This window comes from Mycobacterium sp. 94-17 (genome assembly GCF_035617725.1).
Taxonomy (GTDB): Bacteria; Actinomycetota; Actinomycetes; order Mycobacteriales; family Mycobacteriaceae; genus Mycobacterium.
The window spans coordinates 80,003-133,678 of record NZ_JAPIYN010000015.1 but is presented as its reverse complement, the minus strand read 5'-3'; the positions used below and the strand labels follow the sequence as shown (position 1 = coordinate 133,678).

The 53,676-nt window shown below is 68.8% G+C and carries 63 protein-coding genes and 4 tRNA genes (1 of these 67 running past the window's edge); 28 read left to right on the top strand and 39 right to left on the bottom strand.

All coding sequences use genetic code 11. The features are described 5' to 3' along the window. A protein-coding gene (car, locus tag OQ789_RS18095) for a carboxylic acid reductase (protein WP_324687427.1) crosses the window boundary here: on the top strand, positions 1-1,464 show its final stretch. 2,064 nt of this gene lie to the left of the window's left edge; only the last 1,464 of its 3,528 coding nucleotides appear in the window; its start codon lies off the left edge, out of view; it ends in the stop codon at positions 1,462-1,464. Positions 1,465-1,538: 74 nt separating this feature from the next. Here the strand turns inward: car and OQ789_RS18090 are convergent, their stop codons facing one another. The 6 genes from OQ789_RS18090 to ruvC all read right to left on the bottom strand — a co-directional run bounded on the left by OQ789_RS18090 (position 1,539) and on the right by ruvC (position 6,114). Beyond that, positions 1,539-2,216 carry a hypothetical protein gene (locus OQ789_RS18090; RefSeq protein ID WP_324687426.1) on the bottom strand — a complete coding sequence of 226 codons (678 nt, stop codon included), beginning with the start codon at positions 2,214-2,216 and terminating at the stop codon, positions 1,539-1,541. 128 nt (positions 2,217-2,344) lie between these two features. Further along, on the bottom strand, positions 2,345-2,731 hold the full coding sequence (locus OQ789_RS18085; RefSeq protein WP_324687424.1) for a DUF1304 domain-containing protein: 387 nt from the start codon (positions 2,729-2,731) through the stop codon (positions 2,345-2,347). 159 nt (positions 2,732-2,890) lie between these two features. Next, positions 2,891-3,562, bottom strand: coding sequence for a hypothetical protein (locus tag OQ789_RS18080; RefSeq protein ID WP_324687423.1), 672 nt, complete (start codon positions 3,560-3,562; stop codon positions 2,891-2,893). Between the two features lie 228 nt (positions 3,563-3,790). Further along, complete coding sequence (gene ruvB / locus OQ789_RS18075; RefSeq protein ID WP_324687421.1) at positions 3,791-4,846, bottom strand: Holliday junction branch migration DNA helicase RuvB; 1,056 nt, start codon at positions 4,844-4,846, stop codon at positions 3,791-3,793. Between the two features lie 102 nt (positions 4,847-4,948). Then, positions 4,949-5,551, bottom strand: a complete 603-nt coding sequence (gene ruvA, locus OQ789_RS18070) for a Holliday junction branch migration protein RuvA (protein WP_324687419.1) — start codon at positions 5,549-5,551, stop codon at positions 4,949-4,951. Continuing rightward, positions 5,548-6,114: a crossover junction endodeoxyribonuclease RuvC gene (ruvC, locus tag OQ789_RS18065; protein ID WP_324687418.1), complete on the bottom strand. Its 567-nt coding sequence runs from the start codon at positions 6,112-6,114 to the stop codon at positions 5,548-5,550. The genes ruvA and ruvC overlap by 4 nt, the downstream gene beginning before the upstream one ends. A 170-nt stretch (positions 6,115-6,284) precedes the next feature. On the opposite strand from ruvC, the gene OQ789_RS18060 reads away from it, so the two are divergent. Genes OQ789_RS18060 through OQ789_RS18040 form a run of 5 tightly spaced genes read left to right on the top strand, consistent with a single transcriptional unit; the run spans position 6,285 to position 9,934 of the window. Continuing rightward, a complete protein-coding gene (locus OQ789_RS18060; protein WP_324687417.1) occupies positions 6,285-6,896 on the top strand; it encodes a DUF4178 domain-containing protein in 612 nt (203 codons plus the stop codon). Positions 6,897-6,913: 17 nt separating this feature from the next. Beyond that, positions 6,914-7,429: a DUF2617 family protein gene (locus OQ789_RS18055; RefSeq protein ID WP_324687416.1), complete on the top strand. Its 516-nt coding sequence runs from the start codon at positions 6,914-6,916 to the stop codon at positions 7,427-7,429. Beyond that, on the top strand, positions 7,426-7,857 hold the full coding sequence (locus tag OQ789_RS18050; protein WP_324687415.1) for a DUF4247 domain-containing protein: 432 nt from the start codon (positions 7,426-7,428) through the stop codon (positions 7,855-7,857). Before OQ789_RS18055 ends, OQ789_RS18050 begins: the two co-directional genes overlap by 4 nt. Before the next feature lie 26 nt (positions 7,858-7,883). Continuing rightward, positions 7,884-8,339: a DUF350 domain-containing protein gene (locus OQ789_RS18045; RefSeq protein ID WP_324687414.1), complete on the top strand. Its 456-nt coding sequence runs from the start codon at positions 7,884-7,886 to the stop codon at positions 8,337-8,339. Continuing rightward, positions 8,336-9,934: a polyamine aminopropyltransferase gene (locus OQ789_RS18040; RefSeq protein WP_324687413.1), complete on the top strand. Its 1,599-nt coding sequence runs from the start codon at positions 8,336-8,338 to the stop codon at positions 9,932-9,934. The genes OQ789_RS18045 and OQ789_RS18040 overlap by 4 nt, the downstream gene beginning before the upstream one ends. Positions 9,935-10,032: 98 nt before the next feature. Here OQ789_RS18040 and OQ789_RS18035 read toward each other — a convergent pair whose 3' ends face one another. The 13 genes from OQ789_RS18035 to OQ789_RS17975 all read right to left on the bottom strand — a co-directional run bounded on the left by OQ789_RS18035 (position 10,033) and on the right by OQ789_RS17975 (position 22,853). Further along, complete coding sequence (locus tag OQ789_RS18035) at positions 10,033-10,788, bottom strand: YebC/PmpR family DNA-binding transcriptional regulator (protein WP_324687412.1); 756 nt, start codon at positions 10,786-10,788, stop codon at positions 10,033-10,035. Between the two features lie 44 nt (positions 10,789-10,832). Then, positions 10,833-12,191, bottom strand: coding sequence for an ABC1 kinase family protein (locus OQ789_RS18030; RefSeq protein WP_324687411.1), 1,359 nt, complete (start codon positions 12,189-12,191; stop codon positions 10,833-10,835). A 40-nt stretch (positions 12,192-12,231) separates the two neighbouring features. Next, positions 12,232-12,822 carry a pyridoxal 5'-phosphate synthase glutaminase subunit PdxT gene (pdxT, locus tag OQ789_RS18025; RefSeq protein ID WP_324687410.1) on the bottom strand — a complete coding sequence of 197 codons (591 nt, stop codon included), beginning with the start codon at positions 12,820-12,822 and terminating at the stop codon, positions 12,232-12,234. Beyond that, a complete protein-coding gene (tesB, locus tag OQ789_RS18020) occupies positions 12,819-13,664 on the bottom strand; it encodes an acyl-CoA thioesterase II (protein WP_324687409.1) in 846 nt (281 codons plus the stop codon). Before tesB ends, pdxT begins: the two co-directional genes overlap by 4 nt. 14 nt (positions 13,665-13,678) lie before the next feature. After that, a complete protein-coding gene (pdxS, locus tag OQ789_RS18015; RefSeq protein ID WP_324687408.1) occupies positions 13,679-14,590 on the bottom strand; it encodes a pyridoxal 5'-phosphate synthase lyase subunit PdxS in 912 nt (303 codons plus the stop codon). Positions 14,591-14,660: 70 nt separating this feature from the next. Beyond that, entirely contained in the window at positions 14,661-15,686 is a 1,026-nt protein-coding gene (locus OQ789_RS18010) for an NUDIX hydrolase (RefSeq protein WP_324687407.1), read from the bottom strand. Next, positions 15,686-16,810, bottom strand: a complete 1,125-nt coding sequence (locus OQ789_RS18005; RefSeq protein ID WP_324687406.1) for a glycosyltransferase family 4 protein — start codon at positions 16,808-16,810, stop codon at positions 15,686-15,688. The genes OQ789_RS18010 and OQ789_RS18005 overlap by 1 nt, the downstream gene beginning before the upstream one ends. Further along, positions 16,810-17,796, bottom strand: coding sequence for a phosphatidylinositol mannoside acyltransferase (locus tag OQ789_RS18000; protein ID WP_324687405.1), 987 nt, complete (start codon positions 17,794-17,796; stop codon positions 16,810-16,812). Before OQ789_RS18000 ends, OQ789_RS18005 begins: the two co-directional genes overlap by 1 nt. Beyond that, complete coding sequence (gene pgsA / locus OQ789_RS17995) at positions 17,793-18,434, bottom strand: phosphatidylinositol phosphate synthase (protein WP_324687404.1); 642 nt, start codon at positions 18,432-18,434, stop codon at positions 17,793-17,795. The genes OQ789_RS18000 and pgsA overlap by 4 nt, the downstream gene beginning before the upstream one ends. Before the next feature lie 46 nt (positions 18,435-18,480). Further along, complete coding sequence (locus OQ789_RS17990; protein WP_324687403.1) at positions 18,481-19,065, bottom strand: HIT domain-containing protein; 585 nt, start codon at positions 19,063-19,065, stop codon at positions 18,481-18,483. A 2-nt stretch (positions 19,066-19,067) separates the two neighbouring features. Next, positions 19,068-21,122, bottom strand: a complete 2,055-nt coding sequence (thrS, locus tag OQ789_RS17985) for a threonine--tRNA ligase (protein WP_324687402.1) — start codon at positions 21,120-21,122, stop codon at positions 19,068-19,070. A 183-nt stretch (positions 21,123-21,305) separates the two neighbouring features. Further along, positions 21,306-21,932: a PaaI family thioesterase gene (locus tag OQ789_RS17980; RefSeq protein WP_324687401.1), complete on the bottom strand. Its 627-nt coding sequence runs from the start codon at positions 21,930-21,932 to the stop codon at positions 21,306-21,308. 36 nt (positions 21,933-21,968) lie between these two features. Further along, positions 21,969-22,853: an aldo/keto reductase gene (locus OQ789_RS17975; protein ID WP_324687400.1), complete on the bottom strand. Its 885-nt coding sequence runs from the start codon at positions 22,851-22,853 to the stop codon at positions 21,969-21,971. Between the two features lie 47 nt (positions 22,854-22,900). Between OQ789_RS17975 and OQ789_RS17970 the strand changes: the two genes are divergently transcribed. Beyond that, a complete protein-coding gene (locus tag OQ789_RS17970; RefSeq protein ID WP_324687399.1) occupies positions 22,901-23,401 on the top strand; it encodes a DUF1990 domain-containing protein in 501 nt (166 codons plus the stop codon). Here OQ789_RS17970 and OQ789_RS17965 read toward each other — a convergent pair. Continuing rightward, complete coding sequence (locus OQ789_RS17965) at positions 23,383-23,856, bottom strand: DoxX family membrane protein (RefSeq protein WP_324687398.1); 474 nt, start codon at positions 23,854-23,856, stop codon at positions 23,383-23,385. The two genes, OQ789_RS17970 and OQ789_RS17965, sit on opposite strands and share 19 nt — an antisense overlap. Positions 23,857-23,948: 92 nt before the next feature. Here OQ789_RS17965 and OQ789_RS17960 point away from each other — a divergent pair, with 92 nt between their 5' ends. Next, on the top strand, positions 23,949-24,653 hold the full coding sequence (locus OQ789_RS17960; protein WP_324687397.1) for a helix-turn-helix transcriptional regulator: 705 nt from the start codon (positions 23,949-23,951) through the stop codon (positions 24,651-24,653). A gap of 12 nt (positions 24,654-24,665) precedes the next feature. Here the strand turns inward: OQ789_RS17960 and OQ789_RS17955 are convergent, their stop codons facing one another. The 5 genes from OQ789_RS17955 to fdxA are packed head-to-tail and all read right to left on the bottom strand — an operon-like array spanning position 24,666 to position 27,509. Beyond that, positions 24,666-25,607: a nitronate monooxygenase gene (locus tag OQ789_RS17955; protein ID WP_324687396.1), complete on the bottom strand. Its 942-nt coding sequence runs from the start codon at positions 25,605-25,607 to the stop codon at positions 24,666-24,668. 6 nt (positions 25,608-25,613) lie between these two features. After that, entirely contained in the window at positions 25,614-25,958 is a 345-nt protein-coding gene (locus tag OQ789_RS17950; protein WP_324687395.1) for a cupin domain-containing protein, read from the bottom strand. Positions 25,959-26,007: 49 nt separating this feature from the next. After that, entirely contained in the window at positions 26,008-26,433 is a 426-nt protein-coding gene (locus OQ789_RS17945; RefSeq protein WP_324687394.1) for a hypothetical protein, read from the bottom strand. Next, positions 26,430-27,119: a helix-turn-helix transcriptional regulator gene (locus OQ789_RS17940; RefSeq protein ID WP_324687444.1), complete on the bottom strand. Its 690-nt coding sequence runs from the start codon at positions 27,117-27,119 to the stop codon at positions 26,430-26,432. Before OQ789_RS17940 ends, OQ789_RS17945 begins: the two co-directional genes overlap by 4 nt. Positions 27,120-27,152: 33 nt before the next feature. Further along, the gene (gene fdxA, locus OQ789_RS17935; RefSeq protein WP_324687393.1) at positions 27,153-27,509 is read right to left on the bottom strand and encodes a ferredoxin; all 357 of its coding nucleotides are present in this window, start codon (positions 27,507-27,509) and stop codon (positions 27,153-27,155) included. Positions 27,510-27,660: 151 nt separating this feature from the next. On the opposite strand from fdxA, the gene OQ789_RS17930 reads away from it, so the two are divergent. Then, positions 27,661-28,491, top strand: coding sequence for a class I SAM-dependent methyltransferase (locus OQ789_RS17930; protein WP_324687392.1), 831 nt, complete (start codon positions 27,661-27,663; stop codon positions 28,489-28,491). 237 nt (positions 28,492-28,728) lie between these two features. Then, the gene (locus OQ789_RS17925; RefSeq protein ID WP_324687391.1) at positions 28,729-28,992 is read left to right on the top strand and encodes a hypothetical protein; all 264 of its coding nucleotides are present in this window, start codon (positions 28,729-28,731) and stop codon (positions 28,990-28,992) included. Between the two features lie 13 nt (positions 28,993-29,005). Here the strand turns inward: OQ789_RS17925 and OQ789_RS17920 are convergent, their stop codons facing one another. Genes OQ789_RS17920 through OQ789_RS17900 form a run of 5 tightly spaced genes read right to left on the bottom strand, consistent with a single transcriptional unit; the run spans position 29,006 to position 33,069 of the window. Further along, positions 29,006-30,232, bottom strand: a complete 1,227-nt coding sequence (locus tag OQ789_RS17920) for a lyase family protein (protein ID WP_324687390.1) — start codon at positions 30,230-30,232, stop codon at positions 29,006-29,008. After that, positions 30,229-30,792 carry a protocatechuate 3,4-dioxygenase subunit alpha gene (pcaG, locus tag OQ789_RS17915; protein WP_324687389.1) on the bottom strand — a complete coding sequence of 188 codons (564 nt, stop codon included), beginning with the start codon at positions 30,790-30,792 and terminating at the stop codon, positions 30,229-30,231. Before pcaG ends, OQ789_RS17920 begins: the two co-directional genes overlap by 4 nt. Next, positions 30,785-31,558: a protocatechuate 3,4-dioxygenase subunit beta gene (gene pcaH, locus OQ789_RS17910; RefSeq protein WP_324687387.1), complete on the bottom strand. Its 774-nt coding sequence runs from the start codon at positions 31,556-31,558 to the stop codon at positions 30,785-30,787. The genes pcaG and pcaH overlap by 8 nt, the downstream gene beginning before the upstream one ends. A 60-nt stretch (positions 31,559-31,618) precedes the next feature. Next, positions 31,619-32,104, bottom strand: coding sequence for a hemerythrin domain-containing protein (locus OQ789_RS17905; protein WP_324687385.1), 486 nt, complete (start codon positions 32,102-32,104; stop codon positions 31,619-31,621). Next, on the bottom strand, positions 32,101-33,069 hold the full coding sequence (locus tag OQ789_RS17900) for a Rieske 2Fe-2S domain-containing protein (RefSeq protein ID WP_324687384.1): 969 nt from the start codon (positions 33,067-33,069) through the stop codon (positions 32,101-32,103). The genes OQ789_RS17905 and OQ789_RS17900 overlap by 4 nt, the downstream gene beginning before the upstream one ends. Positions 33,070-33,341: 272 nt before the next feature. Here OQ789_RS17900 and OQ789_RS17895 point away from each other — a divergent pair, with 272 nt between their 5' ends. From OQ789_RS17895 to OQ789_RS17875, 5 genes are all read left to right on the top strand, one after another. Further along, positions 33,342-34,700, top strand: coding sequence for an aromatic ring-hydroxylating dioxygenase subunit alpha (locus tag OQ789_RS17895; RefSeq protein ID WP_324687382.1), 1,359 nt, complete (start codon positions 33,342-33,344; stop codon positions 34,698-34,700). Next, complete coding sequence (locus OQ789_RS17890; protein WP_324687381.1) at positions 34,697-35,224, top strand: 3-phenylpropionate/cinnamic acid dioxygenase subunit beta; 528 nt, start codon at positions 34,697-34,699, stop codon at positions 35,222-35,224. Before OQ789_RS17895 ends, OQ789_RS17890 begins: the two co-directional genes overlap by 4 nt. Before the next feature lie 74 nt (positions 35,225-35,298). After that, positions 35,299-35,487: a dihydrodiol dehydrogenase gene (locus OQ789_RS17885; RefSeq protein ID WP_324687443.1), complete on the top strand. Its 189-nt coding sequence runs from the start codon at positions 35,299-35,301 to the stop codon at positions 35,485-35,487. Further along, positions 35,484-36,278: a 3-(cis-5,6-dihydroxycyclohexa-1,3-dien-1-yl)propanoate dehydrogenase gene (gene hcaB / locus OQ789_RS17880; RefSeq protein WP_324687380.1), complete on the top strand. Its 795-nt coding sequence runs from the start codon at positions 35,484-35,486 to the stop codon at positions 36,276-36,278. The genes OQ789_RS17885 and hcaB overlap by 4 nt, the downstream gene beginning before the upstream one ends. Next, positions 36,275-37,030: a class II aldolase/adducin family protein gene (locus OQ789_RS17875; RefSeq protein ID WP_324687379.1), complete on the top strand. Its 756-nt coding sequence runs from the start codon at positions 36,275-36,277 to the stop codon at positions 37,028-37,030. The genes hcaB and OQ789_RS17875 overlap by 4 nt, the downstream gene beginning before the upstream one ends. Here the strand turns inward: OQ789_RS17875 and OQ789_RS17870 are convergent. Then, positions 36,993-37,805 (bottom strand): IclR family transcriptional regulator, encoded by an 813-nt coding sequence (locus OQ789_RS17870; RefSeq protein ID WP_324687378.1) that lies wholly within the window; start codon positions 37,803-37,805, stop codon positions 36,993-36,995. The genes OQ789_RS17875 and OQ789_RS17870 overlap by 38 nt on opposite strands. Positions 37,806-37,855: 50 nt before the next feature. Here OQ789_RS17870 and OQ789_RS17865 point away from each other — a divergent pair, with 50 nt between their 5' ends. Continuing rightward, on the top strand, positions 37,856-38,704 hold the full coding sequence (locus OQ789_RS17865) for an SGNH/GDSL hydrolase family protein (protein WP_324687377.1): 849 nt from the start codon (positions 37,856-37,858) through the stop codon (positions 38,702-38,704). Next, on the top strand, positions 38,701-39,366 hold the full coding sequence (locus tag OQ789_RS17860) for a DedA family protein (RefSeq protein ID WP_324687375.1): 666 nt from the start codon (positions 38,701-38,703) through the stop codon (positions 39,364-39,366). Before OQ789_RS17865 ends, OQ789_RS17860 begins: the two co-directional genes overlap by 4 nt. Here OQ789_RS17860 and OQ789_RS17855 read toward each other — a convergent pair whose 3' ends face one another. After that, positions 39,367-39,984, bottom strand: a complete 618-nt coding sequence (locus tag OQ789_RS17855; protein ID WP_324687374.1) for a TetR/AcrR family transcriptional regulator — start codon at positions 39,982-39,984, stop codon at positions 39,367-39,369. 155 nt (positions 39,985-40,139) lie between these two features. Here OQ789_RS17855 and OQ789_RS17850 point away from each other — a divergent pair, with 155 nt between their 5' ends. Continuing rightward, positions 40,140-40,577, top strand: a complete 438-nt coding sequence (locus tag OQ789_RS17850; RefSeq protein ID WP_324687372.1) for an anti-sigma factor antagonist — start codon at positions 40,140-40,142, stop codon at positions 40,575-40,577. A 22-nt stretch (positions 40,578-40,599) separates the two neighbouring features. After that, the gene (locus OQ789_RS17845; RefSeq protein WP_324687371.1) at positions 40,600-41,685 is read left to right on the top strand and encodes a glutamate--cysteine ligase; all 1,086 of its coding nucleotides are present in this window, start codon (positions 40,600-40,602) and stop codon (positions 41,683-41,685) included. A gap of 47 nt (positions 41,686-41,732) precedes the next feature. Here OQ789_RS17845 and OQ789_RS17840 read toward each other — a convergent pair whose 3' ends face one another. From OQ789_RS17840 to OQ789_RS17830, 3 genes are all read right to left on the bottom strand, one after another. Next, positions 41,733-42,518 (bottom strand): sulfite exporter TauE/SafE family protein, encoded by a 786-nt coding sequence (locus tag OQ789_RS17840; protein WP_324687370.1) that lies wholly within the window; start codon positions 42,516-42,518, stop codon positions 41,733-41,735. 70 nt (positions 42,519-42,588) lie between these two features. Beyond that, on the bottom strand, positions 42,589-43,530 hold the full coding sequence (locus tag OQ789_RS17835; protein WP_324687369.1) for a catalase family peroxidase: 942 nt from the start codon (positions 43,528-43,530) through the stop codon (positions 42,589-42,591). Between the two features lie 18 nt (positions 43,531-43,548). Further along, positions 43,549-44,340 carry an SDR family NAD(P)-dependent oxidoreductase gene (locus tag OQ789_RS17830; protein WP_324687368.1) on the bottom strand — a complete coding sequence of 264 codons (792 nt, stop codon included), beginning with the start codon at positions 44,338-44,340 and terminating at the stop codon, positions 43,549-43,551. Between the two features lie 240 nt (positions 44,341-44,580). On the opposite strand from OQ789_RS17830, the gene OQ789_RS17825 reads away from it, so the two are divergent. Continuing rightward, complete coding sequence (locus OQ789_RS17825; protein ID WP_420716144.1) at positions 44,581-45,150, top strand: hypothetical protein; 570 nt, start codon at positions 44,581-44,583, stop codon at positions 45,148-45,150. 92 nt (positions 45,151-45,242) lie between these two features. Then, positions 45,243-46,802 carry a long-chain-fatty-acid--CoA ligase gene (locus OQ789_RS17820; RefSeq protein ID WP_324687366.1) on the top strand — a complete coding sequence of 520 codons (1,560 nt, stop codon included), beginning with the start codon at positions 45,243-45,245 and terminating at the stop codon, positions 46,800-46,802. A gap of 5 nt (positions 46,803-46,807) precedes the next feature. Here OQ789_RS17820 and OQ789_RS17815 read toward each other — a convergent pair whose 3' ends face one another. Both OQ789_RS17815 and OQ789_RS17810 read right to left on the bottom strand, forming a co-directional pair. Then, the gene (locus OQ789_RS17815; RefSeq protein ID WP_324687365.1) at positions 46,808-47,638 is read right to left on the bottom strand and encodes an enoyl-CoA hydratase/isomerase family protein; all 831 of its coding nucleotides are present in this window, start codon (positions 47,636-47,638) and stop codon (positions 46,808-46,810) included. A 127-nt stretch (positions 47,639-47,765) separates the two neighbouring features. Next, positions 47,766-48,212: a hypothetical protein gene (locus OQ789_RS17810; RefSeq protein WP_324687363.1), complete on the bottom strand. Its 447-nt coding sequence runs from the start codon at positions 48,210-48,212 to the stop codon at positions 47,766-47,768. Between the two features lie 209 nt (positions 48,213-48,421). Between OQ789_RS17810 and OQ789_RS17805 the strand changes: the two genes are divergently transcribed. Further along, positions 48,422-48,565: a hypothetical protein gene (locus OQ789_RS17805; RefSeq protein WP_324687362.1), complete on the top strand. Its 144-nt coding sequence runs from the start codon at positions 48,422-48,424 to the stop codon at positions 48,563-48,565. Between the two features lie 887 nt (positions 48,566-49,452). On the opposite strand, the gene OQ789_RS17800 is transcribed toward OQ789_RS17805, so the two are convergent. After that, positions 49,453-49,524: transfer RNA gene (locus tag OQ789_RS17800), tRNA-Val, on the bottom strand. Between the two features lie 181 nt (positions 49,525-49,705). Here OQ789_RS17800 and OQ789_RS17795 point away from each other — a divergent pair. The 6 genes from OQ789_RS17795 to OQ789_RS17765 all read left to right on the top strand — a co-directional run bounded on the left by OQ789_RS17795 (position 49,706) and on the right by OQ789_RS17765 (position 52,842). Then, positions 49,706-49,778, top strand: a tRNA-Gly gene (locus tag OQ789_RS17795). A 28-nt stretch (positions 49,779-49,806) separates the two neighbouring features. After that, positions 49,807-49,880, top strand: a tRNA-Cys gene (locus tag OQ789_RS17790). 14 nt (positions 49,881-49,894) lie between these two features. Continuing rightward, positions 49,895-49,969, top strand: a tRNA-Val gene (locus OQ789_RS17785). A 224-nt stretch (positions 49,970-50,193) separates the two neighbouring features. Next, positions 50,194-50,937 carry a hypothetical protein gene (locus OQ789_RS17780; RefSeq protein WP_324687361.1) on the top strand — a complete coding sequence of 248 codons (744 nt, stop codon included), beginning with the start codon at positions 50,194-50,196 and terminating at the stop codon, positions 50,935-50,937. Between the two features lie 379 nt (positions 50,938-51,316). Continuing rightward, positions 51,317-51,826, top strand: a complete 510-nt coding sequence (locus tag OQ789_RS17775) for a hypothetical protein (protein WP_324687360.1) — start codon at positions 51,317-51,319, stop codon at positions 51,824-51,826. Positions 51,827-52,389: 563 nt separating this feature from the next. Further along, entirely contained in the window at positions 52,390-52,842 is a 453-nt protein-coding gene (locus OQ789_RS17765; RefSeq protein ID WP_324687357.1) for a DoxX family protein, read from the top strand. A gap of 13 nt (positions 52,843-52,855) precedes the next feature. Here the strand turns inward: OQ789_RS17765 and OQ789_RS17760 are convergent, their stop codons facing one another. Beyond that, complete coding sequence (locus OQ789_RS17760; protein ID WP_324687356.1) at positions 52,856-53,527, bottom strand: hypothetical protein; 672 nt, start codon at positions 53,525-53,527, stop codon at positions 52,856-52,858. Positions 53,528-53,676 lie beyond the last annotated feature (149 nt).

Genomic DNA, 53,676 nt, shown 5'->3' with positions numbered 1-53,676 from the left:
TCGGCGTTGATATTCGGGAACCTGCTGCGCGAGATTTTCGACGTCGACGTGCCGGTGGGTGTCATCGTCAGCCCGGCCAACGACCTGGCGGCCATCGCCGCCTACATCGAGGCCGAGCGCCAGGGCTCCAAGCGGCCCACGTTCGCCGCCGTGCACGGGCGCGACGCCACGACGGTGCACGCCAGTGACCTCACGCTGGACAAGTTCCTCGACGAGGCGACCCTGGCCGCCGCCCCGAGCCTGCCGAAGCCGGCGACCGAGGTGCGCACGGTGCTGTTGACCGGCGCGACCGGATTCCTGGGCCGCTATCTGGCACTGGACTGGCTCGAGCGGATGGACATGGTCGACGGCAAGGTCATCGCGCTGGTGCGGGCCCGGTCCGACGAGGAGGCTCGCGCCCGGCTGGACAAGACCTTCGACAGCGGCGACCCGGAACTGCTCGCGCACTACCAACAGCTGGCCGCCGACCACCTCGAGGTCATCGCGGGCGACAAGGGCGAGGCCAACCTCGGCCTGGACCTTGTCACCTGGCAGCGGCTGGCCGACACGGTCGACGTCATCGTCGACCCCGCGGCACTGGTCAACCACGTGCTGCCGTACAGCGAGCTGTTCGGGCCCAACGCCCTGGGCACCGCGGAACTGCTCCGAATTGCGTTGACGTCCAAGCAAAAGCCGTTCACATACGTGTCAACCATCGGGGTGGGCGACCAGATCGAGCCGGGCAAGTTCGTCGAGAACGCCGACGTCCGGCAGATCAGCGCCACCCGCGAGATCAACGACAACTACGCCAACGGCTACGGCAACAGCAAGTGGGCCGGCGAGGTGCTGCTGCGTGAGGCACACGACCTGTGCGGCCTGCCCGTCACGGTGTTCCGTTGCGACATGATCCTGGCCGACACCACGTACGCCGGTCAGCTCAACTTGCCGGACATGTTCACCCGGCTGATGCTGAGCGTGGCCGCCACCGGTATCGCGCCCCGTTCGTTCTACGCGCTCGACGCCGACGGCAACCGGCAGCGGGCACACTACGACGGCCTGCCGGTCGAGTTCATCGCCGCGGCGATCTCGACGCTGGGAACGCAGATCCTGGACAGCGACACCGGATTCCAGACGTACCACGTGATGAACCCGTACGACGACGGCATCGGGCTCGACGCGTACGTCGACTGGCTGGTCGAGGCCGGCTATTCGATCGAGCGCATCGCCGACTACTCCGAATGGCTGCGGCGGTTCGAGACCTCGCTGCGGGCCCTGCCGGATCGGCAGCGTCAGTACTCGCTGCTGCCGCTGTTGCACAACTACCAGGAGCCGGAGAAGCCGATCAACGGCTCGATGGCACCCACCGATGTGTTCCGGGCGGCGGTGCAGGAAGCGAAAATCGGTCCCGACAAGGACATTCCGCATGTGTCCGCACCGGTCATCGTCAAGTACATCACCGACCTGCAGTTGCTCGGGCTGCTCTGAGGTAGGCCAAACAGTAAGTCGCCCAGCCCTTTTCGGGCTGGGCGACTTACTGTTTACGTCACTGTTGACGAGCTCTAGCGCTGCGGGTGGGGCCAGCGCAGGTACGCCGCGTCGGCCCCTGCGCCGGCGCGGTTAGCGCGCCACCCCCGCTTGGGCTCGGGGTCGGGCTCCGCGACGGATCGCCGCGCGGTCAGCGCGCCCGAGGACACCTCGACCGGCTCGTAGGCCGAATCCCGATAGGGCGCGACGGCCGGCACCGCTTCGGCCGGGTGGACATCGCGCGCCAGGCGCACGGCAGTGCGGGCGAGCGCGACGCCGCCCAGGAAGATGATCAGCGCGCCCAGGCCCGAGAAGTACGCGATCTCGAGCACCGCGCGCTTGCGGTCGGTCGCGGCGATCGGGTCACCGGCGGAGCCGATTCCCAGCAACGGGGCGACCTGGCCGCCCACGACGAACCAGGCGCCGGCCAGCACGGCCAGCCAGCCGCCCAGCATGGCGGTGACCCGGTTTCCGGCGACGATCAGCAATAGACCGCCCAGCACGGCCGCTGCTCCCGGCGCGACCTCCAGCCAGCCGCGGGCCGTGCTCCATGCCCAGTCCCGGTCGGGCGTGTAGGCGAAATTGAAGTGCGGACCGACAAACGGTATCAACGCCCCCCACGCCCCCAGAATGACCAGGAGCAACCCGCTGATCGTGCCGCGCGAGCGCGGCATACCGAGCCCGCGCGGTTGGCCGTCTTCTGCGTATTTCATGACATCCCCTCGTTGGATACCGGGTCTGGCTCCGGCCCGGGATGGTTACCCGGCGCCTTCTACTAGTAACCCACGCAGCAACCGAAATCCACCGCCAGCGGTGACTTTTGAGGCTGGTGGGGCTGGTGTTACCAGTGGAGGCCGAGCAGCAGGAGCGCGATGGCGACCGCCGGGAAGGTCCCCTGCGTCGCCGCGGCGCGCGCCTTGGCACGATCGGACGCGACCAGTACCAGCGCGGCCGCCGCCATCGATCCGACGCCGGCGAAGATGAGGGCGGCCCCAATACCGGTGTGCCTCAAGGCAACTGCGACGATGCCCGCGGCGGTGACGATGGCCAGGAACAAGTTGTAGAAGCCTTGGTTGAACGCGAGTTGCTTAGTGGTTTCGGCCTCGTCCGGCGTGGTCCCGAAGGTGGCGCGAGTGCGCGGAGAGGTCCAGGTCAACGATTCGATCACAAAGATGTAGACATGTAGCAACGCCGCCAATGCGGCGAATACCAATCCGGCGGTGAGCATGGCCCCTCCTCGCTGGCCGAGGCCCGCGCGACGGCCGTTTCCGCATGTCCGGACGCCGGTGCACATTACCGGCCCGCGACCGCGCGAACCAGCCTGACGCGAAACAGCGCCGGTAGCCCTCGGCTGCCGGCGCTGTCCGCCTTCGGTGGAATCGGCGCGCTAGACGCCGGCGTGGTGGTGGCGGTGGAACAGGCCGCCGCGGCGCCGGAACAGGCCACGAGCGGTGCGTTCGCGGTCCACCGGCTCGGCCGCCACGGCGTCCGCCCGTGCCGGCGCCGGAACCCCGGTCTCGTCGTACGCGGCCGGTACGGCCTCAGCCGCCACCGGCGCCGGTTGCGCCACCGCGACGTCACGCGCGTGCCGAACCGCCAGCCGCGCCACCGCGGCCCCGCCCAGGAAAACGATCAGGGCGCCCAGACCGGTGAAGTAGGTGACCTCGAGCAGCGCACGTTTGAGGTCCGTCGACGCCATCGGCTGACCGATGTCGCCGATGCCGAGGGTCGTCGCGAACGCGCGGCCGACAACGAACCAGGCGCCGCCGGCCACCGCCAGCCAGCCGCCGAGCACGGCGGTGGCACGGTTGCCGGACATCAGTACCAGCCAGCCACCCACCGCGGCGGCGACCCCGGGCAGCACTTCCAGCCAGCCCTTGGTCGTGGTCCACGTCCATGCCGGGTCGGCCAGGTACGCCCAGTCGATGTTGGGCCCGAAGAACGGCACCAATGCGCCCCACGCACCCAGCAGAATCAGGAGTAACCCGGTTAGCGCGCCACGGGTCCGTGGCATGTACAGCGCGCGAGGGCGTTCGTAGTCGTGGCGTGTGGTCCTCATCGGAACCTCCTCAGATACAGCTATCACTGGTGTGACGCTGGTTACCCGGGGGTGTCGGGGTGTAACCGGTCAGGCGGCGCGCGGGCGTTTGCTGGGGAAGCCGGAGCGGGTGCGGCCGGCCGGGCCACCCGCGGCGCCGGCCGTCTGACCTGGCCGGAACCGCGCCGGGCGCACCCGTAGGCGCGCGCTGGGCGCAAAGGTCACGATTTGGCCGCAAAACGGCCGCGCTCAGTCGAACAGGCCGGCCTGTCCGAGGCCGGTGACCCCGGCCGGCGGTGTCATGCCGAGGTGCGTCCAGGCCTGCGCGGTGGCCACCCGGCCCCGGGGAGTGCGCGCGACCATGCCCGCGCGGACCAGGAACGGCTCGCACACCTCCTCGACGGTGGCGGCTTCCTCGCCCACCGCCACGGCCAGCGTCGACACCCCGACCGGGCCGCCGCCGAAGCTGCGGGTCAGCGCCGAGAGCACCGCCCGGTCCAGCCGGTCCAGGCCCAGCTCGTCGACGTCGTACACCGCCAGCGCGGCTTTGGCGACGTCGCGGGTGATCACGCCGTCGGCGCGCACCTCAGCGAAGTCGCGAACCCGGCGCAACAACCGGTTGGCGATCCGCGGGGTGCCGCGCGAGCGCAGGGCGATCTCCTCGGCCGCGTCGCCACCGAGCTCGATGCCCAGGATCCCGGCCGAGCGGGCCAGTACCCGCTCCAGCTCGGGCGGCTCGTAGAAGTCCATGTGCGCGGTGAAACCGAACCGGTCCCGCAGCGGCCCGGTCAGCGCGCCGGACCGGGTGGTCGCGCCGACCAGCGTGAACGGCGCCACCTCCAGCGGAATCGACGTCGCCCCAGGACCCTTGCCGACCACCACGTCGACCCGGAAATCCTCCATCGCCAGGTACAGCATCTCCTCGGCGGGCCGGGCGATGCGGTGAATCTCGTCGATGAACAGCACATCGTGCTCAGCCAGGTTGGACAGCATCGCCGCCAGGTCGCCGGCACGTTCCAGCGCGGGCCCCGACGTCATCCGCAGCGCGGACCCGAGCTCGGCCGCGATGATCATCGCCAGTGACGTCTTGCCCAGCCCCGGCGGACCGGACAACAAAATGTGATCCGGTGTGCCGCCGCGGTTTTTGGCGCCCTCGAGGACGAGCTGCAGCTGCTCGCGCACCCGCGGCTGGCCGATGAACTCGCGCAGCGAGCGCGGACGCAGGCTGACGTCGATGTCGCCCTCGCCCGACGCCAGCGTGCCGGAGACCTCCCGCTCGACGTAGTCGTCCGCGTCGTCCGTCATCGGCGCCGCTCCTCCTCATCGCTGCACTCTGCATCGTCACCGACGCGCGTCATCGGCGCCGCTCCTCCTCATCGCTGCGCTCTGCATCGTCACCGACGCGCATCATCGCGACTTACCCAGCATCGACAGGGCCGAGCGCAGGGCGGCGCTCGTGGTGGCGTCGTGCTCGGCGGCCAGCACTTTGTCGGTGGCTTCCTCGGCCTGCTTGACGGCGAAACCGAGCCCGACCAGGGCCTCCACCACCGGCCCGCGGACCGCGTGGCCGTTGCGGGCCGGACCCGGCGACCCCGCTCCGGCCGCGGCACCGCCACCGACCTTGTCGCGCAGCTCCAGGACCATCCGCTCGGCGCTGCGCTTGCCGATCCCGGGCACCCGGGTCAGCGCGGTGACGTCGCCGTCGTGCAGCGCCTGGCGCAGCGCCCCCGCGTCATGCACGGCCAGGGTCGCCATCGCGAGCCGCGGCCCCACCCCCGACACCGACAGCAGCGTCAGGAACAGGTCCCGGGTGTCGGTGTCGGTGAAGCCGTACAACGTCATCGAGTCCTCGCGGACGATCATCGCGGTGATCAACCGCGCCTCGGTCCCGGTGCGCAGCGTGGACAGCGTCGACGGGGTGGCGTTCACGCGGTAGCCGACGCCGGCCGCCTCGATCACCACGTGATCGAGCGCCACCTCGAGCACCTCGCCGCGTACCGAGGCGATCACCGGGCGGCCCTCAGCTTGGCATCCAGCTTGGCCTTGTACTTCCGCCGCTGCTCGGCGGCCAACGCCTCGGCCGCGGCCATCCGGGCGATCATCGGCGCCCGCCAGCAATGGCAGATCGCGAGCGCCAACGCGTCGGCCGCATCAGCCGGTGTCGGTTTCGTTTGCAGCGCAAGGATTTTCGTCACCATCGCGGTGACTTGGGCTTTCTCGGCCGCGCCGTTGCCGGTGACCGCGGCCTTGACCTCGCTGGGGGTGTGGAAGTGCACGTCGATGCCGCGTTTGGCCGCCGCCAGCGCGACCACGCCGCCGGCCTGGGCGGTGCCCATGACCGTCGATACGTTCGTTTGGGAGAACACCCGCTCGATCGCCAGGACGTCCGGCTGGTGGGTGGCCAGCCAGTGCTCGACGGCGTCGCTGATCGCCAGCAGCCGCTGGGCCAGCGGCGCGTCGGAGGGCGTACGCACCACGTCGACGTCCAGCGCGACGACTGTCCGCCCGCGCCCGCTTTCCACGACCGACAGACCGCACCGGGTCAGGCCGGGGTCGACGCCCATCACCCGCATTCCCGCTCCCACCTAGTAGAACAGCTGTTCGATACCCTAGCGGCCGGCGCCGACAGGTCCGGGTAAGACACGCGGCCGATTCCCGCCGCGACGTTGCGTCGCCGGTCCCCGGAAATGCTGTTAGCTTTAGCCCACGCTCGCTCGAGCGATGTGGCGACGGAAGGGTTGGCGTGGGATCTCTGCTGGTCATGGTCGCTCTGGCGCTCTTCATCGCATCCGTCGTGGTGCTGGTGGTGGCTTTGCGGCGGCCCAAGCAGCCGGCCCGGCGGGCGGGCCGCCAGGATCCGCTCGCCGACGACGAGATGCCGCAGTTCGGGCCGCGCCAGCTCGGGCCCGGCGCGATCGTCAGCTACGGCGGCGTCGACTACATCGTGCGCGGGTCGGTGACCTACCGCCAAGGCCCCTTCGTGTGGTGGGAACACCTCCTCGAGGGCGGCGAGCAGCCGATCTGGTTCAGCGTCGAATCCGACGACGGACGGCTGGAACTCGCGATGTGGGTCACCCGCAAGGACGTGTCGCTGCGCCCCGGGGACACCTACGTCGTGGACGGCGTGACGTACCACGAGTCCGAACGCGGGCGCGCCTCCTACACCACCGAAGGCACCACCGGCCTGCCCGCCGGCGGCGAGATGGAGTTCGTCGACTGCACCGGCGCCGACGGGTCGGCGCTGCTCTCGTTCGAGCGCTGGGCCCCCGGCATGCCCTGGGAGGTGTCGACGGGCACGTCCGCCTCGCCCGGCGAAATCACCGTGTATTCCGCACCCCCACCCGGTTCGACGTAGGGCACAAGGTCACCCCGGTGCCCCTTCATCAGCTCGCCGTGACTCCGGCCGACGTATCCGGGGAAAAGCTCGGACTCGCGCTGAATGCGCCCCCGCCCCCGCCGCTGGCCGGCTGCCGGCTGGACCACCCCACCGGCGGCGCCGCGCTGCTGCTCGGCGTGCTCGGCGCCTCACATGTCGTTGCCGTCGAGCACGCCGGGGGGCGGTTCTCCGAGGAAATCTCTTGTACCGCACGCAGTCTCGGGGCCGACCTGCCCCGGTGCGCCGACGCGCCCGGTTACCGACTGCAATCGAACACCGCAACCCACGACGACGCGAGCTTCCGCCGGCTCGCGCGGGTTCTGCGCGGCCGTTGCTCGCGGCGGGCGGGATGGCTCGGCGGCAGCTTCCCCGGCGATGACGCCGCGCTGACCGTGCTGGCGGCCGAGCCCGACGGCGCCGGCTGGCGCTGGCAGACCTGGCACCTGTATCCGGGGCGTCCCGCCGGCACCGGCGGAACGGTGGTTCACACCGCAAGCCGGTGGCACCCGTGAGCCGCAACCGCCTCTTCGTGATCGCCGGTGTGCTCGGCGCGGCCGGGGTCGCGTGCCTGATCTTCGGAATCATCTTGCTGCAGAAGAACATTGCCTCGTATGTCGCCGCCCACTATCACGAGTACGCCCGCGACGTGAACGGGACTCGCTACCAGTGCACCGGTTCTCCGAAGCAGGTGGCCGACGCACTCGCCGACTACGCCGAACCCGACGCGCGGGCCGACAATGGCAACACCGAGTACCTGCGCTACCGCAACAACATCGTCATCGTCGGCCCCGACGGCGGCTACCCGTGCAGCATCCGCGTCGAACCGCTGAGCGCCGGATACAGCCACGGCGCCTTCATCTTTCTCGGCCCCGGGTTTTCCCCTGGATCCCCGTCGGGCGGTGCCGGAGGCACCCCGGGCGGCCCCGGCGGAACCAAGTGACTCCCACCACCGCAAAGGAGAGCACCATGTACCTCGCCGTCGAGATCGGTACCGTCGACCTCAATCCCGTGCTGAAAGGCGCGGTCGCGACAATCCTGTACTTCCTGGTCGGCATGGCCGTGCTGCTCGTCGGTTTCTACGCGGTCGACGTGCTGACCCCGGGCAAGCTGCGTCAGCTGGTGTTCATCGACCGTCGGCCCAACGCCGTGGTGGTGGCGGGCTCGATGTACGTCGCCCTGACCACCGTTATCATCACCGCGATCATCAACAGCTACAGCCAGCTGGGCCAGGGACTTCTCGGCGTGGCGGTGTACGGGCTGATGGGCGTGATCCTGCTGGGCATCGCGCTGCTGACGATGCACCTGCTCATCCCGGGCAGTTTCCACGAGCACATCGACGAACCGGAGCTGCATCCCGGATCGTTCGCGGTGGCGCTGATACTGCTCGCCGTGGGAGGGGTGACCGCGGCGGCGGTGTCATGAGCGTCGGGTCAGCGGGCGAGGCGCGGCTGTCCGAGAAGACGCCGCCTGCGGCGCCGTCGGGGCGATGGCGGGCGCTGCTGCTGGCCGCCGTGGCGGCGTGTGCGGCGTGCGGCATCATTTACGAACTCGCGCTGCTGACGCTGTCGGCCAGCCTCGACGGCGGCGGGATCGTCGCCACCTCACTGATCGTCGCGGGCTACATCGCCGCGCTGGGCGTGGGCGCACTGCTGGTCAAACCGCTGCTGGCGCACGCCGCGATCACCTTCATCGCCGTCGAGACTCTGCTGGGCATCGTCGGTGGCGTGTCGGCGACGGCGCTGTACGCGGTGTTCGCGTTCCTGTCCGTCGGGTCGACGTGGGTGCTTGCGGTGGGCACGGCGCTGATCGGTGGGCTGGTCGGTGCCGAGGTGCCGCTGTTGATGACGCTGCTGCAGCAGGGGCGCGCGGCCGTGACGAACCCGGCCGCCGATGCCGGCCGGACGCTGGCCAACCTCAACGCCGCCGACTACCTGGGCGCGCTGCTGGGCGGGCTGGTTTGGCCGTTTGTGCTGCTGCCCCAGTTGGGGATGATCCGCGGCGCGGCGGCGACGGGCATGATCAACGTGGCTGCCGCCGCCGTCGTCGCGATTTTCCTGCTGCGCCAGGTGGTTTCGATACGACAGCTGCTGCTGGCGCTGCTCGCGCTGGCCAGCGCCGCGGGGCTGCTCGCCACCCTGCTACTGCGCTCGTCCGACATCGAAATCACCAGCAGGCAAAGGCTTTACGCCGACCCGATCATCGCCTACCGGCACTCGGCCTATCAGGAGATCGTGGTGACCCGCCGCGGCGACGACACCCGGCTGTATCTCGACGGGGGCCTGCAGTTCTCCACCCGCGACGAATACCGCTACACCGAAAGCCTCGTCTACCCCGCGCTGGGTAACGATGCCACAGGCGGCCGGTCGGTGCTGGTGCTCGGCGGCGGAGACGGCCTGGCGGCCCGCGAATTGCTTCGCCAGCCAGGCGTTTCCAAGATCGTGCAGGTCGAGCTGGACCCCGCGGTGATCGACATCGCGCGCACCACCCTGCGCGCCGCCAACGGCGGCTCGCTGGACAACCCGCGGGTGGCCGTGCTGACCGAGGACGCGATGAACTGGCTGCGCCGACCGAACGTGGACCGCTTCGACGCGGTGATCGTCGACCTTCCCGACCCCGACACCCCGGTGCTGGGCCGGCTGTACTCCACCGAGTTCTACGGGCTCGTCGCCCGCGCGCTGGCTCCGGGCGGGCTGATGGTGGTGCAGGCCGGCAGCCCCTTCTCCACCCCGACGGCGTACTGGCGCACGGTATCGACGATCCGGGCCGCCGGCTACGCCGTCACGCCGTACCACGTACACGTGCCCACGTTCGGCGACTGGGGATTCGCCCTGGCGCAGCGCGCCGGGGCGGCGCCGACACCGCGGGTGCCGGTCGACGCTCCCCCGCTGCGCTACCTCAACCAGCGGGTGCTCGACGCGGCCGGCGTCTTCAGCGGCGACGTCGGCCCGCGCCCGGTGGAGCCGTCGACTCTGGACAATCCGCGCATCGTCGAGGACATGCGGCACGGGTACGAGTAGGTCCGACCTGCCTGGCCCGCCTGGTCCGCGCCGAACGTGCACTGAGGGCGAAAATTCGGCCGAAATCTCGCCCTGAGTGCACGCTGGGCGAAGCCTGCCTACTCGTCGTCGAGCTCGGCCAGCACCTCGTCGGACAGGTCGACGTTGGTCCAGACGTTCTGCACGTCGTCGCTCTCCTCCAGCGCGTCGACCAGCTTGAACACCTTGCGCGCCCCGTCGACGTCGACCGGCACGCTGACCGAAGGCTGGAAACTGGCCTCGGCGGAGTCGTAGTCGATGCCGGCGTCCTGCAGCGCGGTGCGCACCGCCACCAAATCGGTGGGTTCGGAGATGACCTCGAAGCTCTCGCCGAGGTCGTTGACGTCCTCGGCGCCGGCGTCCAGCACGGCGGTCAGCACGTCGTCCTCGGACAGGCCGTCCTTTTCCAGCGTGACGACGCCCTTACGGGTGAACAGGTAGGACACCGACCCGGGGTCGGCCATGTTGCCGCCGTTGCGTGTCACCGCCACCCGGACCTCGCCGGCCGCGCGGTTGCGATTGTCGGTGAGGCACTCGATCAGCACCGCCACACCGTTCGGCCCGTAGCCCTCGTACATGATGGTCTGGTAGTCGGCGCCGCCGGCTTCCTCACCCGCGCCGCGCTTGCGGGCCCGCTCGATGTTGTCGTTGGGCACCGAGGTCTTCTTGGCCTTCTGGATGGCGTCGTACAGCGTCGGGTTGCCCGCCGGGTCACCCCCGCCGGTACGGGCGGCGACCTCGATGTTCTTGATCAGCCGGGCGAACTCCTTGCCGCGGCGCGCATCCTTGACGGCCTTCTGGTGTTTGGTGGTGGCCCACTTGGAATGGCCGCTCATCGGTGTGTTCTACCTCTTCTGTCACGTAAAGTTCGCCGCCGAGTCTACGTGGATGCCGGCAGCACACCGTCGGGCGGGAAGTATCCCGGCACCCATCGCTCGATGAGTTCCGCGTACGCCGTCGTGGCGTCCAGCTGCACGGCCACGCCCAGCAGCCCGCCGAGGGTGCGTAGCAGCATGACGTAGCCGGGCGGGATGGTCATCTGCCGGGCCATCTTCAACCGGTCGCCGAATCCGTCGGCCAGCGGATCGGTGGTGACAAGCGCCGACCTGCGGAACCATTTGCGGGTGAAGTGGAACTCGCCGGAGCGCAACGGGTCGATGTAGGGCCACAACGGCTGCAGGTACTCCACCAGCTGCTCGGCGGTCAGTTCGTAGCCGGCCGGCATGAAGCCGAGCTCCTTGAGCAGCCGGATCACCTGGTCCCACTGTTCGTCGCGCGCCCAGCACAGCAACTCACCGAAGCCGGCCGGGATGCCGCCGCGATGCTGGGCGACGGCACCGAAGTCGATGACACCCAGGCGACCGTCGGGCAGCAGCATGAAGTTGCCCGGGTGCGGATCGGCGTGCACGAGGCCGAGCCGCGCCGGCGCGCTGAGGGTGAACTCGATCAACAACCCGGCCACCGAATCACGCTCGGCCTTGGTCCCCTCGGCGATGACCGCGGACAGCCGCCGCCCCTCCAGCCACTGCGACACCATGACCTTCGGGGCGCTGGCGACCACGGCGGGCACCGCGAACTTCGGGTCGCCGGCGAAGGCCTTGGCGAAGGCGCGCTGGTTCTCGGCCTCCTGGCGGTAGTCCAACTCCGCTTCCAGGGTGTCGTTGATCTCGGCCACCAGCCGGTCCACGTCGGCGCCCGGCACCACCTGCTTGGCGATCCAGCTGAACCGCTGGATCAGTTTGAGGTCCGCGCGCAAAGCCTCGTCGGCGCCCGGATATTGGATCTTGACGGCCACCTCGCGACCGTCGTGCCAGACGCCCCTGTGCACCTGGCCGATGCTCGCCGAGGCGACGGCGGTGTCGTCGAAGGTTTGGAAACGGTCCCGCCACTTGATACCCAGCTGGGCGTCCAGCACCCGGTGCACCTTGGCCGCCGGCAGCGGCGGGGCCTCGCTCTGCAGCTTGACCAGGGTCTCGCGGAACGGCTCGGCGAACTGCGGCGGTATCGCGGCCTCCATCACCGACAGCGCCTGTCCGACCTTCATGGCGCCGCCCTTGAGCTCGCCGAGCACCTTGAACATCTCGTCGGCGGCCTTCTCCAGGAGCGCGGCGTTGACCTCGTCCTTGGATTGGCCCGTCATGCGCTTGCCGACGCCCAGGGCCGCGCGCCCGGCAACCCCGGCCGGCAGGCTCGCCAGCTTCGCGGCGCGGCGCAGGCCTCCCCGTTTGATGTCTGCCATGGACACATCATGCCCGGTCGACCGCGGGTGTCGTCCACGCTCAGCCGGTGACGAGGTCGACGAACAGGTGGTGGATGCGCCGGTCGCCGGTCATCTCGGGATGAAACGCCGTGGCCAGCTTGCGGCCCTGCCTGACGGCGACGACGTGCCCGGCCGCGCTGGCCAGCACATCGACGCCCGCACCGGCGCGCTCGACCCAGGGCGCGCGGATGAACACCGCGCGCACCGGGTCGCTCAGCCCCGCGAACGGGATGTCACCCTCGAACGAATCGACCTGTCGTCCAAAAGCGTTGCGCCGCACCGTCATATCGATCGCGTGCAGCGGCAGCGCCGCGCGCCCGCCCGCGCCGGCATCGAGGATCTCGCTGGCGAGCAGGATCATCCCGGCGCAGGCGCCGTAGGCGGGCAGCCCGTCGGCCAGCAGTCCCCGCAACGGCTCGAGCAGGCCGAGATCGAGCAGCAGGTGGCTCATGGTGGTGGATTCCCCGCCGGGAATGACCAGCCCGTCGATCGCCTCGAGCTCGGCGCGCCGGCGCACCGGCATCGACTCGGCCCCGGCCTCGCGCAGGGCCGCCAGGTGCTCGCGGGTGTCGCCCTGCAGCGCCAGCACCCCGATCCGCGGCGAACTCACTCGCTGGTCGGCTGGTACCCGCGTTTGAAGCGGGTCAGCCCCTCCTGCACGACGGCCGCGACCATCTCGCCGGACTGCGTGAAGATCTTGCCCTGGCACAGCGAGCGGCCGCCGCTGGCCGACGGCGAGCTCTGGTCGTACAGCAGCCACTCGTCGGCCCGGAACGCCCGCATGAACCACATCGCGTGGTCCAGCGACGCCACCTGCAGGTGTTCCCGCACGTCGAGGTGGTTGACCTGCGCCGAACCCAGCAGCGTCAGGTCGCTCATGTAGGCCAGCGCGCAGATGTGCAGCACCGGGTCGTCCGGTAGCGGGTCACGGTGGCGGAACCACACCTGCTGCTGGGAGGCCTTGCCCGGCGACAGCTGCAGGCGCTCGCGCGGCACGATGCAGACGTCCCACTCCTCGAACTGCCGGAATCCGGCGTCGTCGAAGACCTTGATCGAGTTCAGCCCGGGCAGACCGTCCGGCGGCGGCGCGGCCGGCATCGCGTCCTGGTGATGGATGCCTTCCTGATCGGTGTGGAAGGACGCCCCCATGCTGAAGATGACTTCCCCGTGCTGGATGGCGTTGACCCGCCTGGTGGCGAACGAGCCGCCGTCGCGGGAGCGCTCGACGATGAACACCGTGCGCGCCAAAGCGTCGCCGGGCCGCAGGAAATACCCGTGCAGCGAGTGGACCTGGTAGCGCGGCTCGACGGTGCGTACCGCCGACACCAGCGACTGGCCGGCCACATGCCCCCCGAAGGTGCGCTGCAGGAATCCCGACTCCGGGCTGAAGATGCTGCCGCGGTAGATGTTGACCTCGAGCTGCTCGAGATCGAGGATCTCTTCGATCGCCACAATTAGCCTTGGGCTTACCAGCCGCGTTCGGCCAGCCGGTGCGGCTCCGCGATCTGCTCGACATTGATGCCGACCATCGCCTCGCCCAGCCCGCGCGACACCTTGGCCAGCACGTCGGGGTCGTCGTAGAAGGTGGTCGCCTTGACGATCGCGGCGGCGCGCTGGGCGGGATCGCCGGACTTGAAGATGCCCGAGCCCACGAACACGCCCTCGGCGCCGAGCTGCATCATCATCGCCGCGTCCGCCGGGGTGGCGATGCCGCCCGCGGTGAACAGCGTCACCGGCAGCTTGCCGGCCCGCGCCACCTCGACGACGAGGTCATGGGGGGCCTGCAATTCCTTTGCGGCAACATACAATTCGTCTTCGGCCAGCGAAGACAGCCGACGGATCTCGCCGCCGATCGCCCGCATGTGCGTGGTCGCGTTGGAGACGTCGCCGGTGCCGGCCTCACCCTTGGACCGGATCATGGCCGCACCCTCGCTGATGCGGCGCAGCGCCTCACCCAGGTTGGTCGCCCCGCACACGAATGGCACGGTGAACTTCCATTTGTCGATGTGGTGGGTGTAGTCGGCGGGAGTGAGCACCTCGGACTCGTCGACGTAGTCCACGCCGAGGCTCTGCAGGATCTGCGCCTCGACGAAGTGGCCGATGCGGGCCTTGGCCATCACGGGGATGGTCACGGCCGAGATGATGCCCTCGATCATGTCGGGGTCGCTCATCCGCGACACCCCGCCCTGGGCTCGGATGTCGGCGGGCACCCGTTCCAGCGCCATGACGGCGACGGCGCCGGCGGCCTCGGCGATCTTGGCCTGCTCGGGGGTGACGACGTCCATGATCACGCCGCCCTTGAGCATCTCGGCCATGCCGCGTTTGACCCGCGCCGTTCCGGTTCGCCCGTCGCCGTTCGGTGGGGGGGCCGTATTCACTGCTTGATCTCCTTCAACCGTTGTCGACCCAGTCTAATGAGGCACTTCGGCCCGCGTTGACTCCACCGAGTCAGCGGATGGACAGCAGCGGCCCGGGGGTGCGGCCGCCGGACAGCGCGGCCGCTTCGGTGAGCAGTCCGGATAGTTGCATGGGATATACCGTCTCCCCCGCCGCGACCAGCTCGGCGATGTCGGCAGCGTCACACCAGCGGTGGCCGTGGATGTAGCTGTGTTCCAACTCGGTGCGGCCCACGCGGGACGGCTCGAACCGGCGGGTGCGGTAGACGAAGTAGAACTCCTCACTGTCGATCAGCGAGCCGTTGAACTCGAACACCTCGTCGCGCCGCCACACCGGCCCGACCATCTCGGCCGGCGCGACCCGCAGGCCCGTTTCTTCGGCCAGCTCCCGCGCGGCGGCCTCGGCCAGCCGCTCCCCGTGCTGCACCTCGCCGCCCACGGTGAACCACCACTTCGGCGCGTGCCGGTCGGCGAGCGCGGGATCCGACCCGCACAGCAGCAGGACGGCGCCGGTGTCGTCGAGCAGCACGACGCGCGCCGACGTGCGGTGGTTGAGGACGCCGTGCTCGCCGTGGGCCAGCGCGTGCGGGCGCTCGACGATCTCGAAATAGCCGGGCAGCGCGGCGGTCCCGCCGAGGTGGAACAGCCGCACCAGGGGCCGGTCGGCGAGTGCCAGGGTGTCGCGGACCGCGTGGTTGTGGAAGCGGCGGGCCAGCACGACCCGGGCCTCGGCGTCGGCCAGCTCGGCGATCAGGCCGGCCGGCAGCGATGCCGGATCGACGGCGGCCAGCGCGGCCGACAGCTCGTTCTCGGCGTTTTCCCGCGCGGCCCGGGGCGCCCCCTCCGCGGCATCGGCGAGCGCCGCCAGCCAGCGGCCTTCGGACGCACCGCCGTAGGCGTCGATGGCGACGGCGCGCGCCACCACCGCGCGTCGCGCCAGGGCACCGTCGAGCGCCTGCCATGACAGGTCGTAGCGCACGTGCAGGCGGTCCAGCCGATTCGCCGTCCGGTACGCCCAGGCGCCGACGATCGCGAGCACCGCGACGAACACCGCGATGGCGACTATCAGCCATGTCATCAACTGGCCACCTCAACCTTGGCGCCGGACGCGGCGACCGTCTCGTAAACCCGCATGATCTGGCTGGCTACCACCGACCAGTCGTAGCGCTGGACGGCTACCGAACCGGCCGTCACGTAGCGTTCCCGCAGCACATCATCCTCCAGCACCGCGATCAGCGCATCGGCAAGCGCATCGCCGTCGCCGACCGGCACCAGCCAGCCCGCGTCGCCGTTGCACAGCACGCGCCGGAACGCGTCCAGGTCGCTCGCCACCACCGGGGTACCCGCAGCCAGCGCCTCGACCAGGACGATGCCGAAACTCTCCCCGCCGAGGTTGGGCGCGCAGTACACGTCGGCGCTGCGCATGGCCGACGCCTTCCCCGCGTCGTCGACCTGGCCGAGGAAGCGGATGCGTTCGACCAATTCGCCTGCCTGGTCGCGCAATTCGTCCTCGTCGCCGCGGCCCACGATGAGCAACTGCACGTCGGGGAAACGCTCGATCAGACCCGGCAGCGCGTCGAGCAACACCGACATGCCCTTGCGCGGCTCGTCGTAGCGGCCCAGGAACAGCACCGTCTTGCCGGCGCGTGGGTAGCCGTCCAGGAGCGGCGCCGAGGCGAACGAGGCGACGTCGACGCCGTTGGGAATCTCCACCGCGTCGGTGCCCAGCGCCTCCATCTGCCAACGACGGGCCAGGTCGGAGACCGCGATGCGCCCGACGATCTTCTCGTGCATGGGCCGCAGAATGCCCTGAAACACCGTCAGCGTCAGCGATTTGGTGGTCGACGTGTGAAACGTCGCCACGATCGGGCCCTCGGCGATGTTGAGGGCGAGCATCGACAGGCTCGGCGCGTTGGGCTCGTGCAGATGCAGCACGTCGAAATCGCCTTCGGCGAGCCACTTTTTGACCTTGCGGTGGGTGGCAGGCCCGAACCGCAGCCGGGCCACCGACCCGTTGTAGGGAATCGGGACGGCCTTGCCCGCCGAGACGACGTAGTCGGGAAGCGCGGCGTGCGGCGACGACGGCGCAAGCACGCTGACGGTGTGTCCCCGGCCGCGCAACACCTCGGCCAGCTGCAGGACGTGCGACTGGACCCCGCCCGGGACGTCGAACGAGTAGGGGCAGACCATCCCGATCCGCATCAGCCGTCCTTCAGCCGGGCCCGCTTGGCTTCGGGAAGGTCGGCCAGCCACTGCGGCTGCATCATGTGCCAGTCCTGGGGGTAGGCGGCGATGTTCTTCTCGAATTGGTCGGCCATCGCCTGGGTGATCGCGCCGACGTCGCCGCCGCTGCAGTCCAGGGGCGGGTGGATGGAGACGGCCCACCCCGGGCCGTCGAACCAGCAGTGCGCCGGCAGCAGGTCCGCACCGGTCGCGATCGCGAGCTTGGCCGGTCCGGCCGGCAGCCTGGTCGGCTCCCCGAAGAAGTCGACCTGCACCCCGGTGCGGGTGAGGTCGCGCTCGGCCATCAGGCACACGACCCGGTTGGCGGCCAACCGATCACACAGCACCTCGAACGGCGGCCGCTCACCGCCGGACAGGGGCAGCACCTCGAAGCCCAGCCGTTCGCGGTACGCGATGAAACGCCGGTACAGCGACTCGGGTTTGAGTCGCTCGGCGACCGTGGTGAAGGTGCCGTGCGTCTGCGCCAGCCATACCCCCGCCATGTCCCAGTTACCGCTGTGCGGCAACGCGATCACCGCGCCGCGGCCGCCGGCCAGCGCCGCCTCCACGTTGTCTCGCCCCAGGACCGAGTCGTGCAACTCGCGGCCCAGCTGGGCCAAATCCATGCCAGGCAGCCGGAACGCCTCACGCCAGTAGCGCGCGTAGGAGGCCAGCGAGGCCCGCATCAGCGAGTCCGGCACGTCCTCGGGCAGCACACGCAAGACGCGAGCCAGGTTCTTGCGCAACTGGTTTGGTCCGCCGCCGCGGGCGGCGTAGCGCGCCCCAGCCTCGAAGGCGTTGCGGGCGGCGAACTCCGGCATCGCGCGCACCGCCATCCAGCCGGATGCGTACGCCCAGTCGGCGCCCGCCCCGCCCGTCAGCCGGCCGACCGCACGGCCCGCCAGCCGGCGCAGCGCGCGGGGTTGCGCCCCAATGGTTTTCATGCCCGGCGGCGTGGGGATCATGGCTCACTCACCAGCCGGTCGGTCGCGCCCGGGGAGGTGCGCACCGCGTGCAGCCGCTGCGCGCAGGTGACCAGGCTGGCCACCGCCAGCACCCACATCGCGACCGGCAGCGCGGGCGGCCACGCGATGAACGGGAAGTCGGACACGCCCGCACCGGCCAGCACGATGATCAGCCGTTCCGGTCGTTCGATCAGACCGCCGTCGCCGCGCAGCCCGCTGGCTTCGGCGCGGGCCTTGATGTAGGAGATCACCTGCGACGTCACCAGACAGATCAGCGTGGCGGCCGCGAGCAGCTTGTCGTGCAGGCCGAAGACGATCCACCACAGCAGCCCGCAGAACACCGCGCCGTCGCTGACCCGGTCACAGGCAGCGTCCAGCACCGCGCCGAACCGGGTGCCGCCGCCGCGTTCCCGGGCCATCGCCCCGTCGAGCATGTCGAAGAGGACGAAGAACCAGACCACCAGCGCGCCGGCGAAGAGCTTGCCCATCGGGAACAGCGTCAGCGCGCCGGCCACCGCGACGATGGTGCCCAGGATCGTGACGGCGTCGGGGGTCAATCCGATCCGCAGGCATGCCCTCGCGGTCGGGGCGGTGAGCCGCGCGAACGCCGCCCGCGACAGGAACGGCACCTTACTCATCGGCGCCGCTCCTCATCGCCACGCACTGCATCGTCTTCGGCGCGACTCATGATTGCCTGGTCCACTCGGTGGCCAGCAGCCGGCGCGTCTCACGCAGCAACTGTGGGATCACCTTCGACCCGCCGATGATGGTGATGAAGTTCGCGTCGCCACCCCAGCGCGGCACCACATGCACGTGCAGGTGTTCGGCCAGCGAGCCGCCGGCCGATGTCCCCAGGTTCAGGCCGACGTTGAAACCGTGTGGCCGCGAAACGTTCTTGATGACGCGAATTGCCTTCTGAATGAACGACATCAGCTCGGCGCTCTCCGGCTCGGTCAGATCCTCGAGCTCGGAGACCCGCCGGTAGGGCACCACCATCAAGTGTCCGGGGTTGTACGGGTAGAGGTTGAGCACGGCGTAGACGAGCTCGCCGCGGGCGACCACCAAACCCTGCTCGTCGGTCAGCTGCGGAATGTCGGTGAACGGCTGCTCGCTCTTGCCCGACGCGTCGGCGTCACGCTTCATCGGCGCTTCGGCCAGATACGTCATCCGGTACGGCGTCCACAACCGCTGCAGGTGATCCTGCTCGCCGACACCCCTGTCCAGGATGGTGTCGTCGGCGCCCTGCTCGGCGGGTTCGCGATCACTCACGGTCACTCATCACTTGAGACTTTCACGAGTTCGGCTGTGGGCACAGCATTCTCGCGGTCGGCAATCCACTTCACGATCGCGTCGACCGCACTGTCGCGGGGCACGCCGTTGATCTGTGTGCGGTCGCCGAAACGGAAACTGACCGCGCCGGCCTGCACGTCGCGGTCACCGGCGAGCAACATGAACGGCACCCGCTGGGCGGTGTGGTTGACGATCTTCTTGGCCATCCTGTCGTCGCTGGCGTCGACCTCGACCCGCACACCATGCGACTTGAGCTGTGCAGCAACGCTTTCCAGGTAATCCACGTGCTCGTCGGCGACCGGGATGCCGACCGCCTGCACCGGCGCCAGCCACGCCGGGAACGCCCCCGCGTAGTGCTCGGTGAGGATGCCGAAGAACCGCTCGATCGAGCCGAACAGCGCGCGGTGAATCAGCACCGGCCGCTGCCGCGACCCGTCGGGCGCGGTGTATTCGAGCTCGAACCGGTCCGGCATATTGAAGTCGAGCTGAATGGTCGACATCTGCCAGGCGCGGCCCAACGCGTCCTTGACCTGCACCGAGATCTTCGGGCCGTAGAACGCCGCGCCGCCGGGGTCGGGAACGAAATGCAGCCCGGAAGCCTCCGCGACCCCGCGCAGCACGTCGGTGGCCTCGTCCCACATCTCGTCGGAGCCCGAGTACTTCTCCGGATCCTTGGTGGACAGTTCCAGGTAGAAGTCGTTGAGCCCGTACTCGGCCAACAGGTCGAGCACGAAGCGCAGCAACGAGGTCAGCTCGCCGCGCATCTGCTCGCGGGTGCAGTAGATGTGGGCGTCGTCCTGGGTCATGCCGCGCACCCGGGTCAGCCCGTGCACCACGCCGGACTTCTCGTAGCGGTACACGCTGCCGAATTCGAAGAGCCGCAACGGAAGCTCGCGGTACGAGCGGCCGCGGGACCGATAGATCAGGTGGTGCATCGGGCAGTTCATCGGCTTGAGGTAGTAGTCCTGCCCGGGCTTGCGCACCGTGCCGTCCACGTTGAACTCCGCATCGAGGTGCATCGGCGGGTACATGCCGTCGGCGTACCACTCCAGATGGCCCGACGTGATGTACAGCTGCTCCTTGGTGATGTGCGGGGTGTTGACGAACTGGTAGCCGGCCTCGATGTGCTTGCGCCGCGAGTACTCCTCCAGCTCGCGGCGGATGATGCCGCCCTTGGGATGGAAAACCGCCAGGCCCGAACCGATTTCGTCGGGAAAGCTGAACAGGTCCAGCTCGGCGCCCAGCCTGCGGTGGTCGCGGCGCTGCGCCTCCTCGATCAGCTCGAGGTGGGCGTCCAGCGCCTCCTGCGACTCCCACGCGGTGCCGTAGATGCGTTGCAGGCTGGCGTTGCTCTGGTCGCCGCGCCAGTAGGCGGCCGAGCTGCGGGTGAGCTTGAACGCCGGGATGTGTTTGGTGGTCGGGATGTGCGGACCGCGGCACAGGTCGCCCCAAACCCGTTCCCGGGTACGGGGATTGAGGTTGTCATAGGCGGTGAGCTCGTCGCCGCCGACCTCCATGATGTCGGGATCTCCCGACTTGTCGTCGACGAGTTCGAGCTTGTACGGCTCGTCGGACAGCTCGGCGCGCGCCTGGTCTTTCGACTCGTAGACGCGTCGCTGGAACAGCTGGCCCTCTTTGACGATCTGGCGCATCCGCTTTTCCAGCTTCGCCAGATCCTCCGGCGTGAACGGCTCCGGCACGTCGAAGTCGTAGTAGAAGCCGTCGGTGATGGGCGGCCCGATGCCGAGCTTGGCTTGCGGGAACAGCTCCTGGACGGCCTGGGCCAACACGTGTGCGGCCGAATGCCGGATGACGCTGCGGCCCTCGTCGGTGTTGGCGGCCACCGGAACGATGACGGCGTCGGCCTCGGGCGACCAGCTCAGGTCGCGCAGGGCCCCGGACTCGTCGCGCACCACCACGACGGCATCGGGCGTGCCCCGCCTGGGCAGCCCCGCTTCGCCGACCGCGGCGGCCGCGGTGGTGCCGGCGGGCACCCGGATCGGGGCAGCCGGACCGGGCTGTGCTGCGGCACTCATGAGGCTGGTTTCTCCACGGATGGACTTCGGAATGAACGCTGCCATGCTATCGGGGCGGACCTCGTAGAACTCAAGCCGTCAACGGTCCGGGGTCCCCCCGCCGCTATCGCGACACATAAACCACCAACACGCGCCGGTGCGGGAGTGCATGGTTTATGTTTCGCCCCGGCGTGGCCGGCCCCATCAGGGTTGTCCCGGCTTGAGCCGCACGAACAGTGCGTCGGCCTCGGTCAGCAGGGTGTCGCCGTCGGTCAGCCGGCCGGACACGAAGACCTTGCGTCCGTCCACGCTGTCGACTCCCGCACTGAATTGCAGCTCCTTGTCGATCGGCACGATGTTGCGGTAGTCGATCTTGAGGTAGGCGGTGCGCTGGCGCCGGCTGCCGGTGAGCAGCACGGCGGTCAACCCGAGGACGGTGTCGAAGAGCATGCCGAGCGAACCGCCGTGCACGGCGCCGTTGCGGCCGAGGTGAAACCGGGCGAACCGGGCCCGGCCCTCTACGCGGCCATCGTCGGTTTTGCGGGCATGCATCGGGATGGTCAGCAGGTTGCCGCGCACGGGCAGGTCCATGCGACGGCCGGAGGGCGAGTGCCATTCGTCGGCGTCGTACGGGGTGAGTAGCGCCGACAGTCGCTCCAGCGTGTCGGCGGCCTCGGTGATGACCTCGTCGGGCGCGTCGACGGCCCGGGCGTGGTCCTGCAGCCTGCGCACCGCGTCAATGAACCGGCCGTAGTCGGGGCCGCCCTTGGTCGTCGGCTCCGGTGGATTGAACCCGCCGCCGGGGTGTCGCTGCTGTTCGGCCACCACCACACCGTATTGCCCGGCGGACGGGCTTACGCGCGGTGGTTAGGCCGGCTGGCGCGCCCCCGCGGCGGACAGCTCTTCGAACTCGTCGTCGGACAGCTCGATCTCGGCGGCGGCGACGTTCTCCTCCAGGTGCGCGACCTTGGACGTCCCGGGGATCGGCACCATCACCGATGAGCGCTTCAGCAACCAGGCCAACGCCAGTTGCGACGGCGACGCGTGGTGGTCGGCGGCGATGCGCTGCAGCGGGCCGTCTGCGGCGGCCAGCGGCCCGGCGGCCAACGGGAACCACGGGATGAACGCGATGCCCTGTTTGGCCGATTCGTCCAGCAGGGGCTCGGCGCCGCGGGACGTCAGGTTGTACATGTTCTGCACCGAGACGATCTCAGTGATCCGCAGCGCGTCGTTGAGCTGGTCGACACCGATCTCGGACAGGCCGATGTGGCGGACCTTGCCCTCGTTCTTCAACGCGAGCAGCTCGCCCACCTGATCCTCCAGCGGGAAGTTGGAGTCGATGCGGTGCAGCTGGAACAGGTCGATGGTCTCCACGCCGAGCCGGCGCAGGCTCATCTCGCATTCCTGGCGCAGGTAGCTCGGATTGCCCAACGGAATCCAGACATCCGGGCCGGTGCGCAGCAGCCCCGCCTTGGTCGCGATCACCAGACCGTCGTACGGATGCAGCGCCTCGCGGATGATCTCCTCAGACACGTACGGCCCGTACGAGTCGGCGGTGTCGATGAAGTTCACCCCGAGTTCGACGGCGCGCCGCAGCACCCGGACGCATTCGTCGCGATCGTCGGGCGGGCCCCACACGCCCTTCGCCGTCAGGCGCATGGCGCCGAAGCCGAGCCGGTTGACGGTCAGGTCGCCACCGAAGGTGAATGTTCCGGATGCCCCGGCAACGGTTTTCGAGTTTTCTGCGGTCACTGTTACGACCGTACGCGCCGCACGTCTGGCCGTGGCAAGCTGAGCGCGTGGACCTGCGCGCGCTCGAGGGACTCCCGCTGACCTACGCCGAGGTGGGGGCGACGGCCTCCGGCGACCTGCCGGCCGGATACGACCATCAGCACGCCGAGCGCCAAATCGGCACGGGCCGACCGCGTTTCGAGCAAGCGGCGGCCGCCGTCATGCGCTGGGGCATGCAGCGCGGGTCCGGGCTGCGGGTGCGGGCCAGCTCCGAGATCGCCGTCGTCGACGCGGTGCTGGTGGTGAAGCTGGGATTTCTGCCTGCGCCGTGCCGCGTCGTCTACGTCGTCGACGAACCCGACATCCGCGGCTTCGGGTACGGCACGCTGCCGGGCCATCCGGAGGCCGGCGAGGAGCGCTTCGCGGTTCGCCACGACCCGGCCACCTCGGCGGTTTACGCCGAGGTGTCGGCCTTCTCCCGGCCCGCGACGTGGTGGAGCAAGGCGGGCGGGCCGGTGGTGAAGGTGGGCCAGCGCCTCATCGCCAGGCGCTACCTGCGCGCCGTCTGACTGTGGCTTGCGACGCCGTGCCCGACGCTGCCGTTGTGCACGCCCTGCGCTAGCCGGGCCAGCGCGACGGCGCCGACGAGTAACCCGAGGTCGCGCAGCGCGACGTCGTAGCAGCCGGGCCCGGTGACCAGGTCGAGGATGATGCCGGTCAGCCAGGCCGTCACCACCCAGGCGCCGAACCGCGGGGCCACCGCCACCAGCACCCCGGCCACGATCTCGATGACACCCACCAGGTACATGCACTCGTCGGCCGTCCCGGGCACCAGAGCGTCGATCCAGCCGGCCAGATACTTACTCCAGTGCTGCGGGTCGGTGAGCAGGTTGAAGAATTTGTCCAGCCCCATGGCGATGGGCGCAATGGTGAACACGGTGCGCAGCGCGAGATACGCCGAGTAGGCGGGGTCTTTCAGCTGATCGGCCAGGGCGGGCGTCGAGGTGACTTGGTCGGTGCTCATGGCAGCCTCCATCTCTAAAGGATAATAGTTTGAACGTTAGATCGGGTTAAACTGTAGCGTCAAGTATTTTGTCTGTTAGAAATGGCGGTCGAATGGACGACGCGGACGCCCTGCAGCGCGCCGCCGCCGGCATCGGCGCGCTCGCCGATCCGGTGCGCCGGCAGCTCTATCAGTTCGTGTGCGCCCAGCGGGGACCGGTGAGCCGTGACCAGGCGGCCGACGCTGTCGGAATCCCCCGCCACCAGGCGAAGTTCCACCTGGACCGGCTCACCGCCGAGGGCCTGCTGGAGTCGGATTACGCGCGCCTGACGGGCCGCTCCGGCCCCGGTGCCGGACGCACTTCCAAGCTGTATCGCAGGGCGCGCCGAGACATCGCGGTCAGCCTTCCGCAGCGCGAGTACGAGCTGGCGGGGCTGTTGATGGCGACGGCCATCGCGCGCTCGGCCGCTACCGGCGAGCCGGTTGCCGAGGTGCTCAACCGCGTCGCCCGCGAGTACGGGCAGGCGATCGGCGCCAGTGGGACCCCGGGGCCGGCGCCGCCGGATGCCGCGGCCGCGCTGGAGCGCGCGGTCGGGCTGCTCCGCCGATACGGCTACGAGCCGCGCCTGTGCGGCGGTGACGTCGAGCTGGCCAACTGCCCGTTCCACGCGCTGGCACAGGAGCAGACGGAGCTGGCCTGCACGATGAACCACGCGCTCATCACCGGTGTGGCCGACGCGCTGGCACCGCACGGTCCCGACGCCCGGCTCCGCCCCGGCCGGGACCGGTGTTGCGTCGTGCTCACCTGCGGTACGTAGGGTCTAGAACTCCTAAGCCCCCCAGCGGGACAGCAATTCCTCGGCGCCCCCGCACATCTCGTCGATGACGTCGGCGACCGATGCGTCATTGCGGATCATCCCGACGCCCTGACCGGCATCCACGGGCGCGATCCGGCAGTCGCCGGCGGCGATTGCGGCGGCCAGCTCGTCACAGGCCGGCGCGTCGAGCGCCTCCTCGTGGCCGGTCCAGTGTTCGACGAAGTCGTTGCTCAACACCCGCGACGGAAACCGCGCCGGCCAGGGCAACCCCTTGGCTACGTCGAAGACCCGGGTGACTGCGGTGTCGGTTTCGGTGGCCGTGACCAGGGCGCGACGGCCGGCGTCACCGGTCAGCGCTTCCGGGCACGCCGACAGCCGGGTGCCCACCCACGCCCCGCTTGCCCCGGCGGCCAGCACCGCGGCCAGGCCGCGCGCCGAGGCGACCCCGCCACCGGCCAGCACCGGGACGGAGACGGCATCCAGAACGGCGTCCAGCAGCGGCAGCAGCCCCAGCTTGTCCTCGCCGTGCCCGCCGCCCTCGGACCCGCGCGCGACCAGGATGTCGACGCCGGCGTCGACGGCCCGCCTTGCCCCTACGCCGTCGTAAACCTGTGTGACGGTAAGGATTCCGGCGTCATGCGCCTTGGCGACCCACGACCATTCGGTGCCGAAACTCACCGACAGCAGGGCCGGCCGGGCGGCCAGCGCGTCCTCGAGCAGTCCGGGCTCGTTGCGCATCACCCAGTCGACCATGCCGATGCCGAACCGGCCGTCGACGTGCCGTAGCTGCTCGGCGAGGAGCTCCTTGGTGGCGACGCTGCCCATGCCGACCATGCCGAGGCCACCGGCGGCGCTGACCGCCGCGGCCAGGCGGCCGCCGGCGACCCCGCCCATCGGGGCGTTGACGATGGGAACCCGCAGTCCGAAATCTTTCGACCAGGGCGTCGACAGCATCGGCGGCTAGTGCGCCGACGGGATGGTCTTCAGGACGGTCAGCAGGATCACCGAATCCTCGACCGCGTGCAGGGCGTGTCGTTCGGGGGGAATCGCGACGTAGTCGCCGGCCTTGCCGTCCCAGGCGTCGCCTCCGGTCGTCAGCCGCACGTGGCCCCGCAGCACCTGCAGGGTCGCCTCTCCGGGGCTGTCGTGTTCGGAGAGGTCGTGACCGGCCAGCAGGGCCAGCACGGTCTGGCGAAGCTCGTGGGTGTGGCCGCCGTGGATCGTGTGGGCGGCCCGTCCGCTGTGCGATTGCTTGGCCTCGGCGATCTTTTCGGACGAAAGGTCGGTCAGCGAAATGGAATCCATGGTGGTCCTTCCAAGTTTGCACGGCCCTCGCGGGTCTCGAGGGTTGCTGTTAACCGCTGACTAGCAGTATCCCCGCCACGACCAGGCCGACGACTTTGACCGCCTCCAGCGCGACGTAGGCGTAGTGGGCGCGGGAACGGGGACCGTCCGATCCGGCGAGCACCTGGTCGGCGCGACGAGTCAGTGCGGGACGCACCGCGACCAGCTGGACGGCCAGGGCGGCCACCGCGGCGGCGATCGCCACCGTGACGGCCACCGGGGTCGGGCCCGTCACCACGATGGCCCCGATCACGAGGGCGAAAGCCACCTCGACGGTGTTGAGCGCGCGAAATACCAGCCGCCCGATGCCGAGCCCGATCTGCAACGTCACACCGGGTGCCCGGAATTTGAGCGGCGCTTCCAGGAACGAGATGGCCAGCACCATGCCGAGCCAGACGAAAGTCAGCGCGACGGCGATCGCAGCGCCGGTGCTCATGTGGCCAGGGTCAGGTGAGCCAGGCACAGATCCGGCTCGACGAACGGCTCGAGCCGGTCCACCGAGACGGGCGCGCCCCAGGCCTCCATGGCTCCCTGCATGAGGCCCAGATGCACCGGACAGACGACGTTTGAGGAGTGCTCGGCGAGTTCCAAGAACGGGCAGTGCCGCAGCCCGACCTGCTGGGCTCCGTTGCTGACCCGGCGCTCGGGGGCGAAGCCGAGTTCATCGAGCACGTCGATCAGGTGGGCGATGGCCCCCTCGGCGCTGTCGGCGTCGTCAGGGCCCGGCCGCCATTCGGCGTCCATTTTGCGGCCCCAGACGCGGCCCGCGGCCAGGGCTTTGGGCGCGACGTCGCGCTCCGCGGCGAAGGCCGTGGCCAGGATTTCGGCCAGCATCCGGTAGTGCCGGGTGCCCCCGCGATCCATCTGCTTGACCGCCTGGAACATCAGCGGCGGGCGCCCCGGCCGCTTGCGGTCCGGCTCGACGTTCTCCACCAGGCCGTCAGCGACCAGGCTTTCGAGGTGGAAGCGAACGGTGTTGGGGTGCACGCCCAGCGCGTCGGCGATGCCGACGATGCTCATCGGATCCGGCGAGGCGCGAAGCAGTCGCATCACGGCGCGTCGCCGGCCGGCCGATTCCCCGCTTGGCGCGTCCGGGGACGGCTGGGATTTCTCGCCTTTCACGCGTTTCACAGGGTCCCTCCCATTCCTTGCCCGTCACGCCCCATCCGAAGGGATGGCACTGGGGTGGGCCGCCACCAGTGGCGTGTCGACACCGAGCGGACCGACCCTGGCCGCCCCACCCGGGGACCCCAACGGGGCGTCGCGACCCGGCAGCGTCTCGGCGAAGAATGCCTCGTTGTCCGCCAGGTGGGGTTTGAGTTCCTCGGGCAGGTCATCTTCGTAGTAAATCGCCTCCACCGGACAAACCGGTTCACACGCGCCGCAGTCGACACACTCGTCGGGATGAATGTAGAGCGCCCGGCCACCTTCGTAAATGCAATCCACCGGGCATTCGTCGACGCAAGCGCGGTCCATCACATCGATGCATGGCTTCCCGATCACGTAGGTCATGCGCTAGAGTTTACACAACATACCTTGTAAAAACGAGAGCCGAGGTCGCAGAACCCATGGCCACCAACCCATCTGACGCCAGACTCACCGCTACCCCACTGCGCGCCGGATGCCCAGAATCGCCGCACGGCCCTGCGCGACAGGAGATCTGATGCCAAGCCAACGAGCAGATTCCGAACGTCCGCTGCCGGCCTCGGGCCGGGCCGACGACGCCGTCGCAGGCCACTGGCTGTTGGCACGGCTCGGCAAGCGCGTGCTGCGCCCAGGCGGTGTCGAGCTGACCCGTACCCTGCTGTCCCACGCCGGGCTGGCCGGAGCCGACGTCGTCGAGCTGGCCCCGGGCCTGGGCCGCACCGCCACCGAGATCGTGGCGCGGGGACCGCGGTCCTACGTCGGCGCCGAGGGCGACCCGGACGCGGCGAACGTGGTGCGCGGCGTGCTCAGCGACCTCGGCGCGCACAACGCGGCCGTCCGGGTCGCGGACGCGGCCGCCACCGGATTGCCCGACACCAGCGCCGATGTCGTCATCGGAGAGGCGATGCTGAGCATGCAGGGTGACGCGGCCAAGGGGGCCATCGTCGCCGAGGCGGCGCGGGTGTTGCGGCCGGGCGGGCGCTACGCCATCCACGAACTCGCCCTCACTCCGGACAACGTGCCGGAAGAGATCAGCACCGAGATCCGCCAGGCGCTCGCCCGGGCGATCAAGGTGAACGCGCGCCCGCTGACGGTCGCCGAATGGTCAAAACTGCTCGCCGGGCACGGATTGGTGGTCGACCAGGTCGCGACCGCGCCCATGGCGTTGCTGCAGCCCCGCCGGCTGGTGTCCGACGAGGGGTTGCCCGGCGCGTTGCGATTCGCCCGAAACGTGCTTGTGCATCGTGACGCCCGCAGGCGGGTCCTGACCATGCGCCGCACGTTCCGCAAACACCGCAGGCAACTCGCCGCCGTCGCCATCGTCGCCCACAAACCCGACGCCGCCTGAACCCACTGCGACCTGCGTCTTTGCCGGCCCGCCGAGTTTGGGCCCGTTCCGGAATCTCTGCGTGACGGTTTAGTGACGCCCCCTGACAAAACTTGGCTTCGGCAGTAGTGGGAAAGAGCTGAAAAAATCGGCATTTCTCACGGCGGAAATACCGGCCCCGGCATTGGTACAGACGTACTATTGCGCCCGAGAGCACAGCGCGCAGCCGGGGTCGATGAGGGCAGCGGGGAGGGGACGATGAATTCACAAAAGTGGATGGTTCATTGGCCGCAGCGCAGGACGTCGGCCACGATCTACCAGCTGACCGACCGCCTGCACAAAGGACACATGGCTCGCGTGCCTGCGCACCAGATCACGGCGACGGTGGCGGCGTGGCTGGCCGACCTGGGTGCAGACAGCCCGCTGGTCGACGAACTCGAGCGCGCCGTCTGCGGCGGCGACTGGGCGGCCGCGCACGCGCTCGGCGAGTGCCTGTCCATCGAGATCGCGGTGGCCGACTAGCGAAGCGGCGCATCTAGCGGTCCATAAGCGCCCGCGCGGCGCGCTGCAGGCTCTCGTCGATCAACCGGTCGGCGGCCCCGAAGTAGGTGGGTGTCGGCTCCTTGCCGACCAGTTCCGCGACCGCCAGCTGTTCGCCGAAAACATCAGCGGCACAAAGATTTTCGGCCATACGGCCGTGATTCACGGTCAAGCCGGCCAGCAGCTCGCCGCTGTGCGATCCCGCGACGAGGGTGCGGCGCGCCAGTGTGCGCAGCGTGTCCCATTCCGCGTGCCATGCACCGTCGGGCCGCTCGTCGTCGGCCAGGGCCGCCGCGGTGTGCAGCGTCGCGGCCAGTGGCGGCGCTGCGATGGCGGCCCGACGAATCAGGATGGACAGCACTGGGTTTCGCTTGTGCGGCATCGACGACGAGCCGCCGCGGCCTTCGGCGGCCGGCTCGGAGAGTTCGGCGATCTCCGGGCGGGCCAGGGTGACGACGTCCGACGCGATGCGTCCCCAGGCGTCGGTGCACCCGACGAACGCGTCCGCCGCCGCGGTGACGGGTGCACGGGCGGTATGCCACGGGGGCCGGTCGTGCAGGCCCAATGTGGTTGCGGCGCTGCGCACGAGCCACAGGGCGACGCCGGCCGCGTCGGTGGTGTCGGTGAGCAATTCGGCCAGCTCCGTCGCGGCGGCCAGGGTGCCTGCGGCGCCGCCGATCTGAATCGGCGTGGTGAGCGCCGCGATCCGCTCGAACGCGTCGACGACGCCGTTCAGCCAGCCGGCGACCTTGACGCCGAAGGTGGTGGGTGCGGCGTGCTGGGTGAGGGTGCGGGCCACCATCGGCGTGTCCCGGTGCCCGGCGGCGAGTTCGCAGAGTATGGAAATCTGCTGCCTCAGTTGGATTGTCACGTCGTCGGCGACGCCGCGCACGGCGAGCATCAGGCCGGTGTCCAGGACGTCCTGACTGGTGAGCCCGCGGTGGATCCACGCTGCGATGCTCGGCTCGGCCCGCTGTCGCAGCAGCCCCACCAGGGCGATGACCGGATTGCCGCCGTCCTCGGCGGTGACCGCGATCGACTCACAGTCGTTGTGGGTGAGCAGGTTCCACAGGTCGGCGGCCGCGCAGCCGGTGGGCGCCAGACCGGCGGCCTGCAGCGCATCCAGCCACGCGCACTCGGCGGCGATCATCGACCCCAGCAGCGCCTCATCGGTCATGTGGTCGCCGGCGCGGTGGTCTCCGGGCCACAACAGGTTGCTCATCGCGCGTTGCCCGAGTACGTAAGGAACACGGTCTCCCCCGGACCCTGCAGATGGATGTCGAAAAGGTAAGCGATGCCGCCACTTTCGGCGGTACAGAGCAGCGTGGGCCGGCGCTCGACGGCGACCGCCGCCAGCAGCGGATCCGAGCGAGGCTCGGCGCCGGGCAGGTAGGCGCGGGTGAAGAGCCTGTCCAACAGTCCCCGAGCGAACACGGTGAGCGCGAAGAACGGCGGCCGCCCCGCGACCGCCGATCCCGGCGTCAGCGTGGTGAACGAGTAGCTTCCGTCGGCGTCGGTCGCGCAGCGTCCCCAGCCGGTGAACACCGAGTGATCGCGACGCAGCGAACCGGATTGTCGCGGAACACCTCCCGCGCTGTCGGGTTGCCACAGTTCCACCAGCGCGTCCGGGACCGCGGCGCCGACGCCGTCGTACACCGTGCCGTGCAACCGGATCGCCCGCGGATCACCGGCGTCGACCATCGCGTTGTCGCCCGGATACGGCAGTCCCAGGTGAAGGAAGGGACCGACGGTTTGCCCTGGCGTGCAGGATGATTCACTCATGTTCACGCTCGGTCGGGGTTGCCGCGCCGCCGGCCAGCACGATGTCCCACCGGTAGCCGGTCGCGTACTCCGGCTCGGTGAGGTCGTGGTCGTAGCGGGCGACGAGCCGCCGGCGCGCGGCCGGATCGAGGATCGACTGAAATATCGGGTCCAGCTCGAACATCGGATCGCCCGGAAAGTACATCTGGGTGACCAGTCGCTGGGTGAAAGCGGTTCCGAACACCGAGAAATGGATGTGTGCCGGGCGCCACGCGTTGTGGTGGTTAAGCCACGGGTACGGCCCCGGCTTGATGGTCAGGAATCGGTAGCTGCCGTCCGGCCCGGTCAGGCAGCGGCCGGCGCCGGTGAAGTTCGGGTCGAGCGGCGCTGGGTGCTGGTCGCGCTGGTGGCGGTAGCGCCCGCCGGCGTTGGCCTGCCAGATCTCCACCAGCTGGCCGGCGACCGGGCGGCCGGATTCGCCGACGACGCGCCCCGCCACCACGACGCGCTCCCCGATCGGCTCGCCGGGGTGACCGGCCGTCAGGTCGGCGTCGAGCGGGTCGACATCCTGGTGGCCGAAGCACGGCGCGCAGCGCTCGACGCCCTCGGGGTCGACGGCGACCGGCGGTTGCTTCGGATGGCGCAGGACGGTGCTGCGGTACGGCGGATAGTCGAGCCGCGGCCGCTGGCGTTGCCCGGCTCCCCCGGCGGCGCCGTGGGATTGCGCTGCGATGCGGGCGATCTCCGCGGTGATGTCACCCTGAGAAGCGACACGCGCGGGGTCCATGTGCCGTGAGGCTACTCTCGGTGCCCCACCGAGTCGCGCAAGCGGACGGTGTCGCCGGCGTCAGAGCGAGCGCACCAGCGCCGCGCGCCCCTTGGTGCGCAGCTTGTAGGCCGCGGAGCCGCGGTATTGCCGAATCTTGGCGGCCATCTTGTTGCCCAGCTCCTCGAGTTCCGTGTCGGTGATCTTCACTTCCGGCGGGGCCGGAATCATGTCGCGTTCCTCTTCGTCGGCGTGGGCCTCGAGCACCGTCTTGAAGGAGTTCCACTCATCCTCATAGCCCGGCGCGCTCTGCGGGGTTCGCAGCAGCACCGAAAGCTGGTCGACCACCTGGCGATGCTCGGCGTGGGCGACCGCGATCAGCTTGCTGGCGTCTTTGAGCGCCGGGTAGTAGAGGTCGTCCTCGATGCGGAAGTGAATATCGAGCTCGATCAGCAGATCGTCGAAAAGGGCATGGCGCTCTTCTGAATTCACCGGCGCGTCGCTGATCTTGCGGCCCAGCCCCTTGATCACGACGTGGTGATCCTTCAGCACGTCATAGGCGTTCAACTGGCTCCTCCTTTTGCGATTCCCACCGCGCCGCCGGCAGCGGGGTGGCGCTCGCCGCGGACCTCGACCACTCCGTCGACCAATCGGGCCTCGTAGCAGGGCAGCGGCGCCGCCGCCGGACCCCGCACGACGTCTCCGGATTCGGCCGCGAACCACGAACCGTGCCAGGGGCAGACCAGCCGGCCCCGGTCCATCCAACCGTCGGCCATCGGTGCGGCCAGGTGCGGGCAGAATTCCCCGTACGCCGCCACCTGTCCGGGCGCGGTTTGGCAGACCACCAGTCCCACTCCGTCGACCTCGACGCGTACCGGCTTGCCGTTCAACGAATTTGCTGGCAGCACCGGCGTCCAAGCGTGGGTGCGCAGGCGCGGGCCCGATTGGTCGATGCCGATCCCGGACTCGAACACCAGCGCACCGCCGAGGTAGCTGCCTGCGACGGTGATGCCGTAGCCGAGGGCGGTGAGCAGGATGCCCCGCCCGTGACGGCCCTTGCGCCGGTCCCACCAGGACTGCACGTACAGCGCGGTGGCGGCCATGTTCACCAGGCCGTGCACCGCTCCTATCCGGCGGTCCTCCTCGTGGGTGTGCTGCCAGTCGGTGACGCCGGTGACGGCCGACCCCAGACTGGCCAGGATGCCCACCCCGAGTGCGCGCTGCGCGAATCGCGATGCGTCGACGACCTCCGTCGCGGGCTGTCCGGGCAGGAGGCTGAGCGCATCCAGCGCCACCGTGGTCCCCAGGGCGCCACTGGTCAGTGACGCCAGCGGCGGGTGCACCGGGTGGCCGAGCCAGACCCCGTTGAGCGCGTTGGTGACGGTGTTGCGGGCGCCGCCGAGGCTGTTGTAAGCGAAGCTGAGCAGGTGTTCGAACCGGTAGCTGGGCCGGTCGATCCACTCCTGGCGCCCGATGACGGCCAGGGCCTTCGATCCGAACTGCTGCAATCGACCCCGTCGCGGCCGACTCATGGCACCAGCCCCTTCCTCACATCAGCAGAAAACGGCGATCTTCACCGGCGAAACCGAGCGATTGCCCCGCGCGGGCACGCGCGGCACGGCGTCGTCACCACCGTAGCCGGTGGGCTTCGGCCGTTTAGTTCACTGTGACTGTGAATTTACACCAAGCATTCTTGTAAAAACCTGATGCCCCGGCCGCCTGGGTGATTGACCGGGAGGCGCCGATTGCGAGATTCTATTGAGCGGAGAGTATTTCTGTAGAACAGAGAGATTGCAGAGCGGTCATGGCGGATCACCCGGGTGAACTTGTCGAGCTCTTCGACACCGTGCGGCGGGGGATGATCCCCGCGCACATCTACAACGACCAGGAGTTGTTCGCGCTGGAGAAGCAGCGGGTGTTCGGTCGCGCGTGGACCTTCGTGGGGCATGAGTCCGAGATCGCCCGGGATGGCGACTACGTGGTACGCCGGGTGCTCGACGACTCGTTCATCATCACCCGCGACTCCCAGGGCGCCGTGCGGGCGCTGTTCAATATGTGCCTGCATCGCGGAATGCAGGTCTGTCGCGCGGAGATGGGCAATGCCTCCAACTTCCGCTGCCCCTACCACGGCTGGACCTACCGCAACGACGGCCGGCTCACCGGCCTGCCGTTTCACCGGGACGCCTACGGTGGCGACGAGGGCTTCGACAAGAGCCAAACCCTTTTGCCCGCACCGAATTTCGCGAGCTACAACGGACTGATGTTCATCAGCATGGACCCGAAAGCCGAACCGCTGGAGGACTTTCTCGGCGACTTCAGGTTCTACCTGGACTACTACACCAAGCAGAGCGCCGGCGGCGTCGAGGTGCGGGGCCCACAGCGCTGGCGGATCAAGGCGAACTGGAAGATCGGCGCCGAGAACTTCGCCGGGGACATGTACCACACCCCGCACACCCATGCGTCGATCGTCGACATCGGGCTCTTCCGCGAGCCGAAAGCCCAGAAGCGCAAGGACGGTGCCACCTACTGGGCGCACCGTGGCGGCGGAACCACCTACAAACTTCCGCCGGGCAGCTTCGACGAGCGGATGCGCTACGTCGGCTACCCCGACGACATGATCGGCCGGATCAAAGACGTGTGGACACCGCGACAGCAGCGGGTGGTCGGCGAGGACGGATTCATGATCTCCGCCGCGACATGCTTTCCCAATCTCAGCTTCGTGCACAACTGGCCCAAGGTGCAGTCCGGTCGAGACGACCGGAAACTAGAAGTGCTGCCGTTCATTTCGATCCGGTTGTGGCAGCCGATCAGCGCGAACGAAACCGAGGTGTGCTCGTGGTTCGCCGTCGACTCCGCCGCTCCCCCGCAGTACAAACAAGACTCGTACAAGGCGTATCTGATGTGCTTCGGGTCGACCGGCATGTTCGAGCAGGACGACGTCGAGAACTGGGTGTCGCTGACCACCACCGCGGGCGGTTCCATGGCCCGGCGGCTGCTGCTGAACAGCCGGATGGGCCTGCTCGCCGACGACCGTCCCGTCATCGAGGCGTTGCCACCCAGCGCCTTCCACGGGCCGGGTCGCGCGCAGGTCGGCTACAACGAGCACAACCAGCGGGCGCTGCTGAACATGTGGGCCGACTACCTGCAGGGGGTACGCATATGAGAAATCCATTGTCGTGCTTGTCATTTGGCGACAACCGGCACCTCGAGGCGCATCGGTTCCTGGTGGACGAAGCGTACCTGCTCGACGCCCAGCAGTATGAGGCGTGGCTGGACGCGCTCACCGACGACGTCCGCTACACCATGCCGGTGCGCGTCACGACCGCGCGCGGCGCCGGTTTCGACACCTCACCCGGCATGGACCATTTCGACGAGGACAAATACTCGCTGCGCCAGCGGGTCGCGCGGGTGAACACCGAGCACGTGTGGGCAGAGGACCCGCCGTCGCGGCTGCGTCATTTCATCACCAACGTGCGCACCTTCGCCGGCGACGACCCGGACCACCTGGTGGTCGAATCGGCCGAGCTGCTGTTCCGGAGCCGCGGTGACGTCAACGACAGCACGCTGATGTCGTGCGGGCGCGAGGACGTGTTGCGCTGGTGCGATGATCGCTGGAAACTGGCTCGCCGCAGGATCCTTGCCGACGAGGCGGTGCTACGGATGCAGAACCTGGCTGTGTTCCTGTGAACGATGAACTGCAGCGGCTGCTCGACGGCGCCGTCGGCGAGGCGATCACCGTCGCCAACGAATTCACCGAGGTGATGGTGCGGCGGGTCGACACCCGCAACGGATCGCGCCTGCTGATCAGCGCGCCCCGATCCGGGCAGTGGATCACCCTGGACGCGCTCGAGGTCGAAGCGTTGACCTGGCAGAACCCCCGTACGCTGGCCGCCATGGTCGGCAATTCCCATGCCCCCCTGCTGCCCGACGACGGCGAACCGCAGCCATGACGGGCTGGCTGGACGGCAAACGCGCCCTGGTCGTGGGTGCCGGTTCGGGGATCGGCCGTGCCGTGGTCGCGGCCTTCGACGCTGAAGGCGCCGATATCGCTGTGCTGGAACGTGATCCACACAAATCCGCGGCGTTGCGAGAACAGCTGCCCCGGGTGCCGGTGGTCGAGGGCGATGCCACCACCCGCGACGCCAACGACCGTGCCGTCGCCGCGGCGGTCGACGCGTTCGGCGGGCTGGACACCCTGGTCAACTGCGTCGGGGTCTTCGACTTCTACCGGGGGGTGGGCGACATCGGGGCCGACGCGCTGCCCGATGCGTTCGACGAGATGTTTCGCACCAACGTGCTGAGCCATCTGCAGTCGGTCAAGGCCGCGATCCCGGCGCTGCGCGACGCGCGTGGTTCCTCGATCGTGCTGACCGAGTCCGCGTCGTCGTTCTATCCCGGACGCGGTGGCGTGCTCTACGTGTCCTCCAAATTCGCGGTGCGCGGGCTGGTCTCGGCGTTGGCGCACGAACTGGCGCCGGACATCCGGGTCAACGGGGTGGCACCCGGCGGCACCCTCAACACCGACCTGCGCGGCCTGTCCAGCCTGGGGCTCGACCACACCCGCCTGGACGACAGCCCGAACCGGGCGCGGGATGTGGCTGCGCGCACTCCCCTGCACGTCGCGCTCACCGGCGAGGACCACGCGTGGAATTACGTGTTCCTGGCGTCCGAACGCGCCCGCGGGTTCACCGGTGAAACCCTGCGGCCCGACGGCGGATTCGGGTTGGGACCCCCGCGATGACGGCCCTGGTTCGGCAGCGCGCCCTGGTGGCGCAGGGGTGCCGCGTCGCGGCGGCCCGCGGCCTGGTCGACGGCATCCTCGGCCACCTCAGCCTGCGGGTCGGCGACAGCCGCCTGCTGGTGCGGTGCCGCAGCGACACCGACACCGGGGTGGCATTAACCCGGCCCCGTGACATCCGGCTGGTGACCTTCGACGGAACCGCCGGTGCCCCAGGCGAACTCGACGAGTATCGCGTGCCCAACGAGCTGCCGATCCACGTCGAGACGATGCTGGCCGACCCCGGGCACGTCGCCGTCGCGCATTTGCATCCACCGGACGTGGTCGCCGCCGATCTGGCGGGCATCACGATCCGACCGATCTACGGCGCCTATGACATCCCGGGCGCCTGGCTGGCGCGCGGCGGTGTTCCCGTCTACGAACGGGCTGTGCTGATCCGGAATTCGCGCCTGGGCAAGGAGATGGTGGCGGCGATGCGCGGCCGTCCCGTGGTGATCTGCCGCGGGCACGGCATCACCAGCGCCGCCGCCACGGTGCCGCAGGCGGTGCTGCAGGCGATCAGCATCGACGCGCTGGCGCGGATGGCGTTGCGGGTGCGCGCGGCCGGTGGCGCGCTGCGTGACATCGACGACGCGGACTGGGATGACTTGCCGGACTTGGGGTCCGCGTTCACCGCCGACGCGGCCTGGCGGCACGAGGTGGCATGCCTTAGCCGGGCTAGCCAAGCTGATCGCCGATCTCCTTGGCCGCCTTGACAAGTACGGCGGCCACGGCGGGATACCGGGATACGTTCAGCCGGTTCTGCGGCGCGGCGGCGTTGAGCGCGAGCCGCAGCCCGGGGGCGCGCGTCGGGATCGGCACGGCAACCGAGGCGACCCCTTCTTCGCTTTCCTCCCGGTTGGTGGCATAGCCGCGTTCGCGGATGTCGGCCAGCTCGGCTTCCAGTTCGGTGCGGCTGCCGATCGAGTGCGACGTGATCCGTGTCAGGTGTTCGCGGGGCAGCAGCGCCCGCAACTCCGGCTGGGGCAACTGGGCCAGCATGACCTTGCCCGTCGAGGTGCAGTGGGCCGGCATGGCGCGGCCCAGCCGCGACGCCACCCGCACTGCGGCAGGTCCCTCGACGGCGGCGACGAACCGGACGCTGGCCCCGTCCAGCATGCCGACATGCACCGTTTCGCGTAGTTGTTCGCTGAGGCCGTGCATGACGGGCGCGGCGGATCGCGCGACGTCGATGCGGCCGAAGATCGCGAACGCCACCCCGGTCAGCGACGGGCCAGGCAGATACGCCTTGGACACCGGGTCCTGCCGAACGAAACCGCGATAGGCCAGCATCGCCAGCAACCGATGGGCGGTCGAGGACGCCACGCCCAGATAGCGGGTCGCCTCGCTCAGCCGGATCTGAGGCTGTTCACCCAGCAGCAGCAGCAGCTTGAGCGCGTTGTCGACCGACTCGATCGGATACTGCGGCGCAACCGAATCGGCGCCCGGCGCCACGACATCCCCGGCGCCAGGCTCACGCTCGTGTGACATGGATCCACGGTAACCAGTGATCGGCGCGGCTTCGGGTTATTCTCGGCTTCGTGAGCCGGGCTGTTCACGCTGGATACCACCGTTACGTCGCCATCGGCGACAGCCAGACCGAGGGCCTATGGGACGGCGACGACGCCGTCGGCCTGCTCGGATTCGCCGATCGGCTGGCGGTGCTGGTCGACTCGCTGTATCCGGGCCTGCAATACGCCAACCTCGCGATCCGCGGAAAGCGGATCGGGCACGTGCTCAGCGAGCAGCTGCCGCAGGCGCTGGCGATGCGGCCCGACCTGGTCACGGTCTGCGCGGGGATGAACGACGTCATCCAGCCCGGGCGGTCCTTCGCCCCCGCCCTGGCCGACCTCGAGCACATCTACGCCGCGCTGGCCGAGTCGGGCGCGACGGTGGTGACGACGACCTTCCCGAACGTCGCCCAGTTCCTGCCGCTCGGGCGGCTGGTGGCCGGGCGGCTCGCCCGCATCAACGGGGCCATCAGCGCGGCCGCCCATCGCTACGGCTTCCGGCTGGTCGACCTGTACACCGCGCCGTCGATGCGCGAGTTGGACACCTGGGCGGTCGACCGGGTGCACGCGTCCACCAAGGGCCACATCCTGTTCGCCGCAGCGGCCGCCGAAGCGCTCAATTTGCCTGAGAGCAACCATGATTGGGCCCGCGGCGGCCCCAATCTGAGCCAGCGCTCCGTCGCGGCCGGCACCTACGAGCAGTTGCGCTGGACGCGGGAGAGCTTCGCCCCGTGGATCTGGCGGCGGCTGCGCGGCCTGTCGTCGTACGACGGCCGCGCACCCAAACGTCCGCGGCTGGCGGGGCTGGGCACCCCGGCGAGTTCGAGCCCGCACCTCAAGCCGTGGATCTGTAATCGGTCAGGCATCCTTGACGCATGAATCTGGAGCCCTTGCTGCACTCGATTCCGCCGCTCGCGGTCTACCTGGTGGTCGGCGGCATCGTCGGGATCGAGAGCCTGGGCATTCCCCTTCCGGGAGAGATCGTGCTGGTCACCGCGGCGCTGATGTCGTCGCACCATGACCTGGCGGTCAATCCGGTCGGGGTCGGCGTCGCGGCGGTGATAGGGGCGGTGGTCGGCGATTCGATCGGGTATGCGATCGGCCGCCGGTTCGGGATGCCGCTCTTCGACCGGCTCGGCCGGCGCTTTCCGAAACATTTCGGTCCCGGCCATGTCGCGCTTGCCGAAAAGCTGTTCAACCGCTGGGGCGTTCGCGCCGTCTTCCTCGGCCGGTTCATCGCACTGCTGCGGATTTTGGCCGGCCCGCTCGCGGGCGCGTTGAAGATGCACTATCCGCGGTTCCTGGCGGCCAACGTGTCGGGTGCCATCTGCTGGGCGGGCGGCACCACCGCGCTGGTGTACTACGCCGGAATCGCGGCCGAGCGCTGGCTGGAACGGTTCTCCTGGATCGGCCTGGTGATCGCCGTCATGGCCGGGCTGACGGCCGCAATTCTGTTGCGGGAACGCACATCCCGGATGATCGCAGAGTTGGAGGCCGAGCATTACCGCAAGACCGGCAGCACCGCGTCCGACGCCGCCTGACTACACGGCCTCGCCCGTCTCGGCCAGCAACGGCGGCCGGTGTTCGTCGATCAGGCTGCGGGCCATCTTGCGGGCGCGCAGCGCGGCGTCCAGATCCCCCACGGCGGCCAGGATGATCGCGCCCTTCATCAGGATGTGCCAGGACGACGCGAAGTCCTCGACGTCGATCAGCCCGGCCGCGACGGCACGGCGCCGCACGATGTCGCGGACGTGTTCGATGTGGGTGATGCAGGCCTGCCCGGCCGGGTGATCGGGCCCGACCTCGAGCAGCACGTTGATGAACGAGCAGCCCTCGCAGCCGTCGCGCTGCTGGAACCAGTCATGCATGACATCGAAGATGGCGAGCAACTGTTCCTCGGGGGTGTTTCCGCGCCGGCGCGACTGCTCGTCGATCAGACCGTCGGTCCAGAGCTCCTCGCGGCGCTTCAGCACGGCCAGTACCAGGTCGTTCTTGGTGGCGAAATGGCGGTACAGCGTCGCGCGGGCGACACCGGCCCGGGCGATCACTTCATCGGTGCCCACCGCGTGGATGCCGCGCCGGCTGAAGAGGTCATAGGCCGCGGTCAGGACGCGTTCGCGCGGCGACGCCGACGGTTCACCGACATCGGAAGTTGTCATACAGGACTTAACGTACTCTTAGGCATCCGCCAGTAGACAGACCGCCCTGTCTCGTTATAGAAATGATATTCACCTAACGAACGGTCTGTCTTCAGACATTAGGACGGGCATCCATCGGGGCGTCTTTCGAACGCCTGTCGATCAGGGGGTCCACCATGAATTCCGTCGTTGTTGAAGCGATGCCTACCAGTCATCTGACGCTGAGTACCAAACTCGTCTACAAACTCGGCGACCCCAACTCCACGCTGCGCGCGACCGCGGACCGCAGCGGCCCGTCGGTGGTGATCTATGCCGGCGGCGAGGTCGATGCCTGCAACGAGGACACCTGGCGCCACCTGGTGCGCGAGGCGGGCAGCGGTGTCACCGCGCCCGGCCCCTTCGTCGTCGACGTGAGCGGACTCGACTTCATGGGCTGCTGCGCGTTCGCGGTGCTGGCCGAGGAGGCCCACAGCTGCCGGGAACGCGGCATCGACCTGCGCGTGGTGACCTGTGCGCCGTTCGTCACGCGCGTGGTCGACGCGTGCGGTCTTGGCGGCGTGCTGCCGATCTACCCGACCGTCGACTCCGCGCTGTCAGCGCCCGCACGCTGCTAGATCCGGGGGCCGCGGTCGGCTCATGGGCGAGCACCCCACCATCGGTGCCGAGGAAGAATTCCTCCTCGTCGACCCACAAACCGGCGAGCCCGTCCCGCACAACGCCGCGGTGGCCGCGGAGGCCGAGCGGCGGGGCGTCGAGCTGCAGCTCGAGCTGAGCGGTTGCCAGGTGGAAACCACATCGCGGGTCGTTTCCACCGGCGCCGAACTCGGTGCGGAGCTCAGCCGGCTGCGACGCACCGCGGCGCAGGCCGCCGAGGCCGTCGGCGTCCGGCTGTTGGCCTGCGGTCTCCCGCCGGCCACACCGCACGAGTTTCCCGTCACCGACAACCCGCGCTACCGCAGGATCGGCGAGGAGTTCGGCATGATCGCCCACGAGCAGGGCATCTGCGGATGCCACGTACACGTGCAGGTGCCCGACCGTGCCGCTGCCATCCACGTCAGCAACTGGCTGCGACCGTGGTTGCCGTCTTTACTTGCGCTGTCGGCGAATTCGCGGATATACCGCAGCGCGGACAGCGGCCACGCGAGCTGGCGCAGCGTGCTGTGGCGGCGCTGGCCCGCCGCTGGAGCGCCGCCGTTCTTCGCCTCGCCCGACGAGTACGACGATGCGGTGCGCATGCTGGTCGATACCGGGGTGATCCTGGACAGGGACATGATCTATTGGGACGTACGCCCTTCGGCGGATTTCCCGACGGTGGAGGTCCGGGTCGCCGACGTGCCGTCGACCGTCGCCGAGACCGTGCTGCTTGCCACCCTGATCAGGGCGGCGGTGATGACCGCCGTCGATTCACCCGGTGACCCCCGGCGGCTGCCGCCCGGTGCGCTGCGCGCCGCATACTGGAAGGCCGCGCACGACGGGTTATCCGGCCACACACTCGATTTGACCAATGGCCACGGGGCGGTGCCGGCGGCCGAGCAGTTGGGCGCCCTGGTGCAGCGGGTGCGCCCCGCGCTGGAGTCGCTGGGCGAGTACGACCGGGTTCGCCACGAGCTCGAGCGCGTCGTATCCGTCGGTAACGGGGCGATGCGTCAGCTGCGGGCGTGGCGGCGGCGCGGCGAGGTGCGTGATGTCATCGCCGACGCCGCCGCGGCCACGCTGAGTTGAGGCGCTGCCCGAGGCCGGCCAATCCCGTTGCCGCATCGCGTTTCCCGTCAGGCCAAGGCCAGCAGGCGATACAGGCCGATCAGTCCGACGACCACGATGACGGCGCGCAGCGCGTTGCCCGACAAGCGGCGGCCGTACCGCGCGCCGAGGAGCCCGCCGACCAGTGAACCCGCCGCGATCAGCCCGGCCGCGGCCCAGCTGATCCGGTGGAACGCCACCAGCGTATACGCAACGGCGGCAACCACATTCACTACCAGGGCCAACAGGTTCTTGGCGGCGTTCATGCGCTGCACCGGCTCCGGCAGCAGGGCACCCATCAGTCCGACCAGCAGGATGCCCTGCGCGGCGGTGAAGTAGCCGCCGTAGACACCGACGGCGAACGTGCCGAACACCAGGGTGGCCAGCCGGCGGGGGCTGAGGTGATCGGGTGAGCGCCCGGCCCGCTCGGCGCGGCGGGCCGTCCACGCTTGGATCCGCGGCCCGGCCACCACCAGCACCAGCGCCAGCACCAGTAGCACCGGCACGATTTCGGCGAACACCTGCTCGGGCAGATGCAGCAACAGGTAGGCGCCCAGCGCCGCGCCGGCCAGCGAGGCCGGGAGCTGCCATCGCAGCCGATCCCACTGACCGCGCAGCCCGCTGCGATAGCCCCAGGTGCCCGAGACGCTGCCGGCGACCAGTCCGGTCGCGTTGGACATCGTGGCCGTCACCGGCGGATAGCCGAGCGCGACCAGCGTGGGGAAGGTGATCAGGGTGCCGGACCCGACCAGCGCGTTGATCGCGCCAGCGCCCAGTCCGGCCAGGCATATGAGGAACATCTGCATCGGCGACACCGAACAAAAACCTTAGCCTGCGGCCGTTTTCGGCGCGCGGCGACCACGGCTCGCGGCCCTCCCCCCCCGCTCAGGCGGGTGGGGCTTCGGCGCCGCGCTCCACGCCGGTACGTAGCTTGACCGACGCCGAGTACGCGCGGGTCCGGAAGTGCAGGACCGGATCATCGGAGGGCTCGATGCCGTCGGTGACTCGCATCGGGTCGAACACCACGATGTCGCCGTCGTGTTCGCGTTCGGTGTCCAGGCCGGTGATCGCCAGCGTGCCGACGGTGACGATCTGCGTGCTCTGCCAGGCCGCCGACGGGTCCACCGTCGAGTCGGTGGGGCCTGCGATCTGCACCCGGAAATCGAATCGCACCGGGCCGCCGTCCAGACGGGCGTTCAGCTCGTCGGTGAGGAAGTCCGGGTCCTTGCCGTGGGCCTCGGACCCGGACAGGTATTCCTCGGATACGGTCGGAACCAGGTGGTAGCGAACGAATCTGGCGCTGCCGTTGGCGGCGATCCAGCGGAAGGCATGCAATCCGTGGTACTCGGTGGTGGCGTAGCTGGCCGGGATCCGGCTCGCCTCGCGCAGGATGGGCAAGGCGCCGAGCAGCTTCGGATGGGTGAGCAGGTGCCTGGCCATACGCAGCGGCGTCGTCAGGCCGGGCCGCATCGCCTTGAGCAGATCGATGAAGCCCTGGGGTGTGCTGGAGACGAACAGCCGGGCGGTCTGTGTCGAGACGTCGGTGGTGGATCCGTCGGGCAGGGTGAACTTCACCGCCATCCCGCGCACACCGGAGGCGCCGTCGCGCTGCTCGGGGTTGCCCGATCCGTTGGAGAAGCGGATCAGCGCCGGGATGGTTGAGCCATCGAGATGTGTTGCGCGCGAAAGCATCGGCGCATCGGGGGCGGCGCTGAATGTGCCGCGATACAGAGTGCCTTTGGCGTGCAACGCGCGGCAACCGGGCCGGGCCCCCCCGGCGCCCTTGATCGCCTCGATAGCTTCGTCAGGGGTCAGTCCACCGCTCATGGACGAATCTTAGTTGGATCAGTGCGGAAAGCCGAAGAGTTCGACGACACCGTGATCGCGACCGGCGGTGTAGCCGCCGTCGACGGCCAGGGCCTGGCCGCTGACGAACGAGGCGTCGGGGGACAGCAAAAAGGCGGCCATGGCGGCGATCTCGTCGGGCTGCCCCAGCCGCTGCAGGGCGTGCTCCTTGGTGATCGAGGCCAGCGGTCCCTCCATGCCGGGAAGGCTGAAGACGCTGTGAACCATGGGCGTTTCGATGAAGCCGGGACAGATGGCGTTGGCCCGGATGCCGCTGGGCCCGTAGTCGAGCGCGATGTTCTTGGTGAGCAACACGACGCCGCCCTTGGCCGCGTTGTAGGAGCTGCCGCCGGCGGTGCCCTCCAGGCCCTCGACGCTGGCGACCGTCACGATCGCGCCGCGTTCACCGTCGGCCCGGGGTTGTTCGATCATTCGGGCCAGGGCCGCCTTGGCCACCAGGAAGGTGCCGGTGAGGTTGATCCCGATCACCCGGTCCCATTCGGCGCGGTCGAGAAGGTGCACCGGGCCGCCGCCGGCGACACCGGCGGCGTGAAAGAGGCCGTCGAGGCGGCCCGGCACGGCGGCCAGCACCGCCGCGATCGCGGCTTCGTCGGTCACGTCGGCCGGCACGAAGGTGAACCGCGCGCCCAGGCCGTCGGGCGGGGCGACGAGGTCGGCCCCGATCACGGTGCCCCCCTCGGCCAACAGCCGCCGGGCGGCGGCCAGTCCGATGCCCGACGCCGCGCCGGTTACGACGAAGGTGCGGGAACGGGCGCGGTCGGGGTTCACCATGTCGGATCCTTGTCTCTGGGTCGGTCGGGCCGGTCGGCCCAGTCATCGTGACACACGGCATCGAAATCGGGTCGCCGATATCGCATTCCATGTCAAATCGGTTCGCGGCGTTGGCTTTACCCGCGTAGTCGCCGACCGGGCGAGCGGCCATCGCGAACCCGGCGTGGACATTGTCGCGCCTGCTGTTGGAGGATGAGCCCACGGGCGAATTCCACAGCGCCCGATGAGGTGAGGATAACGATGCCGGCGACTCAGCCTCGGGCGGTGCGCGCCGCCGCCCTGACCGCCGCGATCGCCCTGGCCTGTAGCGCCAATGAGGCCGGAACCACCGCCGCGGTGACACTGGCGTCCAATGACGCGATCGCCATCGCGCAGGGCGTCTTGGTCACCCCCGCTCCCGGCTGGACCATGGCGCATCGCGGCCCGAACTGGGTGGCACTGAACAACGCCGACACCAGCGCGCAACTGCGGATCGCGGTCAAGCCGGGAGGCGGTACGGACGCCGCGGGGCTCCTGCAGGCCGATATCGACCAATTCGCCAGTGGCGCATCGGCCATCTTGACCGACGTGCGCCGGTTGGCGCCGCCGGAGGTGAACCCGCTGCCCGGTCCCAACTTTCAGCAGGAAGCCTTCGTCGACTACACGGCCACCGTGGTGAATCCGCAGGGCACGATCCCGGTGATCGGCAGGTTCACCGAGTTGCTGAGCACCTCGACCGGAAAGTCGGCGTTCGTCGACTTCCGGCAGGACAGCAGTGCGACCACCCAAGCGGCCGCGGAGGGCGGAACGATGATCGGCTCCATGGAGTGAGTCGTCACCCACCCGCGGCAGGCATGGGTCGGCCTCTCGGGCACGGCACATCCCGTGTTAGCTAGTGGCACACATCGAACGCGGAGAGGTTCATGCCACCAGCAGATACGCCGACCGGCACGGCGGAGACGCTCGCCGGGATCGTCGAACGCCACGCACGGCGGCGGCCCGATGCGATCGCCATCCGGTTCGGCGAACGCCAGTGGTCGTGGGCCGAGTGGGACTCGCGGATTCGTCGCACGGCCGGGGCGCTGCGCGCCGCCGGTCTCGAGCGCGGCCACTGCGTGGCCATCCTGGACAAGAACCACCCCGCGTGCCTCGAAGTGCTCATCGCCGGCGCCTCCCTCGGCGTAGTCACCACCGTCGTCAACTGGCGGGTGATCGGCGACGAACTCGTGCACGTGTTGGCCGACAGCGGCGCCCGCGTGCTGCTGGTCGGCGCCGAGCTGCGCACCGCCGCCGAGGCGGCCGGCACGCGGGTACCGGGCATGCAACGCATCATCGAGATCGGCGACGAGTTCGAGGCGCTGCTAGCCGCGGCGACACCGACCGAGCCCGACCCGGGCGTCGACGAGAACGAGACGGCCCTGGTGATCTACAGCTCGGGCACCACTGGCCGCCCCAAGGGTGTGCTGCTCAGTCAACGCGCGCTGGTCAAACACGCGTCGAATCTGGCCCCGGCGTTCCCCTTCGACGAGGGCGACGCGAACCTGGTGGCCATGCCGCTGTTCCACGTCGGCGGAATCGGCTACGCATTGTTCGGGATCCGTTCCGGCGCTCCGACATTCATGACCCGCGAGCCCGACGCCGCCGCACTGATCGGCGCGGTGCGGGCCGGGGCCACCCACGCCTTCTTCGTCCCGCCGGTGATCGCAAGGTTCCTGGACGCGGGTGAGGCGGCGACCGCCGCCATCGGCGGCTTGCGCTACATGGTGTACGGCGCCGCGCCGATGCCGCTGCCGTTGCTGCACCGGGCGCTATCCACCTGGCCCGAAACGAAATTCGTGCAGGTGTACGGGCAGACGGAGCTGTGCGGCGCGGTCACCGCGCTGTCCGACGACGATCACCGCAACGCCGCGCGGCCCGAGTTGCAGCTGGCAGCAGGAAAGGCGGTGCCGGGCTGCGAGATTCGCATTGTCGACCCCGAGACCGGAAAGCCGTTGCCGCCCGGGGAGTCCGGCGAGGTGTGGGTGCGCAGCAACCAGAACATGACCGGCTACCTCAACCGCCCGGACGCGACGTCCGAGGCCATCACCGCCGATGACTGGGTTCGCACCGGCGACGTCGGGCGCCTGGACGCCGACGGCTACGTCTACATCGAAGACCGGATCAAGGACATGATCATCACCGGCGGCGAGAACGTGTACGGGCCCGAGGTGGAAAGCGTGCTCATCGAGCATCCCGCCGTCGAGGACGCCGCGGTGATCGGGGTGCCCGACGACTTCTGGGGCGAATCCGTCAAGGCGATCGTGGTGACCGACGGCGAGGTCGACGCGGGCGAGGTCATCGAATTCTGCCGACAGCATTTGGCCGGCTTCAAATGCCCGAGGACCGTCGACTTCGTGCCGGAGCTCCCCCGCAACGCGAGCGGAAAGATCCTGAAAACGATGCTGCGGGAACCGTTTTGGCGTGACCGCAGCCGGCGAATCTGAGTGTTCTAGAGGCGCCCCTCCACGCGCAGTTCCGGGTGCACCCAGTCGGGTGATCGCCGTTGCTTGAACGAGCGGAACCCCTCGATGGCCTCGGCGTCGGACAGGCTGGCGGTCATGCCGATGCGGTCATAGAGGCCCAGGTAGCTGTCGATGCTGGACTTGATGACACCGCGGGCGCGCGGCGCGGTTCGACAGCATTGCGTGAGTAGGTCTTTCGCCGCGTCCAGCAGACCCTCGTGCGGGACCACCCTGGTGACCAGGCCCCAGTCGAGGGCCTCGACCGCGGTGAGCACCCGCCCGGTGAACATCAGGTCACGGGTCCGCACCGGCCCGATGACTCGGGTGAGCATCTGGCTGTAGTAGGTGTCGGCGTAGCCGCGGAAGAGTTCGGGCACCCGGAAGGTCGCCCGGTCGCTGACCACCGACAGGTCGCTGCACAGCGCGATCTGGAATCCGCCGCCCTGGCATAGCCCGTTGACCGCCGAGACGATGGGCTTGGCCGAGGTGCGCACGGCGTCGAACGGCGTCACGTCCATGCCCAACGCGGAGCCGAAAGTGATCCAGTTGTCCTCGCCTCCCCCGCCGCCCATGTCACCACCGGGCGCGAAGACGTCGCCGGTGCCGGTGAGCACCAATCCGGCCAGATCCGGGTCCTCGGTGAGACGCCCTACCGCATAACGGATTCCGAAATACATCGCCGGGCTCAGCGCATTGCGGGCGTCGGGCCGGTCGATGGTGCACACCGCGATCGGTCCGTGGCGCTCGAAGCGCAGGTACGGCGTGCCCAGCCAATCGCCGTCGGGCGGACGGGGGGTGCTCTGCGGTGTTTGCGCCACGGGACTCCTCTCGGGTCGACGTCGCTACTGTAGCCCTTACGGTATCTGCGGAGCCGGGCGCCTGGACGTCGAGCGCGAGTGTGCGTGAAAATCTGACCACCCGAATGGCTCTGCGGGCATTCGAGTTTCAGCGGAGGATCTGCGCGAGGCGGCGCCACCGCCGGTGCCGGTGGCGAAACATGACCCGGACGAAGGCGCGGGTCAGCAGCCCGTGCAGGCCGTCGTCGGTTTCGATCTCGTCGGTGTAGCGGCAGCTGCCGTCGTCGATGGGCTCGAATGTGAGGCGGTGGTTCCAGGTGCGGACGGGTCCACCGTGCTCGTTGGTGTAGATCTCGGTGGGCTCGAGGCGTTTGATGGCGATGTGGTGGGTCCAGGCCGGGATCACGCCAAACCACCACAAGCGTGCCGAGCCTTGGGTGCCGACCTGGATGTGTTCGGGGACGTCGAGCCGGTACGTCCGCAGGACCGGGCTGAGGACATGCCGCATCAGCTCCGGCTTGCGTGCCAGCGCGGAGGCCGTCTCGACCGGGATCGGCAGCTCTGTAGTTAGGGTTACCTTACTCATGCAGTTCATGGTGGCCTAGCTGGTGTGATCAGGCAAGAGCCCGCGTTTCGAGGGATGGGCTGACTCCGCCGTCTGGCACTGAAGCGCGAACAGCACCGGGGCCGAAACGGTATGCTCATCTCCCGCCGCGGCGGTCGGAACGTCCTGCGTCGGCGCTGTAACCGGACCTGTTTGGGGACAGAGGCGAAATGTCGGCACCGGGCGATGGCTCAACGCAGATGAGCAACAAGAAGCTCGTTCCGCTCGTCCTTGCCGGCCTCGCGGTGGTTATCGCGGGGGCCATCACCTTCGTGGTCACGATGAGCGGCCCGTCGAGGCAGGCACCGGCCGGAACCAACTTGGCGACGACGATAAGACGATAAATAGCACCTCCAAGCAGGGGCCCCCACCCGGGACCGACCAGGGCACCAGCGGGCAGGCCGCCGGGCCGGCGAATGGGCAACCCGCCGGGCCGGCAAATGGGTCACCCACCGGGCCGGCATCGGGCGGCTCGCCGCCTCCGCCCGGGTCGACCATCACCATCACCAATACGACGGTGTTCCCGTCCACTGTGACGACGACAATCCCCTCGACCGTAGTGGCGACGGTGCCGTCAACGATTTTGACGACGGTGACGGCGCCCACCACAGTGACAGTCAGTGGTCCGCCGACGATCAGAACCGTCTTCCCTCCCACAGCGCAAGCGGCGCCCGTCAACCCCGGCCCGGGGCATCCCCGGGGGCCTTCATAAACGAGGAGATGGTCGTGGTGTGGACGTTCGATACGACGAAAGCGAGACCACGGGTCCCACGGATGACCGGTGTACTGCTGGCCATGGGATTTTTACCGGCGCTCTTCGGAGCCGCCCTCGGTATCGAAACCCACAGTGCCGCCCCGGCTCGTGCGGCAATACATTCCGCGCCGGACCGACCGCCACGGCCGGCTGATCCCCCCGTCACCGTCACAACGGTCGTCACCCAACCGTCCATTACCACCGTGACCGAATCCTCTCCGACGACCGTGACCACCACTTCGCTGACGACCGTGGCAACAACAGTGTTTACAACCGTCACCTCGACCGTGCCGGGTCCTGCGACCTCCACCGCTTACAGTCGCGGCGCGGGCTACCACTACCAGTCCGGGCAATGCGTGGGAAATGGGCCGGTCGTCAACTAACCACGGAATGAAGAACGGTGCTGACAGGACCGGAATATCTGAAGGGTCGCAGCACCAAACTGGTGGGCGAAGCATGGCATGCGCAAACCTTGGGTGGTCCCGGCTGGGATCGAACCAGCGACCTTCCGCGTGTGAAGCGGACGCTCTCCCACTGAGCCACGGGACCGGCGCCGAGACGGCGAACGACGTCGAAGACTAGCACGCGCCAGCACCCGACAATACCGGCCACAGGGTGTGGCAGGCGGTCGCGGTAGCCTGGACACGGCTTGTACCAAGAAATTTGTATGTGCCCGCTCACGTGGACTATCGTCGTGCTTCGCACCGGGCGACGATCTCGTCCGAGGCGCGCGGATGTAGCGCAGTTGGTAGCGCATCACCTTGCCAAGGTGAGGGTCGCGGGTTCGAATCCCGTCATCCGCTCGAAGGTGCAAGTGGCGTGGACCCCAACGGTGGAGTGGCCGAGTGGTGAGGCAACGGCCTGCAAAGCCGTGCACACGGGTTCGATTCCCGTCTCCACCTCCAACCTTGGTTTCCCGGCGCGATTAGCTCAGCGGGAGAGCGCTTCCCTGACACGGAAGAGGTCACTGGTTCAATCCCAGTATCGCGCACCAGTGTTTGTGCAGGTCAGCGGCTTTTTGTAGAACTCGTGGCCTCGTGCCCATTACGTGACTTTCAATCGTGCTGTCAGTCGGCGCCCTCTCACGGCCGATTTGGGCCTGGTGACGATCCTGGTCAGCGGCGCGTCGGACGATTCAAGCTGCCCAAGCAGCGATCTCCCGGACCGTTGTCACCCCTCGGTGCAACACTTCGACCAAACAGCGAGAAAGCCCGGACGATGAGCACCTATACCCACGACAACGAGCAGCCACCGACCGCGGCTGTCGGTAGTGATGAGACTGCGGTCGCCCCTGGCGCGGATGAGACGGAGATCGTCGCGCCGCCGCCCGTAGCCGGCCCTGAGCTCGCCTGGTCCCGTGCCGACGACAACGAAACCGGCGGTTCGTGGGAAGCTGCCGCCGAACGCGCCAGCATCATCCTGCTGGCCGCCGTGGGACTTGCTGTCGTTGTTGGTCTTTCGATCTGGCTGGGGTTCTACCTCCACGACCAGACTCGCCCGACACCCGCCTCGGCCGTTGCGAGTCCAGTCACGATCACACAGGCTGCCGTCAGCCCACCAATCACCGCTGCGCCGCCGCCGGTTGCAGCACCACCGCCGTCCACGGTGACGGTCACACCCGCACCCCCGGCGACACTCAGCGCAGAAGCATCCCCGCCTACTCCGCGCGTTCATGACAGCGGCGCCGTGCCGCCTCCCGGCGGCACCCACGTCTTCACCATCTGCCCAGACGGACATGAAGGCGTCGTCGGTGGCCATACCAGCTGTGCATTCGCGGCCAACGTGCGTCAAATCTTCTACGCCTCAGGCATGTCCAACCACTTCACTGCCTACTCACCGGTCACCGGCGATGGCTACGAGATGACGTGCGCCGGCCGATACCCGGCATATTTCAGCGATGGATCGACGACGATCTCGACCCGTTGCTATGGCGGTGAAAACGCCGAAGTCGTCATCTGGTAATTCCTCCGTGGTCAGGCGTGAAATTTGTGCACCGGCGAGCGTGCGCGTCGGGCGCCCGCGGATCGGCCGGGTCGGCGACCAGGGCATACAAGGCGCTCTTGTAGCCGGTACGTAGGCGACCTGTCCGCAACGACGTCCAATCGAGCGATCGAATAACGCCGCCGTGGGAGCCGACCAGATATCGACACCTCGAACGCGGACGAATCCCAAATCCGCTGCGAAATCATCGCGGGAGTTGTAGAACTTGGATAGCGGTCCGCGCTCGAGGTACGCGCTGCATTGCCGAGCCAGAAGACGTTTGGGGAAAGGGTCGTTGAGCAAGGCATCTAGATTACTTGCGGCACTGGGAGTTACGGCGTGGGTAACTCTCAATGCCCCCGTGGCGTCGGCCGGCCCGGGCGGCAACATTCCAGGCCCCGGCGTCTGCGACTACCCCGGCATTGGCGGAAGTACCTTCGAGGCGGGCGCCTTGACGTACTACTGCGATTTCCCCACCGAAGAGAACAGCACGCACTGGCACTGCGAATACGGCGGATGGAACATGGGTGGCCCGGGTGGCAACGCACCCATCGGTGGAACGATCATGGGCTTTGGGCTAACCATTCCCGCAGGCGATTTCGGGGGCGCTAGCGGTGGATGTTCATGGCGCTGGCCGGATAACACCAACGGCCCCGCGCCCAACCCGCCGGGCGCGTGGAAGAACCACTTGGTGCCCAAGCCGCCGCCGCCCGAACATCGGGCACCCCCGCCACCCGCAGCACCAGCGGCCCAGCCGGAGACCGGACCGCCGACGGCGATCGCTCCGAACTCCGACGATGAGCCACAGACACCGGCCTACACCAACCCGGCGTTTCCGAATCCCGGCAGGCCACAAAACCCGCAGAGTTAGCTTGTGCCGCAGCCACTCAGCCATATCCAGCAACGTGATCGCTTCCCCACCCGTCACTGGTGCTGACTACAAGATAGCTTTCCCCCCAATGTTATTGGGCTCATATCTGAGCCGTTGGGATGCTGCTGAGCGAAGTGAATTCCCTTGATTAACCTAGTCGCTCGCCTGCTGCACCAAGTTGATCGCCTGTTCGAAAGCGGCCCGCGGTGTCGGACGTCGGCGTTACGATCTGCGCGAACGACTACAGATCCGAGTTACCCATGAATCACATCCGACGCCTCTGCGCGCTCACCGCGTTCGCATTGTCCATCGCAGCCGGCACTTTCGCAGGCATCCCCACCGCCGCGGCTGACCCGGTGTGCGGGACAGCCGGCACCCCGCCGTGCGCGGGTCCCGGACCTTTGACACCAGAACAGCAGTGCGCCCTTTACGCGTGGCGAACCTGGACGCCATGCAACTGGATGGGCATGCAGGTCCCCGCCGGCACGCCGGGCAGCCTCTGACACTGAAATTGGTTGTGTAGGCAGGTCGGCCAAACCCGCGTCTTGCGTATCGTCAGCCCCATGACCCAACGGTTGGAAACCCGACTCAACCCGCACGCGCCGACGGTCCTGAGCCTGTTCCGGATCTTCTTCGGCCTCTTGTTCCTGTGCCACGGCACGTCGCTGCTGTTCGGCTGGCCGAGAGCTACCGTCGCCGCGCCCGCTGGCACGATCTATTGGCTCTCGGGATTGATCGAGTTGATCACCGGCGCCTTGATCAGCCTCGGACTGTTCACGCGTCCAGCGGCTTTCATCGCCTCCGGCGAAATGGCCGTCGCGTACTTCACCCACCACTTTCCGCACGGGTTCTGGCCGATCAACAACGGCGGTGAAGCCGCGGTCATGTACTGCTGGGCCTTCTTTCTGCTGGTGTTCACCGGGCCGGGTGCCTACGCATTCGACACCCGGCTCGGGCCTCGCGGCCCGGGATATCTGAGAAGGTCACCGCGCGGTCGCGGGCGCTGGGGTCGATAAGTTGCGAGATGAGTCAGTAATCGAGCCCGTAACCGCCGCGCAAGTCCTTGTGCGCGGCCTCCAGCGTGCGGTCGCACAGCTCAACGAGGGCGTCGAGGTCGAGATCCGATTCCCTGCCCAACCGGTCCAGCCACACCGTCTCCACCTTCCTCAGCTCGGACCACTTGAGTTCGCCCTCGTAGTACACGGTCACGTCCTCCTGCGGAGCGGGGCACGCGGTCGTCTGCGCCAATTGCCGCTTGCACGAATCCAATTGGGTCAGCGAGAACCCGTGCTCGCGGAACTGACGATCCCACTCGTCGAGCAGCCGACTCACCACGTCGCGCACCGGTGGCGCGGCGTAGACCATCAGTTCGGCCACCCCGTCGTCGAGGCCCAGACGCATGCGGAAGTCATAGAGCTCTCGAATGGCTTCTGCGCGGCGCTGGTTGGCGATCTCCTCGGCGGTGCCGGTGCCTTCGTATTGGGCCGCGCGCTTGACGTAAATGATCGCGGAGATCAGCGCCTTCAACACGGCCTTTTTGTCATCGGCCGCCCGCTTCTCGAAATCGAGAACACGTTCGTGGCGGCGGTCTTGCTCCTTGTTCCGGGCGTCGATGCGCTTGGTCCAGATCGCGACGGTGGCGCTGGAAATCACCGACGCGAGAGGCACGAGCGCGTTGGCAACCAACGTCGTCCAGTTCATTTGTCGGCCCTCAGCCGCAGAAGCCAGGGGGCGGCGGCGGGACATCGGCCGGACGGTCCGTTTGGTTGCAGAGGCCGGATTCCGAGTGCGGATTGTGGGGCGCGGTCGGGCTTGGCTGGGGAGTGTTAGGCGGTGGCGGGTCCGCGTTG

Bases quoted from the DNA above. Each gene is read 5' to 3' on its own strand.
- OQ789_RS18090 (WP_324687426.1), bottom strand. From the start codon at position 2,216: ATGAAATACGCAGAAGACGGCCAACCGCGCGGGCTCGGTATGCCGCGC.
- OQ789_RS18085 (WP_324687424.1), bottom strand. From the start codon at position 2,731: ATGCTCACCGCCGGATTGGTATTCGCCGCATTGGCGGCGTTGCTACAT.
- OQ789_RS18080 (WP_324687423.1), bottom strand. From the start codon at position 3,562: ATGAGGACCACACGCCACGACTACGAACGCCCTCGCGCGCTGTACATG.
- ruvB (WP_324687421.1), bottom strand. From the start codon at position 4,846: ATGACGGACGACGCGGACGACTACGTCGAGCGGGAGGTCTCCGGCACG.
- ruvC (WP_324687418.1), bottom strand. From the start codon at position 6,114: ATGCGGGTGATGGGCGTCGACCCCGGCCTGACCCGGTGCGGTCTGTCG.
- OQ789_RS18045 (WP_324687414.1), top strand. From the start codon at position 7,884: ATGTACCTCGCCGTCGAGATCGGTACCGTCGACCTCAATCCCGTGCTG.
- OQ789_RS18040 (WP_324687413.1), top strand. From the start codon at position 8,336: ATGAGCGTCGGGTCAGCGGGCGAGGCGCGGCTGTCCGAGAAGACGCCG.
- OQ789_RS18035 (WP_324687412.1), bottom strand. From the start codon at position 10,788: ATGAGCGGCCATTCCAAGTGGGCCACCACCAAACACCAGAAGGCCGTC.
- OQ789_RS18030 (WP_324687411.1), bottom strand. From the start codon at position 12,191: ATGGCAGACATCAAACGGGGAGGCCTGCGCCGCGCCGCGAAGCTGGCG.
- OQ789_RS18010 (WP_324687407.1), bottom strand. From the start codon at position 15,686: ATGACATGGCTGATAGTCGCCATCGCGGTGTTCGTCGCGGTGCTCGCG.
- OQ789_RS18005 (WP_324687406.1), bottom strand. From the start codon at position 16,810: ATGCGGATCGGGATGGTCTGCCCCTACTCGTTCGACGTCCCGGGCGGG.
- OQ789_RS18000 (WP_324687405.1), bottom strand. From the start codon at position 17,796: ATGATCCCCACGCCGCCGGGCATGAAAACCATTGGGGCGCAACCCCGC.
- pgsA (WP_324687404.1), bottom strand. From the start codon at position 18,434: ATGAGTAAGGTGCCGTTCCTGTCGCGGGCGGCGTTCGCGCGGCTCACC.
- thrS (WP_324687402.1), bottom strand. From the start codon at position 21,122: ATGAGTGCCGCAGCACAGCCCGGTCCGGCTGCCCCGATCCGGGTGCCC.
- OQ789_RS17965 (WP_324687398.1), bottom strand. From the start codon at position 23,856: ATGAGCACCGACCAAGTCACCTCGACGCCCGCCCTGGCCGATCAGCTG.
- OQ789_RS17960 (WP_324687397.1), top strand. From the start codon at position 23,949: ATGGACGACGCGGACGCCCTGCAGCGCGCCGCCGCCGGCATCGGCGCG.
- OQ789_RS17955 (WP_324687396.1), bottom strand. From the start codon at position 25,607: ATGCTGTCGACGCCCTGGTCGAAAGATTTCGGACTGCGGGTTCCCATC.
- OQ789_RS17950 (WP_324687395.1), bottom strand. From the start codon at position 25,958: ATGGATTCCATTTCGCTGACCGACCTTTCGTCCGAAAAGATCGCCGAG.
- OQ789_RS17945 (WP_324687394.1), bottom strand. From the start codon at position 26,433: ATGAGCACCGGCGCTGCGATCGCCGTCGCGCTGACTTTCGTCTGGCTC.
- fdxA (WP_324687393.1), bottom strand. From the start codon at position 27,509: ATGACCTACGTGATCGGGAAGCCATGCATCGATGTGATGGACCGCGCT.
- OQ789_RS17930 (WP_324687392.1), top strand. From the start codon at position 27,661: ATGCCAAGCCAACGAGCAGATTCCGAACGTCCGCTGCCGGCCTCGGGC.
- OQ789_RS17925 (WP_324687391.1), top strand. From the start codon at position 28,729: ATGAATTCACAAAAGTGGATGGTTCATTGGCCGCAGCGCAGGACGTCG.
- OQ789_RS17920 (WP_324687390.1), bottom strand. From the start codon at position 30,232: ATGAGCAACCTGTTGTGGCCCGGAGACCACCGCGCCGGCGACCACATG.
- pcaG (WP_324687389.1), bottom strand. From the start codon at position 30,792: ATGAGTGAATCATCCTGCACGCCAGGGCAAACCGTCGGTCCCTTCCTT.
- pcaH (WP_324687387.1), bottom strand. From the start codon at position 31,558: ATGGACCCCGCGCGTGTCGCTTCTCAGGGTGACATCACCGCGGAGATC.
- OQ789_RS17900 (WP_324687384.1), bottom strand. From the start codon at position 33,069: ATGAGTCGGCCGCGACGGGGTCGATTGCAGCAGTTCGGATCGAAGGCC.
- OQ789_RS17895 (WP_324687382.1), top strand. From the start codon at position 33,342: ATGGCGGATCACCCGGGTGAACTTGTCGAGCTCTTCGACACCGTGCGG.
- OQ789_RS17890 (WP_324687381.1), top strand. From the start codon at position 34,697: ATGAGAAATCCATTGTCGTGCTTGTCATTTGGCGACAACCGGCACCTC.
- OQ789_RS17885 (WP_324687443.1), top strand. From the start codon at position 35,299: ATGGTGCGGCGGGTCGACACCCGCAACGGATCGCGCCTGCTGATCAGC.
- hcaB (WP_324687380.1), top strand. From the start codon at position 35,484: ATGACGGGCTGGCTGGACGGCAAACGCGCCCTGGTCGTGGGTGCCGGT.
- OQ789_RS17875 (WP_324687379.1), top strand. From the start codon at position 36,275: ATGACGGCCCTGGTTCGGCAGCGCGCCCTGGTGGCGCAGGGGTGCCGC.
- OQ789_RS17870 (WP_324687378.1), bottom strand. From the start codon at position 37,805: ATGTCACACGAGCGTGAGCCTGGCGCCGGGGATGTCGTGGCGCCGGGC.
- OQ789_RS17860 (WP_324687375.1), top strand. From the start codon at position 38,701: ATGAATCTGGAGCCCTTGCTGCACTCGATTCCGCCGCTCGCGGTCTAC.
- OQ789_RS17855 (WP_324687374.1), bottom strand. From the start codon at position 39,984: ATGACAACTTCCGATGTCGGTGAACCGTCGGCGTCGCCGCGCGAACGC.
- OQ789_RS17850 (WP_324687372.1), top strand. From the start codon at position 40,140: ATGAATTCCGTCGTTGTTGAAGCGATGCCTACCAGTCATCTGACGCTG.
- OQ789_RS17845 (WP_324687371.1), top strand. From the start codon at position 40,600: ATGGGCGAGCACCCCACCATCGGTGCCGAGGAAGAATTCCTCCTCGTC.
- OQ789_RS17835 (WP_324687369.1), bottom strand. From the start codon at position 43,530: ATGAGCGGTGGACTGACCCCTGACGAAGCTATCGAGGCGATCAAGGGC.
- OQ789_RS17830 (WP_324687368.1), bottom strand. From the start codon at position 44,340: ATGGTGAACCCCGACCGCGCCCGTTCCCGCACCTTCGTCGTAACCGGC.
- OQ789_RS17825 (WP_420716144.1), top strand. From the start codon at position 44,581: ATGCCGGCGACTCAGCCTCGGGCGGTGCGCGCCGCCGCCCTGACCGCC.
- OQ789_RS17820 (WP_324687366.1), top strand. From the start codon at position 45,243: ATGCCACCAGCAGATACGCCGACCGGCACGGCGGAGACGCTCGCCGGG.
- OQ789_RS17810 (WP_324687363.1), bottom strand. From the start codon at position 48,212: ATGAACTGCATGAGTAAGGTAACCCTAACTACAGAGCTGCCGATCCCG.
- OQ789_RS17805 (WP_324687362.1), top strand. From the start codon at position 48,422: ATGAGCAACAAGAAGCTCGTTCCGCTCGTCCTTGCCGGCCTCGCGGTG.
- OQ789_RS17780 (WP_324687361.1), top strand. From the start codon at position 50,194: ATGAGCACCTATACCCACGACAACGAGCAGCCACCGACCGCGGCTGTC.
- OQ789_RS17765 (WP_324687357.1), top strand. From the start codon at position 52,390: ATGACCCAACGGTTGGAAACCCGACTCAACCCGCACGCGCCGACGGTC.
- OQ789_RS17760 (WP_324687356.1), bottom strand. From the start codon at position 53,527: ATGAACTGGACGACGTTGGTTGCCAACGCGCTCGTGCCTCTCGCGTCG.